The sequence below is a fragment of the Rhodoferax sp. GW821-FHT09E07 genome (assembly GCF_059416145.1).
Genome location: NZ_JBWKOP010000001.1, coordinates 503670 through 561340, shown reverse-complemented (window position 1 = coordinate 561340; position 57671 = coordinate 503670). Strand labels below are relative to the sequence as shown.

The window sequence follows — 57671 nt, the reverse complement described above, 5'->3', positions numbered from 1 at the left end:
CTGGTCGCGGAGGACGAACAGCAAAGCGTGCTGACGGCCACCGAAAATGGCTATGGCAAGCGCACCAGCATCACCGAGTACACGCGCCATGGTCGTGGCACCAAGGGCATGATCGCCATTCAACAGAGCGAGCGCAACGGCAAGGTCGTGGCCGCCACGCTGGTGCATGCGGACGACGAAATCATGCTGATCACCGACAAGGGCGTGCTGGTACGCACCCGTGTTGCCGAAATCCGCGAACTGGGCCGTGCGACACAGGGTGTGACGCTGATTGGGCTGGACGAAGGCTCCAAGCTCAGCGGCCTGCAACGTATTGTGGAAAACGACGCTAATCCGGCCGATGCAGAACCGGGTGAGGATGCGGGCGAAGAGGCCGAGGGCGCATAAGCCCTTTGCATACGCTCCTGAATTGATAGCTGCTGGCGCATATTTAACGGGGGCTAGCGCCCTATTTAACCCATAAACCTGCGAATGCAACGTCCTTACAATTTCTCGGCCGGTCCGGCCGCCATGCCAGAGGAAGTGCTGGCGCAAGCCGCCGACGAGATGCTGAACTGGCCCGATGCCAGCGGACAGCGGTGTGGCATGGGTGTGATGGAGATGAGCCACCGCGGCAAAGAGTTTCAAAGCATTTACGAGACCGCGGAATCCGACCTGCGCGAACTGCTCGCCGTGCCCCCGCAGTTCAAGATCCTGTTCATGCAGGGTGGCGGGCTGGCAGAAAATGCCATCGTGCCGCTGAACCTGAGCGCCCTGCGCGCGCCAGCCGGCGAACCAGGCACGGCGGACTTTGTGGTCACCGGCAGCTGGAGCGACAAATCGCTCAAGGAAGCTGCCAAGTTCTGCCACACCAAGGCTGTGGCCACGGGCAAGCCTGAGGGATTCACCCACATTCCCGACGCCGCCACCTGGCAGCTCAGCCCGAATGCCAGCTACGTGCACCTGTGCACCAATGAGACCATCAACGGCATCGAATTTCACGCCCTGCCCGATCTCAAGGCCCTGGGTTCCGACGCCGAGTTGGTGATTGACTTCTCGTCCCATGTAGCCTCACGCCCGGTGGACTGGAGCAAGGTGGGACTGGCCTTTGGCGGTGCCCAAAAGAACCTGGGCCCCGCGGGTGTCACCGTGGTGGTGGTGCGTGAAGACATGCTGGGCCATGCCCTGCCCGTCTGCCCCAGCGCATTTGACTACAAGACGGTGGCCGACAATGGCTCGATGTACAACACCCCGCCCACCTATTCGATCTACATGGCGGGCTTGGTCTTCCAATGGCTCAAGCGCCAGGGCGGCATTGCAGCCATGGAAGCACGCAACATCGCCAAGGCCGAGTTGCTCTACAAGGCCATTGACGGCAGCAGCCTGTACTTCAACAAGGTAAGCCCCGCATGCCGCTCGCGCATGAACGTCCCGTTCTTCCTGCGCAATGAAGCGCTGAACGACGCCTTTCTGGCCGGTGCCAAGGCCACCGGACTGCTGCAGCTCAAGGGCCACAAGTCGGTGGGCGGCATGCGCGCCAGCATCTACAACGCCATGCCGCTGGAAGGTGTGCAGGCGCTGGTGCAGTACCTGCAAGAGTTCGAACGCACGCACGGCTAAGACACCCACCATGGCACGCACCCTCCCCGAACTCCGAGTCCTGATCGACGCCGTCGACCAGGAGTTGCTGGCCCTGCTCTCCCGCCGCGCCGCACTGGCCAACGAGGTTGGAGAAGTCAAAAAACTCGATGGCTCTGCCATTTTTCGCCCTGACCGCGAAGCCCAGGTCATCGCCAAGCTGCAGCAGGCCAACCAGGGCGCACTGAAGAGTGAAAACGTGGCCGTAATCTGGCGCGAGATCATGTCGGCCTGCCGCGCCCTGGAGGCCCCACAACGCGTGGCTTACCTGGGCCCCAAAGGCACCTTCAGCGAAGAGGCTGCCCTGCGTTTCTTCGGCTCCAGCATCACCCATGTGCCCTGCGCCAACTTTGACGAGGTGTTCCACGCGGCCACCGCGGGTTCGGCCGAATTTGGCGTGATTCCCGTAGAGAACAGCACCGAGGGCGTGGTGACACGCTCGCTGGACCTGCTGCTGAACTCGCCACTGCACATCGTGGGCGAGATCAGCCTGCTGGTGCGCCACCATCTGCTGCGCAGCACCGCGTCGCTGGACGGCATTGAAGTGGTGCTGGCCCACCCCCAGGCGCTGGCGCAGTGCCAGCAGTGGCTGACCACCCACCTGCCCAACGCCGAGCGCCGCGCGGTCTCCAGCAACGCCGAGGGTGCGCGCCTGGCCGCCAGCAACCCGGCCTGGGCCGGCATTGCCAGCGAACGCGCGGGCTCCGAGTTTGGTCTGCACATTGCGTCCCACGCCATCCAGGACGAAGCCTTCAACCGCACCCGCTTTGTCGTGGTCTGCCTGCCCAGCGTGCTGCCCGCGCCCGAGGCTTCCGGCAAGGACTGCACCAGCCTCGTGGTGTCGGTCCCCAACAAACCCGGCGCCGTGCACGACATGCTGGTGCCGCTCAAACGCCACGGCGTGTCCATGACACGCTTTGAATCCCGGCCGGCACGTTCCGGCCAATGGGAATACTATTTCTACATCGACTTGCAAGGCCACCCGTCCCAACCCCATGTGGCGGCGGCCCTGAAAGACTTGTCCAGCCTGTGTGCCTTCTACAAGGTGCTGGGAACCTACCCGCTGGCCGACTGATGGAACCCTGCAGGACACCTTATGTTTGAACAGCTTGGCTTGATTGGATGTGGCTTGATGGGCGGCTCGTTTGCCCTGGCCCTCAAACGGGCCGGCTTGGTCAAACGGGTGGTGGGCTACAGCAAGTCGCCCTCCACCACCGAGCGCGCGCGCCAGATGGGTGTCATCGACATCGAGGCGCCGTCAGCCCTGCTGGCGGTATCGGGCGCCGACATCGTGCTGGTGGCCGTGCCCGTGTCCGCCACCGAGGCCACGTTCAAGGCCATCAAACACCTGGTCACGCCCAATATGTTGATCATGGACGTGGGCTCCACCAAGCGCGACGTGATCGACGCGGGCCGCCGCGGCCTGCGCGAGCACATTGGCTCGTTTGTGCCGGCCCATCCGATTGCCGGCAAGGAGCTGTCGGGCGTGGAGCATGCCGATGCCGACCTGTACGCAGGCAAACAAATCATCCTCACGCCCATTGAGCGCACCTTGACCAGCCAGTTGCAAAAGGCCGTCGACGTATGGACGGCGCTGGGTTGCCGCGTGCTCAAGATGTCGCCCGAGCAGCATGACGCCGCGTTTGCCGCCGTCAGCCACCTGCCGCACCTGATTGCATTCGCCCTCATGAACGCGATCTCGGGCCAGACCCAGGGCAAGGACTACCTCTCGTTGGCCGGTCCCGGCTTCCGCGATTTCACGCGCATTGCCGCAGGTGACCCCAAAATCTGGCGCGACATCATGGTCTCCAACCGCGAAGAGCTGCTGGAACAAAGCAAGATTTTCCAGCGCACCCTGCAGGCCATGGAACTCATGATCTCCAGCGGCAACGGCGACGCGCTGGAAGGCCTCATCGAACAGGCCAGCAACACCCGCGCCAACTGGACCATGGCGTCCAAACACCACAAATAATGTTCTCCACCGCCTTTCTGGATCTTCCCCCCCTCGGCCACGCCGCGGGCGCCGTCACCCTACCCGGCTCCAAAAGCATTTCCAACCGTGTGCTGTTGCTCGCCGCCATGAGCGCGGGCACCACCACCATCCACGATCTGCTGGACTCCGACGACACCCGCGTCATGCTGGTGGCTCTGCGCACGCTGGGCTGCGGGGTGGAAGAATCCGGCGCCACGGTGCGCATCACCGGCCTGGGCGGCCAGTTGCCCAACGCGTCGGCCAAGCTGTTCCTGGGCAACGCCGGCACCGCCATGCGCCCCCTCACCGCTGCGCTGGCCGTGCTGGGGGGGGACTTTGAACTCAGCGGCGTGCCCCGCATGCACGAGCGCCCCATCGGAGATCTGGTAGACGCCCTGCGCCAACTGGGCTGCCAGATTGACTACCTGGGCAACGACGGCTACCCGCCCCTGCGGCTGGGCCGCCCCGCCTTGCAACTGGACGCGCCCATCCAGGTGCGTGGCGACGTGTCCAGCCAGTTCCTCACCGCCCTGCTCATGGCACTGCCCCTGGTCGCAGCCAAGGACATCGTGATCGAGGTGGTGGGCGAACTCATTTCCCGCCCCTACATCGAGATCACGCTCAACCTGTTGGCACGCTTTGGCGTCCAAGTACGGCGTGACGGCTGGCAGCGCTTCACGATTCCTGCGGGCTGTCAGTTGCAGTCGCCTAGTGACATCCATGTCGAGGCAGACGCCTCAAGTGCTAGCTATTTCATAGCGCTTGGCGCAATCACGACGGGGGCTAGCGGCCAGAATGGCATCAAAATTCAGGGTGTAGGCGCCGATTCCATCCAGGGCGATATCCGCTTCATGGAAGCCGCCCAGGCCATGGGCGCCCAGATCGAGAGCGGCCCCAACTGGCTGCACGTGCAACGCGGCGCCTGGCCCCTGAAGGCCATCGACCTGGACTGCAACCACATCCCCGACGCGGCCATGACCCTGGCCGTGATGGCGCTGTACGCCGATGGCACCACCACCCTGCGCAACATCGCCAGCTGGCGTGTGAAGGAAACCGACCGCATCGCCGCCATGGCTACCGAGCTGCGCAAGCTGGGTGCCACCGTGGTGGAGGGACAAGACTTTATCCAGGTAACCCCTCCTTCGTCCCGCGCCGGTTGGAAAGCCGCCAGCATCCACACCTATGACGACCACCGCGTTGCCATGTGTTTCTCGCTGGCCGCCTTCAATCCAGCTGGCTTGCCCGTGCGCATCGAAGACCCCAAGTGCGTGGCAAAAACCTTCCCGGACTACTTTGAGGCGCTGTTCTCTGTCGCCACGGCCGATACCGCCGCCATTCCCGTAGTCTGCGTGGACGGCCCCACGGCCTCGGGGAAAGGCACGCTGGCCGCCGTGTTGGCTGAAAAGCTGGGCTACCACTTTCTGGATTCCGGCTCGCTCTACCGCATCACCGGGCTGGCGGCCACCCGTGCCGGCATAGCGCTGGATGTGGCCAACGAACAGGCCATCGTCAACCTGCTGCGCAGCCTGCCCATCCATTTCGAAGGCAGCCACATCTGGTTGGCCAACGAGGATGTGAGCGACGCCATCCGCACCGAAGAGGCTGGCATGAACGCCTCCAAAGTGTCGGCTTTCCCCGCGGTGCGCGCCGCACTGATCGATTTGCAGCGCGGTTTTCGTAAGCTGCCGGGCCTGGTGGCCGACGGGCGCGACATGGGCACGGTGATCTTTCCAGACGCCCCGCTCAAGGTCTACCTGACCGCCAGCGCCGCCTGCCGCGCAGAGCGGCGCTATAAGCAGTTGATTTCAAAGGGGATTCCCACTACAATCGACAGTCTTCGTGCCGACCTGGAGGCGCGCGACGCCCGGGACTCCTCCCGCACCGTCGCTCCCTTGAAGCCTGCAGAAGATGCCCAGTTGCTGGACAACTCGGATTTGACAGTCGAATCGTCTGTTGAAACGGTGTTGGCCTGGTGGCAAAGCAAACAGCCTTTCTAGCCCCGGCTGGCAGGGCAAACTGGTCCCCATAGCTCTTCTCGCGCGTCTGCGCACCGGCTGTGGGGTTCAATAACTTAACCCCGCGGTACCAACCGCAAACCTCATGTCTGAATCTTTCGCAGCCCTATTTGAAGAATCGCTACAACGCTCGGAAATGCGCACCGGTGAAGTCATCACCGCTGAAGTCGTCCGCATCGAGCACAGCTTCGTCGTTGTCAACGCTGGCCTCAAGTCCGAAGCCTACGTGCCAATCGAAGAATTCAAGAGCGACAAGGGCGAAATCGAAGTCCAAGTGGGCGACTTCGTGTCCGTGGCCATTGACTCCGTGGAAAACGGCTATGGTGACACCATCCTGTCCCGCGACAAGGCCAAGCGTCTGGCTTCCTGGATGAGCCTGGAAAAGGCCCTGGAATCCGGCGAATTTGTGACCGGCACCACCTCCGGCAAGGTCAAGGGCGGCCTGACCGTTCTGGTCAACGGCATCCGCGCATTCCTGCCCGGCTCGCTGGTCGACACACGTCCTACCAAGGACCTGTCTCCCTACGAAAACAAGACCCTGGAATTCAAGGTTATCAAGCTGGACCGCAAGCGCAACAACGTGGTGCTGAGCCGCCGCGCTGTGGTGGAAGCCTCCATGGGCGAAGAACGCGCCAAGCTGATGCACACCCTCAAAGAAGGTTCTGTGGTGCAAGGCGTGGTCAAGAACATCACCGAATACGGTGCGTTCGTGGACCTGGGCGGTATCGACGGTCTGCTGCACATCACCGACATGGCATGGCGCCGTGTCCGTCACCCCTCTGAAGTGGTGACTGCTGGTCAGGAAATCACCGCCAAGATCCTGAAGTTCGACACCGAAAAGAACCGCGTTTCCCTGGGTCTGAAGCAAATGGGCGACGATCCCTGGATGGGCGTGAACCGCCGTTACCCCCAAGGTACCCGCATGTTCGGCAAGATCACCAACATCGCCGACTACGGCGCGTTTGTGGAACTGGAACCCGGAATCGAAGGTCTGGTGCACGTGTCCGAAATGGACTGGACCAACAAGAACGTTGCACCTTCGAAGATCGTTGCCCTGGGTGACGAAGTCGAAGTCATGGTTCTGGAAATCGACGAAGACAAGCGTCGCATCTCCCTGGGCATGAAACAGTGCAAGGCCAACCCATGGCAAGAATTTGCCCAGAACACCAAGCGCGGCGACCGCGTGAAGGGCCCCATCAAGTCCATCACCGACTTCGGCGTGTTTGTGGGTCTGGCTGCCGGTATCGACGGCCTGGTGCACCTGTCCGATCTGTCCTGGAACGAGTCCGGCGAAACCGCTGTGCGCGAATTCAAGAAGGGCCAAGAAGTCGAGGCTTTGGTCCTGGCTGTGGACGTGGACCGCGAACGCATCTCCCTGGGTATCAAGCAACTGGACTCCGATCCTTTCACCACCTTCGTGTCGGTGAACGACAAGGGCCAGATCGTGACCGGCAAGGTCAAGACCGTGGACGCCAAGGGCGCTGAAATCGACCTGGGTGAAGACATCATCGGTTACCTGCGCGCTTCCGAAATCAGCCGCGACCGCGTTGAAGACGCTCGCAACGTGCTGAAAGAAGGCGACGAAGTGACCGCTGTGGTGGTGAACGTGGATCGCAAGACCCGCAACATCCAGTTGTCCATCAAGGCGAAAGACATGGCTGACCAAAACGAAGCCATGCAGAACCTGAGCCAGCAGTCTGCCCGCGAAAACGCCGGTACGACCAGCTTGGGCGCTTTGTTGCGCGCCAAACTCGACAACAACTCTTAATCAGTTGGGGACAGGCTCAAGGCCTGTCCCGCCAAACATCTGATATGTTGTTGACTTGAACGAACGATCGGCCTCCCTTGGGGTGCCGGTCGTTTTTTCTTAGCCTTTTCCCTGGATTGCCATGACCCGCTCCGACCTCGTTGAAGAACTGGCCAACCGTTTCAGCCAGCTGACCCACCGCGACGCCGAGTTCGCCGTGAAGGCCATCTTGGACGCAATGAACGACGCCCTGGTCCGTGGCCACCGCATTGAGATCCGTGGCTTTGGCAGCTTCTCCATCAACCGCCGCCCGCCCCGCATGGGCCGCAATCCGCGTAGCGGTGAGAGCGTGGCCATTCCCGAGAAACGCGTGCCCCACTTCAAGCCCGGCAAAGCCCTGCGTGAGGCTGTAGACCAGCGTACGGCGGAGCTCGAGTCCAAAGCAAATCCGTGAGTAGAATTCCTCGACACCGAGGAGATGAATGAAACAGCTCGTATGGCTCTTTAAGTGGCTACTTAAAGCAGCCATTTTTTTTACCCTGTTCGCCTTTGCCCTGAATAACCAGGGCGATGTGACCGTGCACTTTTTTTTTGGCACGCACTGGACCGCACCGCTGGTGCTGGTCGTGCTGGTGGCCTTTACGGCGGGTCTTCTGATCGGCGTTTTGGGCATGGTGCCGCGTTGGTGGCGCAACCGCCGTGCTGCCAGCCGCGCGCACCAGGCCGCAGCCACCGCGATTGCCAACGCCAACGCAGAATCCAACAAACCTCCGATGGCCCCACCGCATGGACTTTGACATCACCCTGATCCTCATGGGCCTGCCCGTGGCCTTTGTGCTGGGGTGGCTGGCTTCGCGCCTGGACCTGCGCCAGTTGCGCATGGAAAACCGCCAGGCGCCCAAGGCCTACTTCAAGGGCTTGAACTTCCTGCTGAATGAACAACAGGACCAGGCGATTGATGCGTTCATCGAGGCCGTACAAAACGACCCAGACACCTCGGAGCTGCACTTTGCGCTGGGCAATCTGTTTCGCCGCCGCGGCGAATACGAACGCGCCGTGCGCGTGCACGAGCACCTGCTGTCGCGCGGCGACCTGAGCCTGGACGATCGCCACCGCGCACAACACGCCTTGGCACTGGACTACCTCAAGGCCGGCCTCCTGGACCGTGCCGAAGACGCGCTGCTCAAGCTGGAAGGCACGCGCTTTGAAGCCCAGGCCCGCCTGGCCCTGCTGGCCAACTACGAACGCTCGCGTGACTGGGAGCAGGCTGCCTTGGTGGCACAAAAGCTCGAATCGAGCGACCAGGGCAGCTTCAAGGGGCGCCTGGCCCACTACCTGTGCGAACAGGCCGCTACGCTGCGGGCTGCTGGTGACACCGCGCAGGCCCAGTTCTTGTTGCACCAAGCCATTGCCACCGCTCCCGACGTGCCGCGGCCTCGCATGGACCTGGCCGACCTGCAAGCTGGCAACGGGCACGCAGCCCAAGCCTATGCCACGCTGACCGAGGCCATGCAAGCTGCGCCCGGCGCCGTGGCGCTGATCGCTCCGCTGCTGGCCCACCAAGCGGTGGCGGCGGGCCAAGGCGCAGCTGCATTGGCGCTGCTGAAAGACTGCTACAACCAAGTGGCCTCGCTGGACGTTCTGGACGCCATCGTGGTGCTGGAAGCCGCCAGCAGTGAGACCACGCCGACCGCGCGCGACTGGTACGCCCGCCATCTGGAAAAAGAACCCTCGCTGGTGGCTGCCGCCAAATGGATTGCGGGCGAAAAGCTGGAACGCGAAGCCTTTCACCCCCAGGTCCAGCGCGCGCTGGACCATGCGGTCAAACCCCTCACACGCTACCGCTGCGCGGCCTGCGGCTTTGAAGCCAAGGTGCACTTCTGGCAATGCCCGGGTTGCCAGGCCTGGGACAGCTATCCCGCGCGCCGTGTAGAAGAACTCTGAATCGCTATAACAAGACCATGACGATTTCCAAACTGACACTTTCAAAAGCCCGCGTGTTGGTCGTGGGCGATGTGATGCTGGACCGCTACTGGTACGGTGCTGTGGACCGCATCAGCCCCGAAGCCCCGGTGCCCGTGGTACGCGTCACACGCGAAGAAGAGCGCTGCGGGGGGGCTGCCAACGTGGCGTTCAATGCGGCCACGCTGGGTGCCCAAGCCTCCTTGCTGACCGTAGTGGGTGACGATGAAGCCAGCCACAAGCTCGAAGCGCTAGTGGCCACCACCGGCATCCGCACCCACTTTGGCCGCGACAGCGACCTCAAGACCACCGTCAAGCTGCGCGTCATTGGCCGCCAGCAGCAACTGATCCGCCTGGACTTTGAGAACACCCCCAACCATGAGATTCTGGCTGGCCAGACCGCCATCTTTGCCAACCTGCTGCCCGGGCACGACGCCATCCTCTTTTCCGACTACGGCAAGGGTGGCCTGGCCCATGTGAGCGACATGATTGCGCGCGCCCGTGCGGCTGACAAACCCATCCTGATCGATCCCAAGGGTAGCGACTACTCGCGCTACCAGCAGGCCAGCGTGATCACCCCCAACCGCGCGGAGCTGCAGCAGGTAATTGGCGCCTGGGCCAGCGAGGACGAGCTGCGCACCAAAGTACACAACCTGCGCACCCAGCTGCAATTGGACGCCGTACTGCTCACCCGCAGCGAGGAAGGCATGACGCTGTTCGATGCAACGGGCCAACTGCACGTGAGTGCGCAAGCGCGTGAGGTGTTCGATGTGACGGGTGCCGGCGACACGGTAATTGCCACCATGGCCGCGCTGGTAGGTGCAGGCCTGAGCCTGCGCGACGCCGTGCCCCTAGCCAATCGAGCGGGCGGCCTGGTGGTGGGTAAATTCGGCACCGCCACGGTGTCTTACGAGGAGCTATTTGCATGACACGCATCGTGGTCACCGGCGCGGCCGGTTTCATTGGCAGCAACATCGTTGCCGGGCTCAATGCCCGCGGCCTCACCGACATCATTGCGGTGGACGACCTCAAGCAAGGCGACAAATTCCGCAACCTGGCGGACCTGCAGATTGCCGACTATGTGGATGCCGACAGCTTCTACGACGACTTTGCGTCCGGCCACTATGGCCAGGTGGAAGCCGTGTTCCACGAAGGCGCCTGCAGCGACACCATGGAGCAGGACGGCAAGTACATGATGGCCAACAACTACACGCTGTCGTGGCACCTGTTCCAGGCCTGCCAGAAGCGCGGTGCGCGCCTGCTGTACGCCTCCAGCGCGGCCACCTATGGCGGCTCTGACACCTTCCGCGAGGAGCCCGCCTTCGAGGCGCCACTCAACGTTTACGGCTACTCCAAACTGCTGTTTGACCAGCGCATGCGCCGCGAGTGTGGCAACGACTTCCAGCGCACCAAGGCCGGCAAGACGCACCAGGTGGTGGGCTTTCGCTACTTCAACGTCTACGGCCCGCGCGAGCAGCACAAGGGCCGCATGGCCAGTGTGGCCTTTCACCAGTACCACCAGTTCAACGCCGAAGGCAAGGTCAAGCTGTTTGGTGAATACGGCGGCTACTCGCAAGGCGGCCAGATGCGCGACTTCGTGTTCATCGACGACGTGGTGGCCGTGAACCTCTGGTTCTTTGACCATCCCACGCAAAGCGGCATCTTCAACCTCGGCTCGGGCCGCGCCCAGCCCTTCAACGACGTGGCCAGCTCGGTGGTGAACGCCCTGCGCGGCCTGCGTGGCGAAGGTGCCCTGCCACTGGCCGATATCGCCGCCCAAGGCCTGGTGGAGTACATCCCCTTCCCCGATGCACTGCGCGGCAAGTACCAGTGCTACACCCAGGCCGACCTGACCGCCTTACGCGACACCGGCTGCGACCATGCGTTTGTGGACGTGCAAACCGGTGTGGGCAAGTATGTGCAATGGCTGGCCAACCGCAAGGCCTGAGACGCCATGGCCCACGCACGTACCCTGCCCCTGCTGGTTGCCAGCCTGCTGCTGAGTCTCTCCAGCTGGGCGCTGGAGGTAAATGACGCCACCGAGGCGCAGCTCGATGGTCTGCGCGGCCTTGGTCCGACCCAGACCGCACGCATTTTGCAGGCGCGCCAGAACGGCCCTTTTAAAAGCTGGGCGGACTTCATGGCGCGCGTCAAAGGCATCAAAACCTCCAGTGCCACCAAACTGTCGGCCCAGGGCCTGACAGTGGACGGCAGCTCCTTCCCCGCAGTCACCCCTTAAAGCGGCTCACGCATAGTTCATGAGGGCTAGCGGCCTATTGGGCATGGAACTCGGGTTTTCGTCGAGCTGAAACACCTGGACTGCGCTGCGCAAGTGCTGGGTTTCCTGGGCTAGGCTCAGGGCACCCGCGGCGGACTCCTCCACCATGGCTGCGTTCTGCTGGGTTGCCTGGTCAATCTGGTCCAGCGTCATTCGAAGCTGACCAATACCGGTGTGCTGCACCTCAGCGGCACTGCGGATGGTCTCTATGGCCTGCGACACCTGGCCCACGCTGCGCACAATGTCCTGCATGGTGCGCCCTGCGCTGGCCACCAGCACCGTCCCCTGCTCCACCGCCTCCACTGAGCGGCCAATGATGGCCTTGATCTCGCGCGCAGCCTCTGCCGAACGGCCTGCCAGGCCGCGTACCTCACTGGCCACCACCGCAAAACCACGGCCTTGGTCGCCCGCGCGGGCAGCCTCCACCGCGGCGTTCAGGGCCAGAATATTGGTCTGGAATGCAATGCCGTCAATGACCTGGATGATGTCGGCAATCTTGCGCGACGCGCCATTGATGTCCTGCATGGTTTGCACGACCTGGGCCACTACGGCACCGCCGCGCTCTGCCACCTGGTGGGCCGCCACCGCCGAATGCACGGCCTGCTGGGCAGATTCCGCGGTATGGCGCACTGCATCTGACAACTGGCCGACGGCCAGCGTGGTGCGCTGCAACGACACCGCGGCCTTCTCCGTGCGTTCCGACAGGTCGGTATTGGCCATGGCAATTTCATCGGTGTTGTTGCTCACCACCTCCACGCCTGCGCGCACCTGCGTCACCAGGCCAGCCAGTGCGGTGTGCATACGCCCCAGGTCGCGCTGCACCGCAGCCAACTCGTCGCGCCCCTGCACTTGCAGGGGCGCGCGCAAGTCTCCGTTGCCCCAAGCGTCGGCGGTGGTTTGCAACTGGGCGATGGGTCGCAGGATGGAGCGCACGATGGCCAGCACCAGCGCGGTGGCTAATACCGCCACCAACAGCGTGGCCACGCCCACCAGCCAGGGGGCCTGCGCACCGGTGGTCTCCAGCGCTTCGCGCCGCTGGGTAGCCCGGGCCGCAATAGAGGTCGTCAGGGCCAGCAAGGCCGCCTCGGCCTGCTGGATCTGCGCTTTGTGCGGCGCCATGGCCCGGTTGCCGGCCCAAGGATCATTGAGTTCGCCACGGGCCATTTGCCCCAGGATGGACTTGAAGCCCGCGGCATAGCGGTCCAGCGCCTGCAGCATGTCGGCCAACGCGACGGCATCTTCGGGTTGCGCCAGTGCTTGGGTACGGGCAATGGCTTCACGCGTGTGGGCCACCTCGGCGGACCACTGTGTGGTGAATCGCTCGGTTTCCTGCTCATCGCCCATGGTCAGAAAAATATCTTTTTCAACCCGCCGGACGTTGCCCAGCGCGGTGCGCACATCGCCCAGGGTTTGTACGGCTTCAAACTCGGCGTCGATGAAATCGGTCGCGCGCTGCGCCTCACGGGTGATGGTGAACGCCGCAAAGGAACCGACTAGCGCCAGAGCACCCACCGAGAACGCCAACAGCAACAACAACCGCGAACGAATTCGCCAATGCACCAACCACGCCATGGGAACCTCCTTGTGAGGCGCGATGGTCATGCATCGCTGTGACGCGGTTGTGACACGCCCCGCGCCGCCGGCTGCGTCAGGGTTTGTTCAGCCCATCCAGCAGCAGCAGCGATTAGACTGCGCCCCTGACCGATCCAGCACCGTTGCCTTGAAAGCCCCCTATGACCGCTCCCAGCACGATTCAGCTCATTGGCGCAGCCCTTTTTGCACTGGCTGTGTTGCATACGTTTTCGACCAAGTTTTTTGAGCACCTGGCCCACACCCACCCGGCCCATGCTGGGATCTGGCATCTGCTGGGCGAGGTGGAAGTTGTCTTCGGCTTCTGGGCCATGGTGATGATGACCTTCATGCTGGGCCTGGACGGCAAAGAGGCAGCCACCCACTACCTGGACACGCGCAATTTTGGAGAACCCCTGTTCGTGCTGGCCATCATGGTGGTAGCAGGCACACGGCCCATCCTACAGTGTGTGGAAGGCCTGGTGAAGTTGCTGGCCCGCTATCTGCCTCTTCCGCTGGGCATCGCCACTTACTTTGTGACACTAGCGCTGGTACCGCTCGCAGGTTCCCTGATCACCGAGCCGGCAGCCATGACCCTGGCCGCATTGATTTTGCGCGACACCCTGTTCTCCCAACCCATCTCCACCAAACTGAAATACGCGACGATTGGGGTGCTGTTTGTGAACGTCTCCATTGGTGGCACCCTGACCCCTTTTGCCGCCCCTCCCGTGCTCATGGTGGCTGGCAAGTGGAACTGGGACCTCTGGTTCATGCTGAGCCATATTGGCTGGAAAGCTGCAGTGGCGGTATCTGTGAATGCCGCCTGTGCCACTTTCTTTTTTCGCAAGGAGTTTGCCGGACTCCCGCCGGTACAAAGCAGTGCCGTCGCACCAGTACCGGCGTCCATCATCGCCGTCCACCTTGTGTTTCTGGCACTGATCGTGGTGTTCTCCCACCACACGGCTGTGTTTGTGGGTTTGCTGCTCTTTTTCATGGGCTTTGCCACCGCTTACCAGCGGCACCAGAACCCCTTGATCTTGCGTGAGGCGCTGATGGTGGCGTTCTTCCTCGGTGGCTTGGTGGTGCTGGGCGGCATGCAACAGTGGTGGCTGCAGGACGTTTTGATGGGCATGAACAGCGGCACGGTTTACGTGGGCGCGACACTGCTTACGGCCATCACCGACAACGCCGCACTGACCTACTTGGGTTCGCTGGTTGAAGGGCTCAGCGAGGACTTCAAATTGGCACTGGTCATGGGTGCCGTAACCGGCGGCGGACTCACCGTGATTGCCAATGCCCCCAACCCGGCTGGCGCCTCTATCTTGCGTGGCAAATTTGACGAAGCGGCCATCCATCCCTTGGGTTTGTTGTTTGCGGCGATTCCTCCCACGCTGGTTGCGGTAGTGGCATTTCGCCTGTTGTGATGACCTCAACACTAAGGGTAAACACCAAAGGTAAGCGTCAGGCTTATTTCAGCGACAAACGGTTACGCTCAGCGTTCATCGGCGCCGTCTTGCGCGTCTGATTTCGCACACTGCGCGCAGGCGCAGAACCTATAACAACCAGGAGCCATCATGCAGGCACTTCTCAAACTATCCAGAGCCGTCGACTGGCTCAATACCCAGATTGGCAAATACGTCATCTGGCTGATCTTGGCATCCACCGTGGTGAGCGGTGTGAATGCCGCCGTACGCAAAGCCTTCAACATCGGCTCCAACGCATTTCTGGAAATTCAGTGGTACCTCTTTGCGGCATCCTTCCTGATTGCGGCGGGCTACACCTTGCTCAATGGTGAGCACGTCAAGATTGACGTGATCTCCAGCAAGCTGTCCAAGCGCGCGCAAATCTGGGTGGACGTGATTGGTTTCACTTTTTTTCTTACACCCGTATGCATTGCCATCCTGTACTACGGCGTTCCCTTCTTCCTCAAAGGCCTGCAGTCGGGCGAAGTGTCCTCGAACGCAGGTGGCCTGATCCGCTGGCCGGTGTACGCCATGATCCCTTTGGGCTTCAGCTTGCTGCTGCTCCAGGGTTGGTCAGAGCTGATCAAACGTCTGGCTTTCCTGCAGGGTCTGATCGACGACCCTACCGCCAAGAAGATTGAAAAGACTGCAGAAGAAGAGTTGGCAGAGGCCATTCAGAAGCTCGCAGAAACCAAAAACAAAGCCGCCTGAACCGGGAGCCATTCCATGGAATTTTTTGCAACCAATTTGGCCCCGATCATGTTCGCGGGGCTCATTCTCTTTCTGCTCATGGGCTTCCCCGTGGCATTCAGCCTGGGGGCCTGTGGCCTGTTCTTCGGCTTCATCGGTGTAGAGATCGGTGTATTGCCACAGGCTTTGCTGCAAGCGCTTCCCTTGCGCCTGTTCGGCATCATGCAGAACGACACGCTGCTGGCCATCCCGTTCTTTACGCTGATGGGGCTCATACTTGAACGAAGCGGCATGGCCGAAGACTTGCTGGAAACCATCGGTCAGCTGTTTGGCCCCGTACGTGGAGGCTTGGCATTTGCGGTGATTTTTGTAGGTGCCCTGCTGGCAGCCACCACCGGAGTCGTTGCTGCTTCCGTCATCTCCATGGGTCTCATTTCGCTCCCCATCATGATGCGATACGGCTATGACCGGCGCATTGCATCGGGCGTGATTGCAGCGTCGGGAACGTTGGCCCAGATCATCCCCCCGTCGTTGGTGCTGATCATTCTGGCCGACCAACTGGGCCGCAGTGTGGGTGACATGTACAAGGGCGCCTTCATCCCTGGTTTCATGCTGACTGCCATGTACACCGGCTTCGTGATTTTGATCGCCATCTTCCGGCCCACATGGGTTCCTGCACTGCCACTGGAAGCACGCACCATTCGTGAGGACAACGGCAAGAGCGGCCTGTTGTCCCTGTTGATCCTCACCATTGTTTCCACAGCCGTTGCCGTGTACTTCGGCGAACACTACGCCAATGTCTACAGCTGGTTCAAAGGTGAGCTGGTGGAGAAAGTCGCTACTGACGAAACCATTGTGGTTTCGATGTGCTCAGGCGTAATGCTCGCCTTTGTCATCGCATTGATCAACAAAGTAACGGGCATGGGTCTGCTGTCCCGCATGGCAGAGCGCGTGACCTTTGTGCTGATTCCTCCGTTGCTGCTGATCTTCCTCGTGCTGGGCACGATCTTCCTGGGCATTGCGACGCCGACTGAAGGTGGCGCCATGGGTGCCCTGGGCGCCTTCATCATGGCCATTGCGCGCGGCCGCCTGAGCCTGGCGCTGCTGAAGCAAGCCCTGAATACGACCACCAAGCTGTCCTGCTTTGTGGTGTTCATCCTCATCGGTTCCACCATCTTTAGCTTGGTGTTCCAAGGTGTAGATGGACAGAAATGGGTAGAACACCTGCTGACCGGTTTGCCAGGCGGGCAGACCGGCTTCCTGATCGTGGTCAACATCCTGATCTTCTTCCTGGCCTTCTTCTTGGACTTCTTTGAACTGTCCTTCATCGTGGTGCCCTTGCTGGCACCCGTGGCAGAAAAACTGGGCGTTGACCTGATCTGGTTTGGTGTGCTGCTGGGCGTGAACATGCAGACCTCGTTCATGCACCCGCCTTTCGGCTTTGCACTGTTCTACCTGCGCAGCGTGGCACCCAACAAGGAGTACAAAGACCGCATCACCGGCAAGACCATTCAGCCCGTGACCACCATGCAGATCTACTGGGGTGCCGTGCCCTTCGTGCTGATTCAAATCATCATGGTGGCACTGATCATCTTCTTCCCGGGCATCGTTTCCAACGGCCTGGACAAAGCAGAAAAAGTGGATCTGGACCAGGTGCAAATGCAAATGGATGCGGACTCCAAAGCCGCAGAAGCCCCAGAAATGCCAGCAGCCGATGCAACGAAAGATGGTGCAGCAGCAGCCGGCGATGCCAAGCCTGCGGAGGACGATCCTCTCAAGGCCTTGCAGGACTCCCTGGACAAGGACGAGAAAAAGAAATAACCGGACTACGAACCACGCTGCTGCGTGGCGTGATCTCCAAAGCCCCGCTCTGCGGGGCTTTTTCGTTGGGGTCAGGCATCTATGTGCAGCGGATGTCTCTGGCCCAACTTCCTACGAGGCCCCAGGGCAAGGGCACTGACCCAATCGTCAGGAGCCCTGAGAGCAGCCGCGCCTGTGGCCCCTCTCTGTCCTTCCCATTGGGCCATGCTTGCGCGCAAACCAACAGTCGCCAACCGAGGACCAAAAAAAGCCCCGCAAAGCGGGGCTTTTTGTACAGGGCAAAAGCTGAGGATTACAGCTTTTGGCCTTGCATATAGGTGTCGAACTTGGCTTCCGTGAAACGGAACCACAGGTTCTGGTCCTTGCGGAATGCAGCGTAGTCCGCGTACACCTTCTTCCAGTTTTCGTTCTTGGCGCTGATTTCGTCATACAGGGCCATCGACTCTTTGAAGGCCAGGTCCAGGACGTCTTTGGGGAAGGGCAAGACCTTGGTCTTGGCACCCACCAGTTGCTTCAACGCATTGGGGTTCTTGGCATCGTACTTGGCCTGCATTTCTGTATGGGCAAATGCAGCTGCACATTCCACGATGGCCTTGTTTTCTGGCGACAGGCTGTCGAAGGCCTTGTTGTTGATGAAGAAGTCCAACTGGGGACCACCTTCCCACCAGCCTGGGTAGTAGTAGAACGGTGCCACCTTGTTGAAGCCCAGCTTCTGGTCATCGTAAGGTCCCACCCACTCGGCCGCATCGATCGTGCCTTTTTCCAGTGCTTGGTAGATTTCGCCGCCAGGAATGTTCTGGGGCACGCCACCCATGCGTTCGATCACTTTTCCAGCGAAGCCGCCCACACGGAACTTCAAGCCCTTGATGTCCTTGGCGGACTTGATTTCATTGCGGTACCAGCCACCCATCTGGGCGCCCGTGTTGCCGCCGGGGAAGTTCACGATGTTGTACTTGCCGTAGAACTCGCGCATCAGCTTCAGGCCATTGCCTTCGTACATCCAAGCTGTCATCTGGCGGCTGTTCAGGCCAAAGGGAATAGCGCAACCCAGGGCAAAGGTTTCGTCCTTGCCAAAGAAGTAGTAAGGCGCAGTGTGGGCCATTTCCACAGTACCGTTCTGCACTCCGTCCACCACGCCGAACGCGGGCATTAGTTCGCCAGCCGCATGGGTGGAGATTTCAAACTTGCCGCCCGACATTTCCTTCACTTTTTTGGCAAACGACTCGGCCGCGCCAAAGATGGTGTCCAGCGACTTGGGGAAGCTGGAAGCCAGGCGCCAGCGGATTGCGGCTTGCGCATGCACAGCAGGTGCTGCACCTGCGGCCAAGACGCCGGCAATGCCTGCGTTTTTGATGATTGAACGACGATCCATTCGGTGTACTCCGGTAATTGTGTTGTAACCATCTTGCGGCGAAGTGCTCCCTGCCGCAAGGACTGTAGTAGTCAAGCGCGATTGTAGGAACGCGATGCACCCCATTGGTGGGGGTTTTCCCTCGACGCGGGCCCGCTGGCGGACCGCTTTCAGGATTCTGCAAGCCAGCGCATGGCGCGCCGGCTTCTAGCTGACTTGTGGCTTACGCAGCGCGTGCGGCAGGTGCCAGCAATGCACCAAAACGCTGCGCAATCGAGGCCTGTATGCCCTTGGCATCCAAGCCTTGCAATTGCAGCAGATAGGCGGGGTCACCATGCTCAATGAATTCGTCCGCCAGCCCCAGCTGCAGCACCGGCAACTCCAGTCCCGCGGCCTGCAGGGCCTCCAGCACGGCACTGCCCGCACCGCCCATGGTGGCGCCCTCTTCCACGGTCACCAGTGCCTGGTGGCTGTTAGCCACTTGCAGCAGCAGAGCCGTGTCTAGCGGTTTGGCCCAACGCATATTCACCACCGTGGCACCCAGCGCTTCAGCCGCCACCAGCGCAGGCTGCAGCAGCGTGCCAAAGGCGAGGATGGCAATAGCCTTGCCCTGGCGGCGAATCTCTCCCTTGCCAAAGGGCAAGCCTTCCAAGGTGCCTTGCACCGCCACACCGGCACCGCTGCCGCGCGGGTAGCGCACGGCCACCGGGTGGTTCTGTGCAAACGCGGTGCTCAGCAGCTGGCGGCACTCAGCCTCGTCGGCCGGGCAAGCAATGCTCATGTTGGGAATGCAGCGCAGGAACGGGATGTCGTAGGCTCCAGCATGTGTGGCGCCGTCCGCACCCACCAAGCCGGCGCGGTCCAGCGCAAACACCACGGGCAGGTTTTGCAGCGCCACGTCGTGGATCAGCTGGTCATAGGCGCGCTGCAAAAAGGTGGAGTAGATCGCGACCACAGGCTTGAGTCCTTCGCAGGCCAGGCCACCCGCAAAGGTGACCGCATGCTGCTCGGCAATGCCCACATCGAAGTAGCGCGCCGGGAAGCGTTTTTCAAACTCCACCATGCCCGAGCCCTCGCGCATGGCCGGCGTGATGCCGACCAGGCGCCCGTCCGCTGCCGCCATGTCGCAGAGCCATTGGCCGAACACTTGGGTGAAGGTGGGCTTGGCCACCGCGGCGGACTTGACCAAGCCCACGGCCGGGTCGAACTTGCCGGGGCCATGGTAGGCCACGGGGTCGGCCTCGGCCAGCTTATAACCCTGGCCTTTTTTGGTCACCACATGTAAAAACTGCGGGCCCTTGAGCTGCTTGATGTTTTCCAGCGTGGGAATCAGCGAATCCAGGTCGTGGCCATCGATGGGGCCGATGTAGTTGAAGCCGAATTTCTCGAACAGCGTGGCCGGCACCACCATGCCCTTGGCCTGCTCTTCAATGCGCTTGGCCAGCGCAAACAGGGGCGGTGCGCCCTTGAGCACGCTCTTGCCCACGTTCTTGGCCGCGGCGTAAAACTGGCCGCTCATGAGCTGGGCCAGATAGCGGTTCAGCGCACCCACAGGCGGGCTGATGCTCATGTCGTTGTCATTCAGGATGACCAGCAGCTTGCAGTCTTCCACACCGGCATTGTTCAGCGCCTCAAAGGCCATGCCGGCGGTCAGCGCGCCATCACCAATCACGGCCACCGAATAGCGGTCTTCGCCCTTGATGCGGGCGGCCAGCGCCATGCCCAGTGCAGCCGAGATGGAGGTGCTGGAATGCGCGGTGCCGAAGGTGTCGTATTCGCTCTCGTCGCGGCGCGGGAAGCCGGAGAGGCCACCGAACTGGCGCAGGCTGTGCATGCGGTCGCGCCGGCCAGTCAGGATCTTGTGTGGGTAGGTTTGGTGGCCTACGTCCCAGACCACGCGGTCTTCGGGCGTGTTGAACACATAGTGCAACGCCACGGTGAGCTCCACCGTGCCCAGGTTGGAACTCAAGTGCCCGCCGGTCTTGGCCACACTGTTGAGCAGGTAGGTGCGCAACTCGTCCGCCAGGGTGCGCAGCTGCGCCCGCGGCAGCTGACGCAAGGCCGCGGGGTCGTCAATGGCGGAGAGCAAAGACGCGGGAGTCAGATCGGTAGAGGGCATTTGCTATCTTTTTAGAAGCTGCTTGCGCATATTTTTCGGGGGCTAGCGGCCTTTTTTACTCAATGTCTAGCTGGCGCGGTGCACCACCATGCCGGCCAGCGCTTGCAGGGCCCGGGTGTCGGCGAGACCACTGGCCTGCAGCGCATCCAGCGCCTGCTGCAGCAGCTGAGCGGCGTAGGCCCGGCTGGCTTCCAGCCCCATCAGCGAGACATAGGTGGGCTTGTCGTTGTCGGCATCTTTGCCCGCGGTCTTGCCCAGCGTGGCCGAGTCGGCCGTCACATCCAGAATATCGTCCACCACCTGGAAGGCCAGGCCAATGGCGGCACCGTAGGCCTCCAGGCCCTTGAGCGCCTGGGCCGAGGGCGCCGCGCAGTGCGCCCCCATGAGCACGCTGCCCTGCAGCAGTGCACCGGTCTTGAGCTGGTGCATTTCGCGCAGCTGGTTTTCTGTCAGCGGCAGGCCCACGCTGGCCAGATCGATGGCTTGGCCTCCGGCCATGCCCGCGCTCCCTGCGGCACGTGCCAGCAGGCCGCACAGGCGCGCCTGCGTGGTGCAGGGCACCGAGTCATCCTGTGGGGTCAAAAATTCAAACGCCAGGGCCTGCAGCGCGTCACCCGCCAGCAGAGCACTGGCCTCGCCAAACTGCACATGCACCGTGGGCTTGCCCCGGCGCAGCACGTCGTTGTCCATGCAGGGCATGTCGTCATGCACCAGGGAGTACGCATGGATCAGTTCCACCGCACAGGCCGCGCGCAGAGCGGCGGCCGGGCAGCCATGGCCTTCGGCGGCCACGGCTTCGTGGGCGGCCAGCACTAGCAGCGGGCGCAGGCGTTTGCCGCCATCCAGCACGGAATAGCGCATGGCCTCCACCAGCGCAGCCGGCGCGCCATGGTCCACGCCCTGGGGCGCGTCGGCCGTGATCCACGCTTCCAGCGCGCGTTCCACCTGGTTCAGGCGTTCGCGGCTCCAGCCGTCCAGGTCAAAGGCAGCCACGGGGTGGGGGGCAACAGCGGCGTGCATCAGGCTTTCCAGGGTTTCAGGGCGCCGTCGTCCAGCACCTTGATTTGTTCTTCCACGGCCTGCAGCTTGTCGCGGCAGAACTGCAGCAACGCCGCGCCGCGCTGGTAACCACTCAGTAACTGGTCCAACGGCATCTCGCCGGACTCCAAGCGGGCCACCAAGCTTTCGAGTTCCTGCATGGCCGCTTCGTAGCTGGCGGGCATCGCCGCGCTGCTGTCAGCAGCGGCGGTGGCAGAGGGGGGAGAGGAAGCACTGGCCTTGGGCATGGGAGACGTTCAAAAAGCAAACCGCGATTTTAGGCCCAAGCCCCGGTGCTTCGGCCTAGGCAAATGCCCCCAAGCAGGTACAATCGCCCGTCCCGCTTCCGGCATCCCGTTTCTGGGATGGACGGCTCCCATTCACCGCGCACCCTATGGCGCATCCCCCTGTGGGGAGTCTTTAGGTCAGGTCACCCATGTCTGATTTAAGTCTTCAACTGCAGCAGGCGCACAGCCAACTACCAGTTTCGAGCTACTTTGACCCGGCGCTCTACGCGCTTGAAATGCAAAGTATCTTTCAGCAAGGGCCCCGCTATGTGGGGCACTCCCTGAGCGTTCCCAACGTAGGGGACTACTACGCCCTGCCCCAGGAAAAAGAGGGGCGCGCGCTGGTGCGCAACGCAGGTGGCATCGAACTCATCTCCAACGTCTGCCGCCACCGCCAGGCCGTCATGCTCAAGGGCCGTGGCTCGCTGACGCACAACGCCCAGGGCAGCGCCAGCGGCAACATCGTCTGCCCGCTGCACCGCTGGACCTACAGCGGCGCCCACGCAGGCAGCCATGGCACACAAAGCGGCACGCTGATTGGAGCCCCCCACTTCGCGCAAGACCCCTGCCTGAACCTGAACAATTACAAGCTACAGGAATGGAATGGCCTACTGTTCGAGGCGAATGGCGTGGACGTGGCCACCCAACTGGCCAACATGGGCCCGCGGGCAGACCTGAGCTTTGAGGGCTATGTGCTGGACCGCGTGGAGATGCACGAGTGCAACTACAACTGGAAGACCTTCATCGAGGTCTATCTGGAGGACTACCACGTAGGGCCCTTCCATCCTGGATTGGGCCAGTTTGTGACGTGCGACGACCTGCGATGGGAATTCAAGGACAACTACTCGGTGCAAACCGTGGGCGTAGCCAACCGTTTGGGCAAGGCCGACGCGTCCGGGGGCTCCCCCGCCTACGAACGCTGGCAGAACGCCCTGCTGAACTACCGCAACGGCGTGCCACCCAAGTTCGGCGCCATCTGGCTGACCTACTACCCGCACATCATGGTCGAGTGGTACCCCCACGTGCTGACGGTGTCCACGCTGCACCCCATGGGCGTGAACAAGACCATGAACATGGTGGAGTTCTACTACCCAGAAGAAATTGCCGCGTTTGAGCGCGAGTTTGTCGAAGCCCAGCAGGCTGCCTACATGGAAACCTGCGTGGAAGACGACGAAATCGCCGAGCGCATGGACGCCGGCCGTGCGGCCCTGCTGGCACGCGGCGACAACGAAGTCGGCCCATACCAAAGCCCGATGGAAGACGGCATGCAGCACTTCCACGAGTGGTACCGCGGCAAGATGCAGCTTGCTATTGATTAAGTAGCTACCCGCGTATATTCCACGAGGGCTAGCGCCCTATTTGACTGGTAAACACCCATGCAGGCTTTGTGGATGGTTCTGGCTTCGTTCTGGTTCGCCTTGATGGCCGTGGGCATCAAGTTCGCCTCCAGCAGCTTTGGCACCTTTGAGCTGGTGTTTTACCGCGGCATCGTCAGCATCATCTTCATGGGCATCGTGGTGCGCGCCCGCGGCGCCACACTGCGCACCCCGGTACCCATGATGCACTTGTGGCGCAGCTTCATTGGCGTGGCCTCGCTGAGCTCCTGGTTCTACGCCATTGCGCACCTGCCCTTGGCCACGGCCATGACGCTGAACTACATGAGCGGCGTCTGGGTGGCAGCCTTTGTGGTGGGCGGCGCCCTACTCTACGGCAAAAACCAGCCCCAGGGTGCGCTACTGGGCACGGTGTTCATGGGCTTTGCGGGCGTGGTAATGACACTGCGCCCCACCATCGACCAGAACCAGCTGTTTGGTGGCGTCGTCGGTCTGCTCTCTGGCCTGGGTTCTGCGCTGGCCTATATGCAAGTCACCGCGCTGGGCAAGGTGGGCGAGCCTGAAGAGCGCACAGTGTTTTACTTCTCGGTCGGCAGTGCCGTGGTGGGCGCGGGGGGCATGCTATTTACCCACATCACGCCCTGGAGCGAGGTGGCCTGGCAAGACGCAGCCTGGGTCATTCCCATCGGCATCCTGGCCTCGTTGGGCCAATGGTGCATGACGCGCGCCTACCGCAAGGGCGCCACCTTGGTGGTCGCCAGCATGCAGTACTCTGGCATTGTGTTTGCCGTGGTCTTTAGCCTGGTGCTGTTTGGCGACCATATCGCCCCCATGGGCTGGGCTGGCATTGCGGTCATCGTGACCAGTGGCGTGCTGGCGACCATCTTGCGCTCACGGGCACTGCCGGATACGCCAGCAGAGGAGCATTGAGCCCTCCGCGCTGATTCAGCGCGGATCAATAACGTCGAACTCGAACTGCACCGGTGCAGAGTTTCCGACGTACGCACTAATCAGGTAATGGCCGGGAGGATCACCCTTCGCCACGTCCCAAGACTTTGAGATGGTGCCGTTGTATACGGTCAGGGTCACATCAATCGACATCGTCTTGCGATCCGCTGAGGTGCCATAAGGCTGGCCACCCGCGCCCCACGTCTCTGGGGCTTGTGGCAACGTCATGCGCTCAAGAACGCGAACCTTGCCGGTCTTCTGGTTGAGTTTCATGATCCATCCGTAGTTCTGGTCGACCACCAGAGGGACTGTGTTTGAAACCTTGAAGTCCAGCACATCGTTGTTGCGAGCGAGCTTGAAGAGCCCGAACACCGCATCCAGCGGACACGCGACCTTGGCTGACGAAGTGGCTGCACAGGCCTTGAACACCGCCGCGTTGGATTCCGCAAAGGATCCCTGCGACGCGGCTGGGCTCGGGGAGTCATTGAACTTGTGCGGGAAAGCGCCGGTCGTCTGTGCGTCCACGTGAGCGCACGCGACAGCCGCGAAAAGAACAAGGAGTGGGCGAAGATATTTCATGATGGATGCGGCCAGGCAAAAGGCGATCAGCACTGCGCTGAACGGAACAAAGTCTATCCGCAGATCGGCAGTCTGATGGGTACGTTATTTCGGGGGCAATGCGTAGGTTTCTGGCTGCGATGAGAATCAGCTATCGCCGCATAACTGCCATCCACAGCTACGCCTCTGATTGCCCACAAATATAAACCCAGAGCCCCTACCCGGCGGCCGATTTGCTGGCCACGTAGACCCGCGAGCAAACCACCATGGCCGAATGGATAATTAATGTCATGACCTACACCACCCTCATCTCTGTCGAACAACTCAAGGCCCTGCAAGCCAGCGGCGCACCGCTGATGGTCTTTGACTGCAGCTTCGATTTGACCAACCCTGAAGCGGGCAGCGCCATGTATGCGCAGGCCCATATTCCCGGCGCGGTGTACGCGCACTTGGACACGGCACTCAGCGCCAAAGCCGACCCCACCGCCGCCTCGGGCGGGCGGCACCCGCTGCCTGCGCGCGAAACTTTTGCTGCCTGGCTGGGCAGTGTGGGTTTCGCCAATGGCATGCAGGCCGTGGTCTACGACCGCCAAGGTGTGAACTACGCGGGCCGGCTGTGGTGGATGCTCAAGTGGATGGGCCACGATGCGGTGGCCGTGCTGGATGGCGGTCTGCAGGCCTGGCAGGCCTCAGGCAACGCCGTACAAACAGAGACGCCGGCCGCCCACAGCGTCACTACCTTCGCGATGGGTACTCCGTTGGCCACGCTCGTGACGGTGGACACCGTGCTGCAACGCCTGGGCAAGGACCAGCACATTGTGGATGCGCGCGCCCTGCCCCGTTTCAGGGGTGAAGTGGAACCGCTGGATCCCGTCGCCGGCCATATTCCCGGTGCGGTGAATCGCCCCTTTGCCAGCAACATGGGCCCCAACGGTAAGTTCAAACCCGCCGCCCAATTGCGCCAGGAGTTTGAGGTGTTACTGGGCGTACGCAACCCGGCCGACGTAGTGCACCACTGCGGCAGCGGTGTGAGCGCCGTTCCCAATGTGCTGGCGATGGAGATCGCGGGTCTGGGCCGTCCCGGCTTGTTTGCCGGCAGCTGGAGCGAGTGGTGCAGCGATGCCAGCCGCCCTGTAGCCCAAGGCTGAACGCACGGGCCAAAGCCCACTAGCACGGCCGCCCACAGCGGCCTACACTGCACCACCATGGAGCAACATTCGCCCTCCACGCCGCTACCTGCTGTCCGGCGCCTGCCCGATGCAGTGGTACTCGGCGCTGTGGTCGCAGTGGGCTTGCTATGCAGTGCTGCACTGTTTTTCAGTTTGCGCCAAACCGAGACCTTGCGAATCCAGGAGATCCGCAACGCCAGCGCCCAAACCGTGATCGATGCACTGGAGCTGGACATCACCCGCACGGTGGAAGCCACCCACAACGCAGGCCTGATGGTGGAGACCCAGCCCCAACTGCAGCGCCTGCAGTTCAACGCCTATATGCGCCGTGTCATGGGCGATTTGCACACTATCTCAGTATTGCAGTGGCAGCCGCTGGTGGATGGCCGCACGCTGCACGCGTTTGAGACCGCGGCACGGGCCCAAGGGCTTGTGGGTTACCGCGTGCTGGAGCCCGACGTCACCCCGCGCACGCCGGTAGCGCCGCGCAGCGAATACCTGCCTGTGCTGTATGTCTGGCCCGAAGACCATCCGTCGCTGGGCCGGGACCAGACACCCGATGCCCGTGCCATGCAGCCCAAACAACATGCGCGTGTGATTGGCCGACCGGTGGCATCCCTGGCCTTTCCGATTGCCAGTGCGCCGCCAGACTCCGGGTTGGCAGCGGCCATTTCGGTGTCGTCGCCGGTGTACGAGCGCGATCCCGTGAGCGGTGGCATGCAGCGCCACGTAGGCTATGTAGTGGCCGAGGTGCCGCTCAAGGCCTTGCTGCGCGAAGCCAGTTACCGTGCCGATCTGGCCGGATTGGACCTGCTCATCTTTGATCTGGCCGCACCGGACGACCAGGCCAATGAGCCCATCTACACGTGGTATGGCGGCGCGGCCGACAAGCCGATGTACTTCGGTTTTTTGGCCAACAGCAAACCGGCCGACTTTGGCCTGACCGTGGACATGGCCACCCGGCCCTGGGAAGTGGTGCTGCGCCCGCGCGCTGCCTTCCAGCGCAACCTGCCCGCCAGCCAGGCGCTCTACTTGCTGGCGGCTGCGCTGGCAGCCACGGCACTGGTGACCTGGGCCGTGTGGCGCGCCCAACGCTACCGCCGCCACATTGAAGCTGCCAAACAACGTGAGCAGGCAGCCCGCGAGCAACTCGACGCCGAGCAAAAGCGTCTGCAAAACATCATTGATGGCACGGGTGTCGCCACCTGGGAGTTTGACTACAAGACCCGCCAACTGCAGATGAGCGACCGCTGGGCCTCCCTGGCTGGCTATGCCAAGCATGAGCTGGGCGACAACCTGTACGCCCGCTGGCGCGAGCTGGTGCATCCGGACGATCTGGCCGCCTTTTTCGCGGCCCTGGAACAGCACTATGCCGGCAACAGCGAACACCTGAATTTTGAGTACCGGCTGCGCCATCAGCAAGGGCACTGGATCTGGATTGCAGCGCGCGCCCGGCTCATGGAACGCGCAGCGGACGGCACGCCCCTGCTGCTGGCCGGAACCCACCTGGAGATCACCGAGCGCAAGGAGGCGGAAGCCCGCATTCAGGAGCTCAACGCCACGCTGGAGCTGCGCATGCAGGAAGCGTTGGCCCGCAGCGAAGCCCGCGCCACGCTGGGTACCCTGATTGCCAGTGTGTCGCACGAAATGGGCACGCCCATGGGCAACAGCCTGATGACCGCCAGCACGCTGGTCGACCAGGCACGCCAGTTCCAGACGCAGCTGGATGCCGGCACGCTGCGCAAATCGAATCTGCAGCAGTTTGTAGAACAAGTGCGCGAGGGCAACGCCCTGCTGGTACGCAACCTGGAGCGTGCGGTGGCGCTGCTCAAAAGCTTTCGCCAGGTGGCGGCCGACCAGGCCAGTGAACAGCGCCGCAGCTTCGATGTGCGCCAGGTGCTAGACGAGGTAATGTTGACCCTGGCCCCCAGCCTGAAACGCCAGGCCCACACCGTGGAACTGGACGTGCCCGAGGACATCCGCATGGACAGCTACCCCGGCCCCCTGGGACAGGTGGTGATCAACTTGGTCAACAACGCTTACCTGCATGCGTTTGAAGGCATGGAACATGGGGTGGTGCAGCTGCGTGTGCACGCGGATGACAACCACGTCGCGCTCACCTGCAGCGACAACGGCCGCGGCATTGCGCCCGACATCCTGGAAAAGATGTTCCAGCCGTTTTTCAGCACCCGCATTGGCAGCGGGGGCACCGGCCTGGGCATGTCCATTGTGGACAACCTGGTGAAGTCCACACTGGGCGGCACGCTGGAAGTGCACAGCGTACTGGGCCAGGGCACCACCATCACCATCACCCTGCCGCGCGTGGCACCCGAGCCCCCACGCAGCGATGAGGCCTAGGCTGCGTTAGAAGCCCAGACTGGCGCCCGCACCCAGCAAGGTCGCCAGCCCCAGCAGCGCAAAGATGGCAGCGGCAATGCCGTGCACCAGCTTCATGGGAATTCTGGCGGCCAGTCGGTCACCCACAAACACCGCGGGCACATCGGCAATCAGCATTCCCAGCGTGGTGCCTATGACCACCAGCATGGGGTTGGCATAGTGGGCGGCCATGGCGATAGTGGCGATCTGTGTTTTGTCGCCCATCTCGGCCAGAAAGAAGGTGATGAAAGTGGCCCCGAACACGCCCAGTTTGCTGGCTACGCGGGTTTCTTCCTCCTCGATCTTGTCGGGGATCAGTGTCCAGATGGCCATGCCCAGAAAGGATGCGCCCAATACCCAGCGCAGCACGCCCGGGCTCAACACCGAGGTGATCCAGGCGCCCAGCGCACCAGCCAGGCCGTGGTTGAGCACGGTGGCGGCCAGGATGCCAGCAACGATAGGTAGGGGTTTCTTGAAGCGTGCGGCCAGGATAAAGGCCAGCAGCTGGGTTTTGTCGCCGATTTCGGCAAGGGCGACAACACCGGTAGAGACGAGAAGAGCTTCCATGAGAGACAGGGTCCAGGGCCGGTGAAAAGACGAATGACCACCCTGCTTCCCCGGCCCATGCGGAGGCAAAGTGGTCAAAGGTCTTGCCAAGCTATGAACCGCTTGCGCCAGGGTCTGTGGACCCAGTGTGTTGACGCAAGCCTCTTCAGGCTGAAGAGCGGCTACTCCCCAATGACGTCGTAATTTTAACTCACTTGCCCACGGCGGCCACCTCGCCCGTTGGCGCAGCAGGCCGGCGCAGCACCTTGGCCTTGATGCGACCCCAAAAATGCTCGATGTCGTCCACGATGGTGAAGAAGCTGGGCGTGACCAGCAAACTCAGGACGGTGGAGGTGATCAACCCCCCAATCACCGCTGCAGCCATGGGTGCGCGGAAGCTGTTGTCGGCGTGGCCCAGGCCAATCACCAGCGGCAGCATGCCCGCCACCATGGCGATGGTCGTCATGATGATGGGGCGCGCCCGCTTGTGGCAGGCGTCGATCAGCGCATCAAAGCGCGACAGGCCGTGCTCACGCTGCGCCATGATGGCGTACTCCACGAGCAGGATGGAGTTCTTGGTGGACACGCCGATCAGCATCACCAGCCCGATGAAGGACGGCATGGACAGCATCTTGCCGGTCACCAGCAGGCCGATGAAGGCACCACCGAAGGACAGGATCACCGCGGGGATGATGGAGATGGGGTGCAGGAAGTCCTTGAACAGCAGCACCAGCACGATGTAGATGCACAGCACGCCGGTCAGCATGGCCAGGCCAAAGCCCGCCACCATTTCGGCCTGCACTTCGGCATCGCCCACTTCCAGCTGCTGCACACCGGCAGGCATGTTCACAATGCTGGGCAGTTTGGCCACGGCCTCGGTCACTTCGCCCAGCGGCACGCCGGACAGTTCCACCTCGAAGTTCACATTGCGCACGCGGTTCAGGCGGCTGATCACGGCAGGGCCACCCGACATTTCGAGCGCGGCCACCTGGCTCAGCATCACCGGGCCCTTGACGCCGGGCACCATCAGGCGGCCCAGCAGCTCCAGGTCCTGGCGCGCTTCGGTGTCGAGCTTGACGACGATGGGCACCTGGCGCTGGCTCAGGTTGAGCTTGGACAGGGCCGACTCGTAGTCACCCACCGTCGCAATGCGCAGAGTCTCGGCAATCGCGCTGCTGGTCACACCCATGTCGGCGGCCTTGGCAAAGTCAGGGCGGATGGCGATCTCGGCGCGTGTCAGGCTGGCGCTGGACGAAATGTTGCCCAGGCCGGGGATCTTGCGCAGGTCGCGTTCCACCGCAGCCGCGGCTTGCGCCAGTGCCACCGGGTCTTCGCCCTTCAAGGCCAGCTGGTACTTCTCGCCCGAACCACCCAGGCCCACCTTGAAGCGCGCGCCCGGCAACTCGGCCAGCGCGCTGCGCATCTGGCTCTCGATCACTTGCTTGACGGGGCGCGCACCGCGCTCGTCCAGCAACACGGTCAGCGTGGCCTTGCGCACCTCGGCGGTCGCACCGCCCTGGAACGGATCGGAACCCACCGCACCGCCACCGATGGTGGTGTAGACGCTCTTCACATGCTCGACCTTGCCGATCAGGTTGCGCGCCTGTTCGGCCGCCTCATGGGTTTGGCCCAGCGTGCTGCCTGGGGGCAACTCCACATAAACCTGGGTTTGCGAGTTGTCGTCCGGCGGAATGAAGCCGCTGGGGATCAGGGGCACCAGCATCAGCGACCCCACAAAGAAGGCCACGGCGGAGAACATCGTGATCCAGCGGTGGCTCAGCGTCCAGCGCGTGATGCGCAGGTACAGCGGCATCCAGGTGGGCTCTTCGTGCACATGGGTGGATGGCTTCATCACGTAAGCCGCCATCATGGGCGTGAGCACCCGCGCCACCACCAGCGAGGCGAACACGGCAAACACCGCGGTCCAGCCAAACTGCTTGAAGAACTTGCCGACCACGCCACTCATGAAGGCGGTGGGCAGGAACACCGCAATCAGCGCAAACGTGGTGGCGATCACGGCCAGGCCGATTTCGTCGGCGGCTTCCATCGCGGCCTGGTAGGGCGTCTTGCCCATGCGCAGATGGCGTTCGATGTTTTCCACTTCCACAATCGCGTCGTCCACCAGAATCCCGATGACCAGCGACAGCGCCAGCAGCGTCACGATGTTGGTGGTGAAGCCCATGTAGTTCATGCCAATGAAAGCCGGTATGGCCGACAGCGGCAGTGCCACGGCAGACACCAGCGTGGCACGCCAGCTGCGCAGGAAGAACCACACCACGATCACGGCCAACACGGCACCTTCGTACAGCATGGCCATGGAGGCGTCGAACTCCTCCTGCACCGGCGTCACAAAGTCGAAGGCCTGCGTCAGTTCCAGATCCGGGTGCTGCACCTTCAGGTCGGCCAGCGCCTTGTGCACGGCCGCGCCCACTTCCACTTCACTGGCGCCCTTGCTGCGCGTGATCTCAAAGCCCACCACCGGCTTGCCGTTCAGCAGGGCCAGGCTGCGTTGCTCGGCCACGGTGTCTTTCACGGTGGCCACTTCATCCAGGCGCACGCGCTTGCCGCTGGACAGGCTCAGCTCCAGCTTGGACAACTCCTCCACCGTGGCCACAGTCGCCAAGGTGCGCATAGGTTGTTCCGATCCGCCCAGGTCCGCACGGCCGCCTGCGCTCTCGGTCTGCACCTGCTTGAGTTGACGCGAGATGTCGGCTGCCGTGGCGCCCAGTGCCTGCAGCTTCAGCGGGTCCAGTGCCACTTGCACTTCGCGCGTCACACCACCCACGCGGGCCACGGAGCCCACCCCACGCACGCCCAGCAGCGCGCGCGAGATGGTGTTGTCCACAAACCAACTCAACGCCTCGTCGTCCATGTTGCTGGAGCGGATGGTGAACGCCAGAATCGGCGCGCCCGACAAGTTCATCTTGCTAACGATGGGATCGTGCACATCGCTGGGCAGATCGCTGCGCACGCTTTGTACGGCGCTGCGTACATCGTCCACCGCTTCCTGCGTGGGCTTTTCCAGACGGAACTCGGCGGTCACCGCCACGTTGCCGTCGTACACACGGGTGTAGATGTTCTTGATGCCTTGCAGCGGCGCAATGGCGTTTTCCAGCTTGCGCGCCACTTCGGTTTCCAGCTGCGCCGGAGCGGCCCCTGGCAGGCTGGCGGACACGGTGACGGTAGGCAGTTCCAGATCGGGGAACTGCTGCACTTTCATGGCCTTGAAGGACATGAGCCCTGCCAGCGTCAGCAGCACAAACAGCATGACCGCCGGTATCGGGTTCTTGATTGACCAAGCAGAAACATTCATCTGGCTTGCTCCTTATTTGCTAGCTGCTTGCGCAGTCTTTTCGGGGGCTGCAGCGGTTTTTGGCTTGGAAGCGGTCTTGGGGGCGTCCACTACCTTGACCAAATCGCCTTCACTCAGGAAACTGCCACCCACGGCGACCAGCTTGTCTTCGGGCTTCACACCGCTCTGCACTTCGATCTGGTCGCCCACCACGCGGCCGGTCTGCACCTTGAGCTGGGCGATGCGGTTGTCCGCTCCCACGCGGTATACGTAGCTGAAGCCATCGCGCACTACCACCGCGGTTTGCGGCACAGTCAGCGCGCCGGAGCTGCCCAGCTCAAACTCGCCACGCGCATACATGCCGGGCTTGAAGGAGCCTGGCGCAGCCTTGGTACCGGCAACGGCTCCGTTCAGATCCACATAGACCAGGCCGTTTCGCGTCGCCGCATCCACGGTAGGCGCCAGCGTGCGCACGCGGCCCTTGACCTGCGCACCCGTAGGTGAGGTCACCACCACGTTGGTACCGACGGTGATGCGGTCCAGTTCGGCCGAGGTGACCTCACCGCGCCACTCCAGGCGGCTCTGGCGGATCAGCTTGAACATCTCGGTGCCGGCACCGACCACCGAGCCCACGGAGGCACTGCGTGCCGAGATGGTGCCGCTGTCAGGTGCCAGCAGTTGGGTGTGCCGCAGGCGCAGCAGCTGCGAATCGAGCTGGGCCTTGGCCGATTCGACGCGCGCCTTGGCTGTCTGCTCCTGCGTGAGGTACTGGTTGATCTGCTGGGCGCTCAGGGCACCCGTACCCTGCACGGCGCGGGCGCGGTCGGCGTTGGCCAGGGCCTCGGCCGCATTGGCTTGGGCTTCAGAGACAGCAGCGCGGGCCAGGGCCACATCGGCCTGCACGCTCTCGGCGGCAAAGGTGGCCAGCACTTGGCCGCGCTGCACATGGTCACCCACGGCGGCATGCAGTTCCTGCACGCGCAGGCCGCTCACTTCGGTGCCCACGCTGGCCTCTTGCCACGCGGCCACGCTACCGTTGGCCGCCAGCTTGATGGGCAGCATGCCGCTTTGGGCCTGAGTGGTGGTGACAGTGAGCGAAGGCTTGGCCGCGGTGCTGGCGGCGGCCTTGGGCGCATCGGCCGCCTGGCTGCGCGTGGCGAATAGACCCAGGCCGGCCAGGGTGAGCAGACCAGCGGCCATCAGGCCCAGGGTCAGGGGTTGGAACGGGATGCGGTTCAAAAGACGGTTCATGGTGAGAATCTCGCTAAAAATCAATCAGACAAATGGAGTGCGCTTTATTCCTGGCTGGGCTCAAAGCCGCCACCCAGCGCGCGGTACAACGCCACCCAGGCACGGTTGCGCTCCAGGGACAGGGACAGCTGGGCCGACTGCGAGGCCAGCGCCGTGCGGCGGGCGTCTTCCAGCTCCACCAGGTTGGCCAGGCCCTGGCTGTAGCGCGACTGCGTGGCCGCCAGCGATTCGGCATAGCCTTGGGTGGAGACTTCGGCGTCCTGCTTGCGCGCGTCGGTGCTCTGCAGGTTCACCAGGGCTTCTTCCACCTCGCGCACAGCCTGGCGCACCTTGGCGCGGTACACGGCCACGGCCTGGGTGTAGGCCGCCTCGGCCGCCACCACATTGGCCTTACGCTGGCCGCCGTCAAAGATAGGCAGGGTCAACGCCAAAGGACCGAAAGACCAGGTGTCGAGGTTGGTTTCCGTGCCCATGCTGCTGTAGCGCATGGCGCCCACATTACCGCTCAGCGTCAGGCGCGGGTAGCGCTGAGCCTTGGCGCTGCCCACCTGGGCGCTAGCCACCACCACATCGCGCTCGGCGGCGAACACATCGGGGCGCTGGGTCAGCGTCTGGGCCGGCACACTTGCTATGGAAACAGGAGCTGCCTGCGCAGGTTTGGCGAGGGCTACAGCCAGTTTTTGTCGCAGATCAGGCTCTGCAATCCCGGTCAGCGACACCAACGCCTTGGTGTCAATGTCGCAGGCGGCGGACTGCTGGGTCACGCGACTGCTGCCATCGGCTGCGCTGGCACGGGCCAGGGCTGCGACGGACGGCGCAGTAAAACCGGCCTTGGCGCTCACATCGGCCAGGCGTGCGGTCTCCTGGCGCGAAGCCGCGTCTTTGCGTGCCACGTCCAGCAATTGGTAGCAGGTGGAGAGGCTGTAGTAGGTGCTGGCCACCTCGGCCGCCACCGACACGCGGGCATCGTGCCACTGGGCCTGAGTGCCCTGGAACTGGGCGTCGGCCGCGTTGCTCACCGCGCGGTTGGCGCCCACCAAGTCCAGCTCCCAGGTAGCCTGCAGGCCGATGGTCTGGGTGGTGGCAACGGGCACGCCCGGCTGGCTCACGCCGCGACTGGCGGCGATGGAGCCATCCACCTTGGGCAGCAGCGCGGCGTTGGCCGTGGTGCGCTGGGCGCGTGCCGACTCCACCCGGGCCACGGCCTGCGCCACCGAGGGACTGACGGCCTGCGCGGCCTCGATCAGCTCGACCAGCAGCGGATCGCCCTGCTGCTGCCACCACTGGCTCAGGGCGCCCACGGTGCCGTGGTGCGGCAGCGGTGCCTGCCACTGGGGCGCCACCATGGCGTCCACCTTGGTGGCGGGCATGGTGATGGCACAACCGGAGAGCGCCAGAACGCTGGCCGACAGGGCCAGCACGGAAAGGTGGCGCCGTGCGCCGCGGTCAGCAGGTGGGTTCATGGAGGTGCGTGGGTGCAGGGAAAAGGCCATGGGTAAAGGATGAAAAAAGGGTGGGGTCAGGGCTGTGCGGCAGCGCAGGCCAGGGCCCGGCGGCGAAGCACTTCGCCCTCCACCATGGCCAGCGCAGCAAACAGCATGTGCTCGGCGTAGGCATCGATCGCCGCGGGAGAGCCAATCAGCGCGGGGCGGATCGCCTGGATCACGTCCGAGCCCACATGGAGAATCATGCCCAGGCCAACGATGGAAAATGCCAGGCGGTGCACATCGTCGTCAGGCTGTGTGACACCCAGATGGCGGCACAGCGTCTGAACAAGCGCCATGTGGGCAGGTTTGATGTTGTCGTCAATCTCGGCCTGCCACAGGCCGGTGGGCTCCAGCATTTCGCGGATGTGCAGCTTCATGCAGTTCTGCATGGCCACGCCGTTCTTCATGGGCTCGGTAAAGGTGTTGAGCATGGCGCGCAGCGAGTTTTCCAGGCTCTGGTCGGGGTTGTCGATGCTGGAGGGTTCGACACTGGGGTTGCTGCGCGGGTCGGTGAACACGGCGCGGTAGAGGCCGGCCTTGTCGCCAAAGTAGTAGCTGATGGAGGCCACGTTCACATTGGCCGCCAGCGCAATTTCGCGGGTAGAGGTTTTGGCAAAACCCCGATCGGCAAACAGCACCAGAGCGGCGTCCAGCAGACGGGTGCGTGCCTCTTGCCCATCGCTGCGCAAATGCTTGGCAGCTGTGGGAGTGAGAGGCAGGGGTAGCGAATCAGCAGGGGTCGACATAGCGCCCGATTCTAGCGAGTTAAATCAAACGTTTGATTTAACTACATGAAACCTAGGGGCTTTCCCTAAACCTGCAACACTTGCCCTCTAACAAGCCAGTGACTCCTGAAAGTCCCAGTCTTCTTGCAAAGAAAAAACCAGGCTGTTGGCCTGCCAGCGCAGGATTGCGCCCTGGGCAAAGTCCATTTCCAGCGTCAAAGGCCCTTGCCATGTGCCGGGGATGTCCAGCCGGGCCAGCACCGCGCCCGTGGACGCCAGCCGCACACTGCCACCACGCAGACGGCCTACGGCGTCCAACGCCACACCAGGAGCGGCAACGCCATGGGCCTGCATCGCCAGGCCGCGCGCATAACCCGTCAGTGGTCCGACACCTGCCACATGCCGCTCAACCCACGCCGCTGCAAAACCTACAGTGAGCGTGTCGCCGGCAAACGCCAGACGCGACACTTCCGAATCAGAAAAGCTGAAGCGCAGACCGGCAGCTTCAGTGTCCATGGCCCAGGCCGCTGACCAGTGCCACCAAGGCAATGCCTGCCGCCAGCCATGCCACCTGTGCGGCGGTCTGGCGCGCCGTCAGGCGCTTTTGCAGCTGCGGAATCAGGTCGGCCAGCGCCACGTAGATGAAGCTGCTGGAGGCCACCACCAGAAAGTACGGCAGATAGTCCTGCAACTGGTCTACCAGCCAGTAGCCCGCCAGGCCACCCAGGGCAGTCACCGCGCCAGCCAACGTCACCTTGACGAGTGCCACTCGCTTGTTGCTGGCCCCCGCGCGCAGCACCATCAGATCTCCCATGTGGTGAGGAATCTCGTGCGCCAGCACGGCCAGCGAGGCAATGGCGCCCAAGCGCATATCGGCCATGAAGGCGGAAGCGATCAACACGCCATCGCCAAAGCAGTGCACGCTATCGCCGGTCAGCACCGCCCAGGAGCCGGAGCCTGAAGGCTGCGCATGGCTGTGACTGTGGCCATGAGGATGGTCGTGGTGGTGCTCGTGGCCGTGGTGCCAAAGCTCGGCCTTGTCTAGCAGGAAGAAAAACACCACGCCAATGAGCAGCGTGAGGAACAGGTCATGGGCGCCGGCCTGGCTCTCAAACGCCTCGGGCAGCAGGTGCATGAAGGCCGTGGCCATCAATGCACCGGCCGCCAGGCTCAACATGTGCTGGGTGTAACGCCCCAGCGCGCCAAAACTCAGGGCGGCGGCCAGCCAGACACTGCCAATGCCGGCCGCCAGGGTACCTGCCAATATCGCAATCAGCGTCAAGCCACGCCCTTCGCTTTGAACCACGCCAACGCGCGCCGGAAGCCGTCTTCGGCGGCGGCCTTGTTGTAGCTGGAGCGGTAGTCGGCATGGAAGGCATGGCCCACACCGGGGTACACCACAAACTCCGAGGCCTTGGCCGCCGCATTGCCCTTGGCACCCACGGCAGCCAGCGCGTCCTTCATCTCATTCACCGTGGTCAGCGGAATACCGCCGTCCGCGCCACCGTACAGGCCCAGCACCGGAGCCTTGAGCGATGCCACCAGTTCCACCGGCTGCTTGGGGTTCACCGCAGTGGGGGCGCCCACCAAGCGGCCATACCAGGCCACGCCAGCCTTGACCTTCTTGCTGTACTCGGCATACAGCCAGGTGATGCGACCGCCCCAGCAGAAACCGGTAATACCGATCTTGTGCGGGTTGCCACCGTTGTGGATAGCCCAGTCCACCGCGCCATCCAGATCGGCCAAAACTTGCTCATCCGGCACCTTGGCGACCACTTCAGACAGCAGCTTGCCGATGTCGGTGTAGCTGGCGGCGTCACCCTGGCGGGCGTACAGGTCGGGCGCAATGGCCAGGTAGCCGGCCTTGGCGAAGCGGCGGCAGGTGTCGGCAATGTACTCATGCACACCAAAGATTTCCTGCACCACGATGACCACAGGCAGGTTCTTTTTGCCCGCCGGGGCCGCAAAGTAGAACGGCACCGGATAGCTCTCCACCTCGTACACCGGGGTGCCCGTGACCAGGCCTGCATCGGACGTTTTGATGGCGGTTTGCGCCATGATGGGCATGGCGGTGGCCGCATAGCCCACGCCCAATGCAGCTTTCAGCGCGGTTCGGCGGGTGGCGCCCTCCTCGGTCGATGTGCCGGGCAGCAGGGACAGGATTTCGTTCTTCAGATGATCAAGCACTAGTGTCTCCTCGGTTGAAATAGAAACAGCAGGAAGTGTATGCACAACACATTCCTGCTGTGGCTGGCGGGACTTTGGCAGACCCGCGCGGGCTCAGAAAGTTTCCCAGTCGTCGTCACCGCCCGCAGGCGTCACGCGGGTGGAGGTATGAACCACGGGCTTGGGCGCCGCTGCAGGAGCGGGCGCTTTGGGTGCGGGGGCTTTGGGCGCCACCTTGGCTACAGGTTTGGCGGGCGCCGGGCTGGCAGCGGGCTTGGACGCGGTGTCCCCACGGCGCTCCGGCCCCTTGAACGGCTTGGCTGCCGGCAGGCTGGAGCGTACTTTGGCTGCGGGCAGACCGGCCGCATGTTCTTGCGCACCCAGCTTGAACGTGGCCACCACCTGCACCAGGTCCTGCGCTTGCGATTTGAGGCTGCTGGCAGCCGCGGCCATTTCCTCCACGAGCGCAGCGTTTTGTTGGGTGGCTTGGTCCATTTGGGTGACCGCCTCGCCCACCTGCGACACGCCGGAGCTTTGCTCGGCGCTGGCAGCGCTGATTTCGCCCATGATGTCGGTCACTCGGCGAATGCTGGTCACCACTTCGGTCATCGTGGTGCCTGCCTTGTCAACTAGAGCAGAGCCTTGCTCCACCCGCTCCACGCTGGCGCCAATCAGGCTCTTGATTTCTTTGGCAGCCTCCGCACTGCGGCCTGCCAAGCTGCGCACTTCAGACGCCACCACTGCAAAGCCACGGCCTTGTTCACCCGCGCGGGCCGCTTCCACCGCGGCGTTCAGCGCCAGGATGTTGGTCTGGAACGCAATGCCGTCAATCACGCTGATGATGTCGGAAATCTTGCGGCTGGATTCGTTGATGCCCTTCATGGTCTCTACCACTTGGCCCACCACCTCACCGCCCTGGATGGCCACGGTCGATGCGGTCATGGCCAACTGGTTGGCCTGGCGTGCGTTGTCGGCGTTTTGCCGGACGGTGGAGCCCAGCTCTTCCATGGACGCTGCCGTCTCTTCCAGCGCGCTGGCCTGCTGCTCGGTGCGGGCGCTCAGGTCGTGGTTGCCTTGGGCGATTTCGGAGCTGGCGGTGGCCACCGATTCGGAGCCGCGGCGCACATTGCTCACCACATTGACCAAGTTGAGCTGCATGTCGTGCAAAGTGGATAGCAACTGACCGACTTCATCTTGGCGGCCATGGTTGATCTGGCCGGTGAGGTCACCATCGGCCACTTTGCGCGCCACATCAGTGGCCTCAGTCAGGGGGCGGGTGATGGAACCCGACAACAACCAAGCCAGCAGCGCGCTAAGCAGCACACTCACCGTGCCAAGTGCAATGAGCAGGCGTCGGCTACTGGTGTGGTTGTCCTGAATATCCTTGGCCAACTGGTCAATGGCCTCGCGCTGGTTTTGCAGAAGCGCCTCAATCTTGCTCATGTAGACCTTGGCCGCCGGCGTGAACTTCTCATCCAGCAACTTGTTGGCTTCGTCCGCCTTGCCTTCTTTCTTGAGGGCCACGATTTCGTCACGTGCAGCGATGTAGATCTTGCGCTGCTCCCCGATTTCCCTGTACAGCGTCTTCTCTGTGTCCGAGGTCATCAAAGGCTCAATCGCCTTCTGGAACTCACCGGAAGTTTTGGTGGAGGTGGCCTGATCTTCTGCAAAGTATTCGGCCAGCGAAGGGTCGCTGCTGCGCGCGATGGCCGCAGTGCGGCGCACCCCTGTATGGATATTGCGGTACCAGTCGCCGATCAGGCGTTCGGTCTTGATAGGGTCAGCCACCATGAGTTCGGTGGCATCAGCAACAGAGTTCAACCGCGCGACACTGACCAGGATGACTACCAGTAACAAGGCAAGGATAAGCGCGAAGGCCAGACCCAGACGCTTGCGGATGGAAAGGTTGTTGAGGAATGAACCCATGTGGACTCCAGAGAATGAATCGATCGAAAAAAGGCGCGGAGCGAGAGCTTAAAACGTTTCCCAATCTTCGTCACCGCCAGCAGGGGTAACGCGGGTGCTGGTGTGTACCGTGGGCTTGGGCGCTGTGCCCGCTTTGGGCGCAGCAGGTTTGATGGGCGCCGTGGTTGCAGTTGCCGCGGGCTTGCGCGCAGCTGTTGCGGCGGAGGGCGCGCGAGCGGCCGGGCCATTGTCCTGGCCGCTGCGGCGCTCAGGCCCTTTGAAGGGCGTGGAACGGGGTTGGCTGGAGCGCACGGGCGCAACCGCCAAGGCAGTGCCATGGTCAGACATCGCCCCCAGGTTAAACACCGCAACCGCCTGCTTCATGCGTTCGGCCTGGTCACGCAGGCTTTCAGCCGCGGCAGCACTCTCCTCCACCAACGCGGCGTTCTGCTGCGTCATCTGGTCCAGGTTACCAATGGCCTGGTTGACCCCGGCAATGCCTGCGCTTTGCTCCTGCGCGGCGGCCGTGATCTCGCCAATCACATCGGCCACGCGGCGCACGCTTTGCACAATCTCTTGCATGGTGGCACCCGCATCGGTCACCAGCTTGGTACCCGACTCGACCTTCTCCACCGAAGTTCCAATCAAGCCCTTGATCTCCTTGGCAGCCTCGGCACTGCGGCCGGCCAACGAACGCACTTCACTGGCCACCACCGCAAAGCCACGGCCCTGCTCGCCTGCCCGAGCGGCTTCCACGGCTGCGTTCAGCGCCAGGATATTGGTCTGGAAGGCAATGCCGTCAATGACGGAAATGATGTCGGCAATTTTTTTGCTGCTGGCATCGATCTCCTGCATGGTGCTGACCACCTGGGTCACCACTTCGCCGCCACGTTGGGCCACGCTGGATGCACTGGCCGCCAGCGCACTGGCCTGGCGCGCATTGTCCGAGCTGTTCTGCACGGTGGTGGTGAGCCCATCCATGCTGGAAGCCGTGGCCTGCAGGTTGCTGGAGGTCTGCTCGGTGCGCTGTGCCAGGTCACTGTTGCCCGTGGCAATCTCGGCACTGGCAATGGCAATGCTGTCGGTGCTGCTGCGCACCTGCGACACCATGCGCGCCAGCGATTCATTCATGCTGCGCAATGACACCAGCAAAGAGCCAAATTCGTCCTGGCGGTTGGTATGGATGGCCGAACTGAGATCACCTTGCGCGATGCGTGCGGCGAGGTCGTTGGCCTGCACCAGTGGCTCGCGGATGGAGCGCACCAGCCAGGCGGTACCCACAAAAATGCTGCCGACAATGACCGCCAGCCCCACCAGAATTCCCAGACTGTTGGCGGAGCGGCGGCTCTCGGTGTCGGCGACCACTTCGGCCACACGGCGCTTTTGCATCTCCACCATTTCTTTTTGCGCAGCAACGTAGCTGCCCATGGTGGGGAGGTACTGCGACTCCATGATCTGCATGGCTTCGGGCTCGCTGCCCGCGGCCTTGAGCTCGCGCGCCTTGTCGCGCAGCGTGATAACCGACTTGCGCAGATCGCCAATTTTCTTCATCTGCGCCTTGTCCGCATCGCTCAGCGGCATGGCCTCGATCTTCTTCTGCAGCTCACCAATTTGGGCGCTGGTGGCGTTGACTGGGTCCTTGAACGCCTCTGCCACCGCGGGGCCCTGGCTCAGCAAAATGGCCTGGTTGCGCGCCGCATTGGTCATGGTCAGGCCATTCCACTCGGTGGCGATCTGGACCAGCTCCACGGCATTGGCCTGCAACGCTCGCCCCTCCGCCAAAATACTGGCGCTTCGGAACAGCCCCACCAACGCGACAGCACAGATGCCGCCGATGACCAACAAAATGAATGCCCACAGCTTGGTGGCAATCTTCATGCGATGGAGTCCCATAGGTCGTCCTCTTCTTTCTTATGCGTTGCCAGTGTCCAACCCATCGTCTACCTTAATGGGCTTTGTCCCAATTAGGGCCAACCCCAACTTCGGCCAGAAGCGGCACCTTGAGCGACGCCACTTCGGCCATTAGGCGGGGAATTTCGGCTTTGAGCCAGTCCACCTCGGCCTCAGGCACTTCAAATACCAGCTCGTCATGCACTTGCATGATCATTTTGGTCTCTCTGTGCTCAGCGTCAAGCACTTGCTGCACTTTGACCATGCTCATCTTGATCAGATCGGCTGCCGTACCCTGCATGGGGGCGTTGATGGCCGCCCGCTCCAGGCCCGCCAACAGTGCGCCCTTGGCCGATTGGATTCCCGCGAGCTGCAGGCGGCGACCGAAGACAGTTTCCACATAACCCTGCTGCTTGGCCAGCGCGCGGGTGGACTCCATGTAGGCCCTCACGCCGGGGTAGCGCTCAAAGTAGCGCGCGATGTAGTTTTTGGCGGCGGTGTTGTCGATGCCCAGATTACGCGCCAGGCCAAAGGCGCTCATGCCGTAGATCAGTCCGAAGTTGATGACCTTGGCGTAGCGGCGCTGCTCGCTGCTGACCTGGTCCACCGCCACGCCGAACACCTCAGCCGCAGTGGCACGGTGCACATCCAGCCCGTCGGTGAAGGCGCGCAACAGCGCCTCGTCGCCACTGATGTGGGCCATGATGCGCAGCTCGATCTGCGAGTAGTCAGCACTGGCAATCACGCAACCCGGCGCGGCTACAAAGGCCTCGCGCACGCGGCGGCCTTCGGCCGTGCGGATAGGAATGTTTTGCAGGTTGGGGTCGTTGCTACTCAGGCGCCCGGTCACCGCCACGGCCTGTGCATAGTGCGTGTGCACGCGCCCCGTGCGAGGCAGCGCCAGCAAGGCCAGCTTGTCGGTGTAAGTACCCTTGAGTTTGGACAGGCTGCGGTGCTCCAGCAGTTTGGCGGGCAGCGGGTAGTCTTCGGCCAGCTTCTCCAGCACCTCCTCGTCCGTGCTGCGCGCGCCTGTGGCAGTTTTCTTGACCACGGGCATGCCCAGCTTGTCGAAGAAAATTTCGCCCAACTGCTTGGGGCTGCTCAGGTTAAAAGGCTGACCGGCAATCTCGTAGGCCTCGGTTTCCAGCTGCAGGATGCGCTGGCCCAGTTCGTGGCTCTGCGCTGCCAGGGTGGGTGCGTCGATCAGAACGCCGTTGCGCTCGATGCGGTAAAGCGCCTCGCTGCTGGCAATCTCCAGTTCGTAGATGAACTTCAGCTTGGCGTCGGCTTCGAGTTGTGGCCACAGCGCCAGGTGCACGTCCAGCGTCTGGTCCGAGTCCTCACAGGAATATTCAGCCGCCTTGGCAATATCCACTTGGTCAAAGCTGATCTGGTTGGCACCCTTGCCACACAGGTCTTCAAAGCTGATACCGCTACGGCCCAGGTGGCGCTCGGCCAGGCTGCTCAGACCGTGGGGCTTGTGCACTTCCAGCACATAGCTTTGCAGCATGGTGTCGTGGGCATAGCCCTGCACCTCGATGCCATGGTTGGCAAACACATGGCGGTCGTACTTGATGTGCTGGCCCAGCTTCTTGGCCTGCGGGTTTTCCAGCCAGGGTTTGAGTTTGGCCAGCACCGCATCACGGTCCAGCTGATCCGGCGCATCGGGGTAGCGGTGGGCCAGCGGAATGTAGGCCGCAGCCCCGACGGCCACACTGAAGCTGATGCCCACAATCTCGGCGCGCATCTCGTCCAGCGAAGTGGTTTCGGTGTCCAACGCCACCAGTTCGGCGGCCTGCAGCTTGGCCAACCAAGCGTCAAACGCCTCCCAGGTCAGCACCGTGTCGTAGTTCAGGTTGCTGGCACGGGGCGGCGTTGCTTCCACAGGGTCAGCCCCAATCTCTGCGGGCTCATCAAACAGTCCGGGCGCAGCAGCCGCAGCTTTGGTGGCCTTGGGCGCCTTGGCCGCAGGCGCAGGAGCGTCGCCACCACTGGCAGCAGCGGCCGCCTTGGCCAAGCCCTTGAAGCCATATTTTTCATAAAAACCGACCAGAGCCCCCGTATTTTCTGCACCAACAGCTACAGAATCCATAGCAGGCAGACTGGGCAGCCATTCTTTCAGGTCGCAATCGGTCTTGATCGTCAGCAGCGAACGGCCCGTGGGCAGCCAGTCCAGCGTCTTGCGCAGGTTCTCGCCCACCACGCCGCCAATCTTGTCCGCGTTCTCCACCACGGCCTGCAGCGAGCCGTATTCCAGCAGCCACTTCACCGCCGTCTTGGGCCCCACCTTGGGCACGCCGGGCACGTTGTCCACGGTATCACCCACCAGGTTCTGGTAGTCCAGCATCAGACTCGCCGGAATGCCGAACTCGGCCTGCACACCGGCCAGGTCGCGGCGCTTGCCGTTCATGGTGTCGATGATGGTGATGCGCTCGGTCACCAGCTGGGCCAGGTCCTTGTCGCCGCTGCTCACCACCACATCAAAATCCTGCTGCGCGGCCAGCACGGCCAGCGTACCGATCACGTCATCGGCCTCCACGCCGGGCACGTCCAGCACGGTCCAGCCCAGGTGGCGCACCACCTCGTGGATGGGCGCAATCTGGCTGCGCAAATCGTCCGGCATGGGGTCGCGGTGCGCCTTGTACTCGGGGTAGATCGCATCCCGGAACGTGGGGCCCTTGGCATCGAACACGCAGGCTACGTAATCGGCCGGCACTTCCTTGCGCAGGCTGTTCATCATGTTGATCATGATGCGGATGGCGCCGGTCTTTTGCACTGTGCCATCGGGCAGCGTGATGCTCATGGTCTCGCCACCGGCAAAGAAGGCGCGGTACAGGTAGCTGGAACCATCGACCAGCAGCAGGGTTTTACGGGGTTCGCTCATCCTGGCATTGTGCCTGTGGCGGGCGGCGGTTTGGCCGGGCTGGCCCCTACAATTGCCCCCATGGCGGTTTACACAGAGGTCTCGCTCGACGAGGCCAGCACTTTCCTCACATCCCTCAAGCTGGGCAACCTTCAAACCCTGGAAGGCTGCTCCGGAGGCATTGAAAACACCAATTACTTCGTCACCACCGACCAAGCGCCCTACGTGCTGACGCTGTTTGAACGGCTCAGTGCCGAGCAGTTGCCGTTTTACTTGCGACTCATGAAGCACCTGGCCTTTCACGGCATTCCCGTGCCCGACCCGGCCGCCAACCGCGATGGCGATGTGCTGCACACCCTGAACGGCAAGCCCGCCGCCGTGGTGAACCGCCTCAAAGGCAAGAGCGAGCTGGCTCCAGGCGTGGAGCATTGCCGCCAGGTCGGCGCCATGCTGGCACGCATGCACCTCGCCGGGCGTGACTTCAGCATGCAGCAGCCCAACCTGCGCGCCCTGCCTTGGTGGAACGAAACCGTGCCCGTGGTGCTGCCGCACCTGGAGCCCGCCCAGGCCCAGCTGCTGCAGGCAGAGCTGGCCTACCAGAACCACATCGCCAGCCAAAGCGCCTACACCGCCCTGCCGCGCGGCGCCATCCACGCCGACCTGTTCCGCGACAACGTGATGTTTGACACGGTGGACGGTGCGCCCGTGCTTAGCGGTTTCTTCGATTTCTATTTTGCCGGCACCGACGCCTGGTTGTTCGACCTGGCCGTGTGCCTGAACGACTGGTGCATCGACCTGCCCACCGGCGCCGCCGACCTGGAGCGCTCGATAGCCTTTGTTGCGGCCTATGCCAGCGTGCGCCCCCTGACCCCGCAGGAGCGCGAACTGCTGCCCGCCATGCTGCGCGCCGGGGCCCTGCGATTCTGGATTTCCCGACTGTGGGACTGGCATTTGCCGCGCGAGGCCTCCATGCTGAAACCCCACGATCCCGCCCACTTCGAGCGCGTGCTGCGCCAGCGCGTGGCCCACCCACTGACCCTGCAGCAGTTGCAAGCCGCCGACGCCCTTCCCGCATGAAACTCCAACTCGTTCCAGCCGGCCGCGGAGTGCAATGGGTGCGCCAAGGCATTCGCACCTTCTTTCGCCAGCCGCTGGCGCTAACAGGGCTGTTCTTTCTGTTCATGGCCGCCATGTCCGTGCTGAGTTTTGTGCCCGCACTGGGCAACGCGATTGCACTGGCCCTGCTGCCCGCCGCCACGCTGGGGCTGATGGCCGCCACCGAAGAGACCACCAAGGGCAAGTTCCCCATGCCCATGGTGCTGGTCAGTGCGTTTCGCGCGGGGCGCCAGCAGCTGCGTGCCATGCTGGTGCTGGGTGTGCTCTATGCGCTGGGCTTTTTACTGGTGATGGGCCTGTCGGCCCTGGTGGATGGCGGCAAATTTGCCAGCCTCTACCTGCTGGGCGGCGAACTTAGCGCCGAAGTGCTGCAGCAAAGCGATTTTCAGGCCGCAGCCCTCGTGGCCATGGCGCTGTACCTGCCGCTGTCCCTGCTGTTCTGGCATGCGCCGGCGCTGGTGCACTGGCATGGCATTTCGCCCGTGAAAAGCCTGTTTTTCAGCATGGTGGCCTGTTTGCGGAACTTCTGGGCCTTTGCCCTGTTCGGATTGGTGTGGATGGCAGTGTTCCTCTCCATGGGCCTTACCGTGGCCATCGTGGCTGCCATTGTGGGCAGCCCAGAGTTGATCGCGACTATCCTGATCCCTGCAAGCTTGGCCATGGCGGCCATGTTCTTTACCTCGATTTATTTCACCTTCCAAGACTCGTTTGAAGTCACTCCAGGAGCATCCGAATGACGCAGCACTCCCTCCAAGGCCGTAGCGAATCCGAGGTGTTGTGGTTCCAGCGCCGCAGCTTTTTGCAAGCGGCAGCCGGCTGGACTGCCATGGGCGGCTTTGCCGCGGCCCAGGCCCAATCGCGCAGCAATATTGTGGAGCTGGTGGGCGACGCCACCCTCAACGGCAGCCGCTTGCTGGCGCAACAGGCCGTGCAAACGGGGGACGAGATCGTGACCGGCCCGGGTTCCAGCCTCATTTTTGTGGTGGGTAGCTCCTCGTTCCACGTGCGCCAGAACTCACGCATCACGGTCGAGCGTGGCGCCACCCTGAATGCCGTGAGCGTGCTGCGCATGATCACGGGCGCGGTGGTCAGCGTCTGGGGCAAGGGCACCAGCCGCCAGATCATCACCCCCACGCTGACCGCTGGTATCCGCGGCACCGGTGTGTACACCGAGATTTTTGCCAACCAGGACAACCGCAGCTACTTCTGTAACTGCTATGGCACGGTGGAAATGGCCGCAGGCAACGACAAAACCGTGAGCCGCTCCAGCTACCATCAGGCGTTTTGGGGCGAAGTGCAGCCCAAGGAAGGCCGCATGCTGACGCCTGCCAAGGCCATCAACCACACCGACGAGGAGCTTGAGTACCTGGCCAAGCTGGTGGACCAACAGACGGCCTGGCAAATCCTGGGCAAAAAAGGCGTCAAGGACGGCAAAGGCTATATGGAAGAAAAGGAAGGCCAGATGCACCCGGCCGAAATGCTAGGACGCTGAAAGCCTTCTCCAACAAAAAAAGCCGGGCAGTGCCCGGCTTTTTTTGTTGCCGGTTCGGCGCTCAGCCCAGCTTGATCGCGGCAGGCGCACCGGTCAGGTAACCCACGGCCGCACCAAAGCGGTTTTTGTAGTTGGCGCGCACCAGCGGGTCCAGCGTGGCCTGCACCTTGCCGTGCAGCGCGGGCAACCAGTCACCGGGGTGCTGGAAGTTGCTCGTGATGTAGGTCCATCCGTTCAAGTCGTCCACCACACCCAAGCCCGTGGCCTCGGCGCCCGAGGGCATGGACATCAGGCGACTGAGCTGCTTGGTGTCCACGTTGTAAGCCCACAAAAAGTTGTTCACATGGGTGCTGCTGTCCTCGCCGATGAACAGCGTGCGCAGTTTCTCGGAGAACTTCAGGTTGTCGGGATTGGAGACCAGGTCGGGGTTGGCACGGTTGCCCAGTGCATCGGCTGCTGTATCTTCGCCCACCAACAGCATCCGAGTCAGCGAGGGAACCCAATCGCTCTTGATGGCAGCACCGGTCTGGTCATTCTGCCCACCGCCGAGAGTGTGTGCCAGCACGCCACCTGCAATGAGCGGCTTGTCCAGCGCAATGCCGCTGGCGGCATTCCAGCCCTTGCCGGTTTTCACCATGGAATCCTGGATGTTCTGCAGGGCAGAGTAGGCAATTTTGTCCTTGATGTTGACGGTGGTGCCTTCCATTTTGGTGAAGCCCATGCTGCCACCCATCAGGTAGGCGTAGCGCTGGGTTTCCAGGAAGGCGGCCGCCTTTTCCATACCGGGCTTGACCTTGATCCAGTTGACCGCACCGTTGTAAAAAATCTTGGTGAAGCTGGCGTCATTCGGGTCGGTCTTGCGCACGTCCATGATGTCCGTGGGCTTGAGCTTGTTGGCCAGCTTTTCAATCTCGTCGCTGGTGGCATGCCCCAGCTTGATCCAGCTGAGTTTGGCACCGGGCGCGGCGGGGTCGATGGAGAAGCCCTCGCCCAGCTTGGCCACATACAGCGTGCCGGCAGACAGGGTCTTTTCCTTGTCGGCCACGAACATGAAGAGGCCGCTGTTGGTGGCGTCATTGCCCATCAGTGCGGTGCGGTTGTCGGGCATGACCTGAATCAGCTCGTGCGAGAGGCGGCCCATGCAGTAGTGCTTGACCAGCGTTCCTGTGCCGTCCGGGTTCACCGTCACTTCGGGCAGGTGGCCATAGTGGTAAGGGTTGGCGATGCTCTCGTCGCCGAACAGGTTTTTACTGAACGACTTGAACACTTTGTTCTCTGCCACGAAGAAGGCATCCGGTTCGTATTCTTCGCTGGACAAATGCGTGCCCCAGGGCGACAGGCTGGAGCCGCAGGTGATCCACAGGCCTTGCGCCTGCGACGTGTCCACGTTGTGGTATTTCACCAGGGTGAGCTTGCCGCTGGCGGGGTCCTGGTCCAGCGTGAGCACGGCGATGGGCGATGGCAGCGTGCCGTACGCGTCAGCGCCGCTCTGGTCCGCATTGGTGTACTCGAACTGCACCACCGCAAACACCGCCTTGCCCTTGATGCCCTTGACGGTGGTGGTGGGCAGCTGCAGTAGCGAGGTGCCATCGGGACAGTCCGAAAAAAACTGGCGCTCCTTGCCGGGCACCGAGGTATCCATGATGGGCTTGTTCAAAATATCCACGTAGCCACCGGCCAGCATGGTGCCACCATTGCCATCGGGCACGCGGTCACCGGTGATGAAGAAGGGCTCATAGGCCAGTTTGTAGGCGCGCGTGGTGCCATCTTGCAACGTCACCTGGAGGCTGGAAGCCACGGTGGTGGTGGCCATGGCCGCAGGATTGACCAGCGACGGGGCTGCCATGCCGCTGAATGCTGCAGACGCGAACGGTGCATTGGAACTGGCAGCACCCGAGGTGGCGCAGCCACCCAACAGCGTGCTGGAGGCCAAGGCGCCCAAAGGCAACATTGGGGCCGTGGCAAAAATTTTGAGCGCCGAGCGGCGGGTGGTCAAAGGGGTGTGCGACATGCAGGGCTTCCGTTCGAAGGTGGACAAACAGAGCGCATCCTAAAAACGCCGTATGACAGTTTGGTGAATAAACCGTGGCATGCCGCTCCGCCCGCGCTGGATGGCTAGACCGTCGGCTTGATCTTCAGACAACTGCCTTCGCTCACCCGCTTGGCACCGGCTTTTTCACGCGCCTCGCCCGTGGCCTCGCACATGAAGATCAGGCCGTAGTACATGCGGCGCCAGTACACGTCATCACCCGGCGCATCTTTTTGCAGGTTGGCAATGAACAGGGTTTCAATTTGGCGCAGCACGTCTTTGCGCTGGGCCGGGGTCCAGTCCTGCTGCAAGGGCTGCTCCATGAACAGGCGCTCCAGCTCGGGTACGGTATGGCTGTGGCCCCACAAGGCGGGGGTGGAAGCCAGTACCACTTTTTCGTTCAGCACAATGCTGATCAGCATGGAACGGTAGAGACACTCCCGGGAATCGGGGTGGAAGCTCTCTGCGCGGGTCTTGATCACATCCATCTGGTTGGCAATGACGGACGGCGCCATGTATTTCACATTGCGGGCCAATGCCTCCAGCTGCGCGACAGTCATTTTGGTCATCGGAGTGTCGTAAACGCTCAACTGTGCGCACTCGGGCATCTCGCCGCTTGTGGGGACCGCGGCCGTCGCGGTGGCGGTGGGCGCAGGGGCCGAGGCCGCTTTGGCGGGCGTTGCCACTGCAGGCCTGGCGGGCACCACCGTTGCGGCCGGTGCAGTTGCCACCACGGCCGACGCCGACAACGCAGCAGGTGCAGACGCTGGTGCCGAGGCCGGTGTGGCTGCCACCACGACGGCCGATGGCGGCAGCACCGGCGCCGGAGCGCGTGCACTACGCTGGTACAGTGCCACCCACAGCGCCGTACTGGCCAGCCCCACTGCCAACGCACCGACAGCAATGGCCGCCCATGCGCTCGCGCGAATCTGCAAAAAGGTCTTGCGCCCGGGCCGCGGCAGCTGCACGGGCTCACGCCCGGACACGTCCGCACCACTGAACACGGCCCGGGGACGCCGCGGTACGGCCACCGGCACCCCCCACCACTGCGGCGACTGCAAGGACCGCAGCGCCGCGACAAAAGCCTGCATTCCGGCAAACCGTTCTTCCGGAGCCTTGGCACAGGCCTGGGCAATCACGGCGTCCAGCGCCGGATAGTCACGCAAGGGCTGTACCTCGATGAGCGCAGGCACCGGATCGTTGAGCTGGGCCCAGAGCAATTGGGAGGTGGTGTCCCGGGTAAACGCCTCGCGTCCGCTCAGTGCCTCGAACAGCACCAGCCCGAGCGCGTACACATCGGTGCGGGCATCAATGGCCTCAGCAGAAATTTGCTCGGGTGCCATGTAGCGCGGTGTGCCAGCCACGCTGCCATCCACCGTGAGCTGGGTGCCCACCCCGTCCATCAGGCGGGCAATGCCAAAGTCCAGCACTTTCACATGCAACCCCGCCAAGTCGCGCCGCACCCGGATGTTTTCAGGCTTGATATCCCGGTGCACCACGCCCTTGGCGTGGGCAAAGGCCAGCACCTCAGCAACTTTGCAAGTCAGTGTGATGGCATCGTCAAACGAGAGTGCCCCTTCGCGGTCCAACAAGGTGGAAAGGTCATCTCCTTCCACATACTCAAAAGCAAGGTAGAGCTGACCATCCGCATCCGTGCCAGCGTCCAACAATTGGGCCGCACCCGGGTGGTTCACCTCCAGGTTCAGCGCAGCCTCGCGCTCAAAGCGCCTGCGCAGTTGTGGATCGTCTGACAAATGCGCCGGCAAAAACTTCAGCGCTACCTGGTTGCCCACGCCCAGTTGCTTGGCCAGATACACCGCCCCCATGCCACCGTTACCAATCTTGCGCAGCAATTGATAACGACCCGCCACCACTTGCAGGGAGGCGCGAGAGGGGGAACGGGGGGATTTCTGGGCTTCGTTAAGCATGAACAGGCCGCACTATAGAGGAGGGGCGAAAGGACTACGGATCTTGGCCCAGACAGACCTAGTCCGGATGGACTATGGCGAACCGCGGGTAAACCCCTGACAATTGCTTACAACTGTAAGGCGAGTCTCGCCTTGCCATTTCACAACAGGGATCGTCATGAAAATTTCCAAGCAGTGGCTGGCCGGTGTGGCCTTGGTGGCTCTCTCGCCATTTGCCTCCGCCGCCTCCAACCTCATCGTCAACGGCGGTTTCGAGTCCTCCACGTTCAATGGCAGCTTCGCCACTTACGGCGCCGGTACCGGCAGCTTGACCGGCTGGACCATCAACTACGGTAGCGTGGACCTGATTAACCATTACTGGGCCCCTTCCTCCGGAAACTACAGCCTGGACCTGAGCGGCAACGAAGACGGCACGATCTCCCAGACCTTTGCCACCGTGATCGGCCAGAAATACCTGATTTCGTTTGACCTCGCGGGAAATCCGGACGACAGCGGCGACCCAGTCAAATACTTGCAAGTGGGCCTAAGCCAAGAGCCTGTCTATAGCTTCGATACGGCCAATAAAACCCACTCCAATATGGGCTGGATTACCAAAAGCTTCGTCTACCAGGCCGTGAGCACTACCAGCACGCTGCATTTCGCCGGTCTGCAAGAGTCTCCCTACGGTGTCGCGCTGGACAACATTTCCGTGACCGCCGTTCCAGAACCCGAAACCTATGCCATGTTGTTGGCCGGCCTGGGCCTCGTGGGTGCTGCAGTGCGCCGTCGTCGCGCCGCTGCCTCCAAATGAACTGATCCAGGGAAAAACATACTATGAAAAAAATGAACGCAATCGCCCTGGCAGTCGCCCTGCTGGCCGGCGCTACCCAAGCCGGCGCTGCCAACTTGGTGGTGAATGGTGGCTTTGAAGCCCAAACCGTGCAAAGTGCTGGCGGCTTCGACACTTTTAACAGTGTTTCCCAAGGACTGACAGGCTGGACCATTGCTCTGCGCAACGTGGATCTGGTTAGTAGCTCCTTCTGGACGCCTGCGGGCGGCCACAACAGCCTGGACCTGAACGGGACGGGCAAGAGTGCCATTTCCCAAGTGCTCAGCACCGTCGTTGGACAGGTCTACACCTTGTCGTTTGACTTGGCTGGGAACCCTTTTGGCGGCCCCGTAACCAAGAGCCTTTCGGTCAATTTCGGCTCCAATGGCCTGTATGACTTTAATGTCACCGGGCACAATGGCGGCAACATGGGCTGGACCCACTACACCACCCAATTTGCAGCGGTGAGCTCGCACACCACGTTGAGCTTTGCCAGTCTGGTGTCTGGAAATGCCGGCCCCGCACTGGACAATATCTCGGTCACCGCCGTGCCCGAACCTGAAACTTACGCCATGCTGCTCGCGGGCTTGGGCCTCATGGGCACCTTGGCACGCCGCCGCAAGCAAAGCAAGTCGGTTTAAACAGCTTCTTGTACAAAAAAGGCCTGTCTTTGACAGGCCTTTTTTTTATGCCCGTTCACAGGCTGTAGTCGCGCTCCACCCGCGCGATGCGGGTCTTGAATGCGGCGTACCACTTCTGGTGCCCAAGCTGCTGCGCCACCTGGTGCTCGGCGTTGGCCTTCCAGGCCCGGATGGACTCCAGGTCGGTCCAGTACGACACGGTGATGCCTACGCCATCGCGTGCGGACTCCACTCCCAGGAAACCGGGCTGTTGCGCAGCCAGTGCCACCATCTTTTCGGCCATGTCGCCATAGCCCTCGTCCACCGCAGTGCGCAGGCTGGTGAAAATGACCGCGTAATACGGCGCGGGCGGGGTATTGGCAATGTCCAGGCTCATAGAGGTCGTCTCGGTAAGTTAAGTGCTCAAGGAACCGGCGTGAGTTTGGCCACACTCAGCGCCAGCCATTTGGTTCCGTGGCGCGGGAAGTTGATCTGCGCCCGCGCGTCGTCGCCTGCGCCCTCCAGCGTGAGTACCGTGCCTTCGCCAAACTTGGTGTGGAACACCTTCTGGCCCTTGCGCAGGCCGGTGGGTTCTTCCTTGCGGGGAATTTCCTTCGGCGGTGCCGAGTAAGAGCCAAATTGGCCTGTAGCCCCCGTGGAATATGCGCGATTAGCTCCTGAATTCGTAGCATATCCACCACCACCCCAGCTGTTACCAAAGCCCCCCATGCCGCCACCGGCGGGCATAGGCTGCTGCTTGGGCGTCAGGTACTTCAGACATTCCTCGGGCAGCTCGTCAAAGAAGCGACTCTTGAGGTTGTAGCGCGTCTGCCCATGCAGCATGCGGGTTTGCGAATGGCTGAGGTACAGGCGCTTGCGCGCGCGCGTGATGGCCACGTAAGCCAGGCGCCGCTCTTCCTCCAGCCCGTCGTGGTCGCTCATGGAGTTCTCGTGCGGGAACAGGCCCTCCTCCATGCCGGTGATGAACACGCAATCAAACTCCAGGCCTTTGCTGGAGTGCACGGTCATGAGCTGGATGGCGTCCTGCCCGGCGGCGGCCATGTTGTCACCGGCTTCCAGCGCGGCGTGGGTCAAGAAGGCCTGCAGCGGCGACAGGGTTTCGCCAGTGTCGCCAAAGTCTTCGGGCGCCGCATCCAGCGCCTCGCCACTCAGGCCCTGGCTAGCCGGGCTTTGCGTCAGGGCGGCGGGTGCACTCACCAGCTGGGCCATGCCCGGCGCCTCCCGGCCAAAACCTTCTTGCATCACAAAACTTTCGGCGGCGTTGACCAGTTCGTCCAAGTTCTCCACGCGGTCTTCGCCTTCGCGCTCATTGCGGTAGTGCTCCAGAAGACCGCTGTTGTCGAGCATCAGCTTGATGATGTCCTTGAGAGTCTTGTCAGTGGTCTGCTCACGCAGCACGTCCAGCTTGGCAACAAAGCCGCCTATCAATGCGCCAGGGCGGCCCGGCAACAGGCTCACCGCATCGTGCAGCGAACAGCCCGTGGCCTTGGCCTGGTCCTGCAGCTGTTCGATGCTGCGCGCGCCAATGCCACGCACCGGGAAATTCACTACGCGCAAGAAGCTGGTGTCGTCATTGGGGTTCTCCAGCAGACGCAAGTAGGCCAGTGCGTGCTTGATTTCGGCCCGCTCGAAGAAGCGCAGGCCGCCGTACACGCGGTAGGGAATGGCGGCGTTGAACAGGCCGGTTTCAATCACTCGGCTTTGCGCATTGCTGCGGTAGAGCACCGCAATCTCCTTGCGCTCCACATCGTCGCGGATCAACTGCTTGATCTCGTCCACCATCCAGGTGGCCTCGGCAAAGTCGCTGGGCGCCTCGTACACACGCACCGGCTCGCCCGCGCCCTGCTCGGTGCGCAGGTTTTTGCCCAGGCGGCGGCTGTTGTGGCTGATCAGCGCGTTGGCGCTGTCCAGGATGTTGCTGTAGCTGCGGTAGTTCTGTTCCAGCTTGATCTGGCGCTGCACCGCAAACTCGCGCACAAAGTCCGTCATGTTGCCCACACGCGCACCGCGGAAGGCGTAGATGCTCTGGTCGTCATCTCCCACGGCCAGCACGGCGCCACCATCGCCATTCAGCAGCCCGTCGCTGCCCTGCCCCGCAATCATCTTGATCCACGCGTACTGCAGCTTGTTGGTGTCCTGGAACTCGTCGATCAGGATGTGGCGAAAGCGCCGCTGGTAGTGCTCGCGGATGGGCTTGTTGTCACGCAGCAGCTCGTAACTGCGCAGCATCAGCTCGCCAAAGTCCACCACGCCTTCGCGCTGGCACTGGTCCTCATACAGCTGGTAAATCTCGATCTTCTTGCGCGTGTCCGGGTCGCTGGCCACCACGTCCTTGGGGCGCAGGCCTTCTTCCTTGCAGTTGCCAATGAACCAGCCCAGCTGCTTGGGCGGAAAGCGCTCGGTGTCAATGTTGTACTGCTTGCACAGACGCTTGAGGGCGGACAGCTGGTCCTGGGTGTCCAGAATTTGGAAGGCTTGCGGCAAGCCCGCATTCTTGTAGTGCGCGCGCAAAAATCGGTTGCACAAGCCGTGGAAGGTGCCAATCCACATGCCACGCACATTCACCGGCAGCATGGCGGAGAGCCGCGTCATCATTTCCTTGGCCGCCTTGTTGGTAAAGGTGACCGCCAGAATGCCACCGGGCGAAACATAGCCGTTCTGCAGCAGCCAGGCAATGCGCGTGGTCAGCACACGGGTTTTTCCCGAACCCGCCCCCGCAAGGATGAGCGCATGCTCAGCTGGCAGCGTCACAGCGGCCAGTTGCTCGGGGTTGAGGTTGTGTAACAGGGGGGAGGTGTTGCCAGGGTCGGCGAGGGAATGCATGCCCCGATTGTAGAAAGGCGCAAAGACCCGGCTGTTTGGCCCCCATACAAAAATCCATATACCGCCCTGCCCCCAATCCGCCTAAAATCGCGCACCGGGCCCAAGCAATTGGGACCCGGTTTTTTTATGGCCGGGTCCGTTCCAAGCGCCCATTGTTTTGAATTTGAAAACTTTGGATAGGAGCTTGGGCCATGGAAATTTTTGACTACGACAACATCCTCTTGCTGCCCCGCAAATGCCGGGTGGAGAGCCGTTCCGAATGCGATGCCAGCGTCGAGCTGGGCAGCCGCAAATTCCGCATCCCCGCCGTCCCCGCCAACATGAAGACCGTGGTGGACGAGTCCATCTGCGAGTGGCTGGCGCAAAACGGCTACTTCTACGTGATGCACCGCTTTGATCTGGACAACGTGCAGTTCACAAAGGCCATGCACGCCAAGGGCCTGTTTGCGTCCATCTCGCTGGGCGTCAAGAAGCCCGACTACGCCACCGTGGACCAGTTGGTGGCACTGGGCGTGACGCCTGAGTACATCACCATCGACATCGCCCACGGCCATGCCGACAGCGTGCGCGACATGATCATCTACCTGAAGAAGCACTTGCCCGGCAGCTTCGTGATTGCCGGCAATGTGGCCACACCCGAAGCCGTGATCGATTTGGAAAACTGGGGTGCCGATGCGACCAAGGTGGGCGTGGGCCCGGGCAAGGTCTGCATCACCAAGCTGAAGACCGGCTTTGGCACCGGCGGTTGGCAGCTCAGCGCGCTGAAATGGTGTGCCCGGGTGGCGACCAAACCCATCATTGCTGATGGCGGTATTCGCAGCCACGGTGACATTGCCAAGAGCATCCGCTTCGGCGCCAGCATGGTGATGATCGGCTCGCTGTTCGCAGGCCACGAAGAGTCGCCCGGCAAGACCGTGGAAGTGGACGGCGCCCTGTTCAAGGAGTACTACGGCTCAGCCAGTGACTTCAACAAGGGTGAGTACAAGCACGTCGAAGGCAAACGCATCCTCGAACCCATCAAGGGCAAGCTGGCCGAGACGCTGGTAGAGATGGAGCAGGACGTGCAAAGCTCCATCAGCTACGCGGGTGGCAAGAGGCTCATGGACATCCGCAAGGTGAACTACGTGACCCTAGGCGGAGACAATGCGGGCGAACACCTGCTGATGTAAGCCATGGGCCAAGGCTGTCAGGGATTCGACAGCCTTTGAATAGCCCCTGACACCCGCCTTGCAGCGGGTGGCGCTATTCTTGTGCCGAGGAGCACAAGAGTCACCATGAAAATAGCATTACTCGGGATCGGCCTCATGGGCCTCCCCATGGGTTGCCGCCTGTGTGAGGCAGGGCATTCGGTACACGTGTGGAACCGCACCCGGCACAAAGCCGAACCACTCATTCCCCTGGGCGCAACGGTGCACGCCACCCCGGCCCAAGCGGTCAAGGATGCCGAACTGGTGATCCTCATGCTCGACCACGGCGGTGTGGTGGGCCACGTGCTGTTTGAGTTGGGTGCTGCTAGCGCAATCCAACCTGGCACTCTGCTGGTGGACATGTCCTCCATCAAACCCATCGAAGCCAAGGACCATGCGGCGCGCCTGAGCGAGCTGGGCGTGGACTACCTGGATGCGCCGGTATCGGGTGGTACCGTGGGCGCAGAGCAAGGCACGCTGGCCATCATGGTGGGCGGCAAGGCCAGCAACTTTGACCGCGCCGTACCGGTGCTCAAGGTATTTGGCCGGCCCACCCATGTCGGCCCCATCGGCTCTGGCCAGCTGACCAAACTCGCTAACCAAATGATTGTGGGCGCCACCATTGGCGTAGTGGCCGAGGCCTTGCTCCTGTGCGAGCGCGGCGGAGCCGACATGGGCAAGGTCAAGGAAGCCATCACCGGCGGTTTTGCCGACAGCCGCATTCTGCAAGTGCACGGCCAACGCATGGTGGACCGTGACTTTGCGCCGCGTGCGCGCATGACCGTGCAGATCAAGGACCTGCGCAATGCTCTGGCCACCGCCAGCGAAGTCGGCTTTGATGCCCCCATCACCGCACTATTTGAAAAACTCTACGCCGAGGGCATCGACCACGGACTGGCCGACCTAGACCACGCGGGCCTGTTTGTGGAGCTTGCCAGCCGCAACGGCATGGCTTGACCCCCAAAACATTGGGACGAAAAAAAGGCCTCTTGCGAGGCCTTTTTGCTGGGTGATCGAAGGCAGATCAATCCGTATTGCGCGCCGGACGCTTTTTTGCATCACGGGGCACAAACACCTTGCCGCCGTTGCCAGGTTTGGCAAAGCCAGTGGGCTTGCCGAAGGCGGGCTTGCGGGCTGCAAAGTCGCCGCGCGTTGCACCGAAGTCACCACGGGGAGCGCCAAAGTCACCGCGATGGGCACCAAAATCG

The 57671-nt window shown here is 62.4% G+C and carries 48 protein-coding genes and 1 riboswitch (2 of these 49 cut by a window edge); of the genes, 26 read left to right on the top strand and 22 right to left on the bottom strand.

Translation table 11 applies throughout. From position 1 onward, the window contains the following. The 12 genes from gyrA to AC07OE_RS02680 form a co-directional block, all read left to right on the top strand. Window positions 1-387 carry the 3' portion of a DNA gyrase subunit A gene (gyrA, locus tag AC07OE_RS02735; protein WP_495069024.1) on the top strand. Its footprint begins 2253 nt before the window's first position, so the window shows 387 of its 2640 coding nt (coding positions 2254-2640); the start codon falls outside the window, past its left edge; the stop codon is at window positions 385-387. An 84-nt stretch (window positions 388-471) separates the two neighbouring features. Then, the gene (serC, locus tag AC07OE_RS02730) at window positions 472-1599 is read left to right on the top strand and encodes a 3-phosphoserine/phosphohydroxythreonine transaminase (protein WP_495069023.1); all 1128 of its coding nucleotides are present in this window, start codon (window positions 472-474) and stop codon (window positions 1597-1599) included. Window positions 1600-1609: 10 nt separating this feature from the next. Beyond that, complete coding sequence (gene pheA / locus AC07OE_RS02725) at window positions 1610-2692, top strand: prephenate dehydratase (protein WP_495069022.1); 1083 nt, start codon at window positions 1610-1612, stop codon at window positions 2690-2692. A 21-nt stretch (window positions 2693-2713) separates the two neighbouring features. Further along, entirely contained in the window at window positions 2714-3589 is an 876-nt protein-coding gene (locus tag AC07OE_RS02720) for a prephenate dehydrogenase (protein WP_495069021.1), read from the top strand. Next, window positions 3589-5586, top strand: a complete 1998-nt coding sequence (locus AC07OE_RS02715) for a bifunctional 3-phosphoshikimate 1-carboxyvinyltransferase/cytidylate kinase (RefSeq protein WP_495069020.1) — start codon at window positions 3589-3591, stop codon at window positions 5584-5586. Before AC07OE_RS02720 ends, AC07OE_RS02715 begins: the two co-directional genes overlap by 1 nt. 103 nt (window positions 5587-5689) lie before the next feature. After that, on the top strand, window positions 5690-7372 hold the full coding sequence (gene rpsA, locus AC07OE_RS02710; RefSeq protein WP_495069019.1) for a 30S ribosomal protein S1: 1683 nt from the start codon (window positions 5690-5692) through the stop codon (window positions 7370-7372). Between the two features lie 121 nt (window positions 7373-7493). Beyond that, on the top strand, window positions 7494-7805 hold the full coding sequence (locus AC07OE_RS02705; protein ID WP_495069018.1) for an integration host factor subunit beta: 312 nt from the start codon (window positions 7494-7496) through the stop codon (window positions 7803-7805). 28 nt (window positions 7806-7833) lie between these two features. Continuing rightward, window positions 7834-8148, top strand: a complete 315-nt coding sequence (locus AC07OE_RS02700; protein WP_495069017.1) for a LapA family protein — start codon at window positions 7834-7836, stop codon at window positions 8146-8148. Beyond that, window positions 8138-9295 (top strand): lipopolysaccharide assembly protein LapB, encoded by a 1158-nt coding sequence (lapB, locus tag AC07OE_RS02695; RefSeq protein ID WP_495069016.1) that lies wholly within the window; start codon window positions 8138-8140, stop codon window positions 9293-9295. The genes AC07OE_RS02700 and lapB overlap by 11 nt, the downstream gene beginning before the upstream one ends. Window positions 9296-9312: 17 nt before the next feature. Then, window positions 9313-10242: a D-glycero-beta-D-manno-heptose-7-phosphate kinase gene (gene rfaE1, locus AC07OE_RS02690; protein ID WP_495069015.1), complete on the top strand. Its 930-nt coding sequence runs from the start codon at window positions 9313-9315 to the stop codon at window positions 10240-10242. Continuing rightward, window positions 10239-11261 (top strand): ADP-glyceromanno-heptose 6-epimerase, encoded by a 1023-nt coding sequence (gene rfaD / locus AC07OE_RS02685; protein WP_495069014.1) that lies wholly within the window; start codon window positions 10239-10241, stop codon window positions 11259-11261. The genes rfaE1 and rfaD overlap by 4 nt, the downstream gene beginning before the upstream one ends. Window positions 11262-11267: 6 nt before the next feature. Beyond that, window positions 11268-11552: a ComEA family DNA-binding protein gene (locus AC07OE_RS02680; RefSeq protein WP_495069013.1), complete on the top strand. Its 285-nt coding sequence runs from the start codon at window positions 11268-11270 to the stop codon at window positions 11550-11552. Between the two features lie 6 nt (window positions 11553-11558). Here AC07OE_RS02680 and AC07OE_RS02675 read toward each other — a convergent pair whose 3' ends face one another. Continuing rightward, entirely contained in the window at window positions 11559-13163 is a 1605-nt protein-coding gene (locus AC07OE_RS02675) for a methyl-accepting chemotaxis protein (RefSeq protein ID WP_495069012.1), read from the bottom strand. 161 nt (window positions 13164-13324) lie between these two features. Between AC07OE_RS02675 and AC07OE_RS02670 the strand changes: the two genes are divergently transcribed. The 3 genes from AC07OE_RS02670 (at window position 13325) to AC07OE_RS02660 (ending at window position 17134) form a co-directional block, all read left to right on the top strand. After that, window positions 13325-14584, top strand: a complete 1260-nt coding sequence (locus AC07OE_RS02670) for a putative Na+/H+ antiporter (protein ID WP_495069011.1) — start codon at window positions 13325-13327, stop codon at window positions 14582-14584. Between the two features lie 150 nt (window positions 14585-14734). Then, window positions 14735-15334, top strand: a complete 600-nt coding sequence (locus AC07OE_RS02665; protein ID WP_495069010.1) for a TRAP transporter small permease subunit — start codon at window positions 14735-14737, stop codon at window positions 15332-15334. Between the two features lie 15 nt (window positions 15335-15349). Further along, window positions 15350-17134 (top strand): TRAP transporter large permease, encoded by a 1785-nt coding sequence (locus AC07OE_RS02660; RefSeq protein WP_495069009.1) that lies wholly within the window; start codon window positions 15350-15352, stop codon window positions 17132-17134. Between the two features lie 292 nt (window positions 17135-17426). On the opposite strand, the gene AC07OE_RS02655 is transcribed toward AC07OE_RS02660, so the two are convergent. The 4 genes from AC07OE_RS02655 to AC07OE_RS02640 all read right to left on the bottom strand — a co-directional run bounded on the left by AC07OE_RS02655 (window position 17427) and on the right by AC07OE_RS02640 (window position 21890). Further along, window positions 17427-18506, bottom strand: coding sequence for a TRAP transporter substrate-binding protein (locus AC07OE_RS02655; protein WP_495069008.1), 1080 nt, complete (start codon window positions 18504-18506; stop codon window positions 17427-17429). Between the two features lie 202 nt (window positions 18507-18708). Continuing rightward, window positions 18709-20604: a 1-deoxy-D-xylulose-5-phosphate synthase gene (dxs, locus tag AC07OE_RS02650; RefSeq protein ID WP_495069007.1), complete on the bottom strand. Its 1896-nt coding sequence runs from the start codon at window positions 20602-20604 to the stop codon at window positions 18709-18711. Window positions 20605-20670: 66 nt separating this feature from the next. After that, entirely contained in the window at window positions 20671-21624 is a 954-nt protein-coding gene (locus tag AC07OE_RS02645; protein WP_495069006.1) for a polyprenyl synthetase family protein, read from the bottom strand. Beyond that, window positions 21624-21890: an exodeoxyribonuclease VII small subunit gene (locus AC07OE_RS02640; protein ID WP_495069005.1), complete on the bottom strand. Its 267-nt coding sequence runs from the start codon at window positions 21888-21890 to the stop codon at window positions 21624-21626. Before AC07OE_RS02640 ends, AC07OE_RS02645 begins: the two co-directional genes overlap by 1 nt. A gap of 188 nt (window positions 21891-22078) precedes the next feature. Here AC07OE_RS02640 and AC07OE_RS02635 point away from each other — a divergent pair, with 188 nt between their 5' ends. Together AC07OE_RS02635 and AC07OE_RS02630 are read left to right on the top strand one after the other, a co-directional pair. Continuing rightward, the gene (locus tag AC07OE_RS02635; protein WP_495069004.1) at window positions 22079-23248 is read left to right on the top strand and encodes an aromatic ring-hydroxylating oxygenase subunit alpha; all 1170 of its coding nucleotides are present in this window, start codon (window positions 22079-22081) and stop codon (window positions 23246-23248) included. Between the two features lie 57 nt (window positions 23249-23305). Beyond that, entirely contained in the window at window positions 23306-24193 is an 888-nt protein-coding gene (locus tag AC07OE_RS02630; protein WP_495069003.1) for a DMT family transporter, read from the top strand. A gap of 15 nt (window positions 24194-24208) precedes the next feature. Here AC07OE_RS02630 and AC07OE_RS02625 read toward each other — a convergent pair whose 3' ends face one another. Then, entirely contained in the window at window positions 24209-24790 is a 582-nt protein-coding gene (locus tag AC07OE_RS02625) for a PM0630 family protein (protein WP_495069002.1), read from the bottom strand. A 269-nt stretch (window positions 24791-25059) separates the two neighbouring features. Here AC07OE_RS02625 and AC07OE_RS02620 point away from each other — a divergent pair, with 269 nt between their 5' ends. Together AC07OE_RS02620 and AC07OE_RS02615 are read left to right on the top strand one after the other, a co-directional pair. Then, window positions 25060-25917, top strand: a complete 858-nt coding sequence (locus tag AC07OE_RS02620; RefSeq protein WP_495069001.1) for a sulfurtransferase — start codon at window positions 25060-25062, stop codon at window positions 25915-25917. Between the two features lie 57 nt (window positions 25918-25974). Further along, complete coding sequence (locus tag AC07OE_RS02615; RefSeq protein ID WP_495069000.1) at window positions 25975-28296, top strand: ATP-binding protein; 2322 nt, start codon at window positions 25975-25977, stop codon at window positions 28294-28296. Window positions 28297-28302: 6 nt separating this feature from the next. On the opposite strand, the gene AC07OE_RS02610 is transcribed toward AC07OE_RS02615, so the two are convergent. From AC07OE_RS02610 to polA, 11 genes are all read right to left on the bottom strand, one after another. After that, a complete protein-coding gene (locus tag AC07OE_RS02610) occupies window positions 28303-28881 on the bottom strand; it encodes a TMEM165/GDT1 family protein (RefSeq protein WP_495068999.1) in 579 nt (192 codons plus the stop codon). A gap of 8 nt (window positions 28882-28889) precedes the next feature. Further along, window positions 28890-29063, bottom strand: a riboswitch (yybP-ykoY riboswitch). A gap of 8 nt (window positions 29064-29071) precedes the next feature. Next, window positions 29072-32173: an efflux RND transporter permease subunit gene (locus AC07OE_RS02605; protein WP_495068998.1), complete on the bottom strand. Its 3102-nt coding sequence runs from the start codon at window positions 32171-32173 to the stop codon at window positions 29072-29074. Between the two features lie 12 nt (window positions 32174-32185). Next, complete coding sequence (locus AC07OE_RS02600) at window positions 32186-33403, bottom strand: efflux RND transporter periplasmic adaptor subunit (protein WP_495068997.1); 1218 nt, start codon at window positions 33401-33403, stop codon at window positions 32186-32188. 44 nt (window positions 33404-33447) lie between these two features. After that, a complete protein-coding gene (locus AC07OE_RS02595) occupies window positions 33448-34896 on the bottom strand; it encodes an efflux transporter outer membrane subunit (RefSeq protein WP_495068996.1) in 1449 nt (482 codons plus the stop codon). A 26-nt stretch (window positions 34897-34922) separates the two neighbouring features. Continuing rightward, window positions 34923-35636 carry a CerR family C-terminal domain-containing protein gene (locus tag AC07OE_RS02590; protein WP_495068995.1) on the bottom strand — a complete coding sequence of 238 codons (714 nt, stop codon included), beginning with the start codon at window positions 35634-35636 and terminating at the stop codon, window positions 34923-34925. Window positions 35637-35723: 87 nt separating this feature from the next. Beyond that, on the bottom strand, window positions 35724-36131 hold the full coding sequence (locus tag AC07OE_RS02585; protein ID WP_495068994.1) for a hypothetical protein: 408 nt from the start codon (window positions 36129-36131) through the stop codon (window positions 35724-35726). Then, the gene (locus AC07OE_RS02580; protein ID WP_495068993.1) at window positions 36121-36897 is read right to left on the bottom strand and encodes a ZIP family metal transporter; all 777 of its coding nucleotides are present in this window, start codon (window positions 36895-36897) and stop codon (window positions 36121-36123) included. Before AC07OE_RS02580 ends, AC07OE_RS02585 begins: the two co-directional genes overlap by 11 nt. Then, on the bottom strand, window positions 36894-37802 hold the full coding sequence (locus AC07OE_RS02575) for a dienelactone hydrolase family protein (protein ID WP_495068992.1): 909 nt from the start codon (window positions 37800-37802) through the stop codon (window positions 36894-36896). The genes AC07OE_RS02580 and AC07OE_RS02575 overlap by 4 nt, the downstream gene beginning before the upstream one ends. 93 nt (window positions 37803-37895) lie before the next feature. Next, on the bottom strand, window positions 37896-39707 hold the full coding sequence (locus tag AC07OE_RS02570) for a methyl-accepting chemotaxis protein (protein ID WP_495068991.1): 1812 nt from the start codon (window positions 39705-39707) through the stop codon (window positions 37896-37898). Window positions 39708-39755: 48 nt separating this feature from the next. Then, on the bottom strand, window positions 39756-41579 hold the full coding sequence (locus tag AC07OE_RS02565) for a methyl-accepting chemotaxis protein (RefSeq protein WP_495068990.1): 1824 nt from the start codon (window positions 41577-41579) through the stop codon (window positions 39756-39758). Window positions 41580-41631: 52 nt separating this feature from the next. Continuing rightward, window positions 41632-44460 (bottom strand): DNA polymerase I, encoded by a 2829-nt coding sequence (polA, locus tag AC07OE_RS02560; RefSeq protein WP_495068989.1) that lies wholly within the window; start codon window positions 44458-44460, stop codon window positions 41632-41634. A gap of 60 nt (window positions 44461-44520) precedes the next feature. On the opposite strand from polA, the gene AC07OE_RS02555 reads away from it, so the two are divergent. The 3 genes from AC07OE_RS02555 to AC07OE_RS02545 are packed head-to-tail and all read left to right on the top strand — an operon-like array spanning window position 44521 to window position 47047. Continuing rightward, window positions 44521-45516 carry a homoserine kinase gene (locus tag AC07OE_RS02555; RefSeq protein WP_495068988.1) on the top strand — a complete coding sequence of 332 codons (996 nt, stop codon included), beginning with the start codon at window positions 44521-44523 and terminating at the stop codon, window positions 45514-45516. Next, the gene (locus AC07OE_RS02550; RefSeq protein WP_495068987.1) at window positions 45513-46292 is read left to right on the top strand and encodes a BPSS1780 family membrane protein; all 780 of its coding nucleotides are present in this window, start codon (window positions 45513-45515) and stop codon (window positions 46290-46292) included. The genes AC07OE_RS02555 and AC07OE_RS02550 overlap by 4 nt, the downstream gene beginning before the upstream one ends. After that, window positions 46289-47047, top strand: coding sequence for a FecR family protein (locus tag AC07OE_RS02545; protein WP_495068986.1), 759 nt, complete (start codon window positions 46289-46291; stop codon window positions 47045-47047). The genes AC07OE_RS02550 and AC07OE_RS02545 overlap by 4 nt, the downstream gene beginning before the upstream one ends. 61 nt (window positions 47048-47108) lie before the next feature. Here the strand turns inward: AC07OE_RS02545 and AC07OE_RS02540 are convergent, their stop codons facing one another. Together AC07OE_RS02540 and AC07OE_RS02535 are read right to left on the bottom strand one after the other, a co-directional pair. Beyond that, window positions 47109-49058, bottom strand: a complete 1950-nt coding sequence (locus AC07OE_RS02540) for a PhoX family protein (protein WP_495068985.1) — start codon at window positions 49056-49058, stop codon at window positions 47109-47111. Window positions 49059-49162: 104 nt separating this feature from the next. Next, window positions 49163-51004 (bottom strand): serine/threonine protein kinase, encoded by a 1842-nt coding sequence (locus AC07OE_RS02535; protein ID WP_495068984.1) that lies wholly within the window; start codon window positions 51002-51004, stop codon window positions 49163-49165. Between the two features lie 157 nt (window positions 51005-51161). On the opposite strand from AC07OE_RS02535, the gene AC07OE_RS02530 reads away from it, so the two are divergent. Both AC07OE_RS02530 and AC07OE_RS02525 read left to right on the top strand, forming a co-directional pair. Next, on the top strand, window positions 51162-51794 hold the full coding sequence (locus AC07OE_RS02530) for a choice-of-anchor C family protein (protein ID WP_495068983.1): 633 nt from the start codon (window positions 51162-51164) through the stop codon (window positions 51792-51794). Between the two features lie 23 nt (window positions 51795-51817). After that, on the top strand, window positions 51818-52453 hold the full coding sequence (locus AC07OE_RS02525; protein WP_495068982.1) for a choice-of-anchor C family protein: 636 nt from the start codon (window positions 51818-51820) through the stop codon (window positions 52451-52453). Window positions 52454-52508: 55 nt separating this feature from the next. Here the strand turns inward: AC07OE_RS02525 and AC07OE_RS02520 are convergent, their stop codons facing one another. Continuing rightward, window positions 52509-52829 carry an antibiotic biosynthesis monooxygenase family protein gene (locus AC07OE_RS02520; RefSeq protein ID WP_495068981.1) on the bottom strand — a complete coding sequence of 107 codons (321 nt, stop codon included), beginning with the start codon at window positions 52827-52829 and terminating at the stop codon, window positions 52509-52511. Window positions 52830-52855: 26 nt separating this feature from the next. Next, window positions 52856-55276, bottom strand: coding sequence for a UvrD-helicase domain-containing protein (locus AC07OE_RS02515; protein ID WP_495068980.1), 2421 nt, complete (start codon window positions 55274-55276; stop codon window positions 52856-52858). 191 nt (window positions 55277-55467) lie between these two features. Between AC07OE_RS02515 and AC07OE_RS02510 the strand changes: the two genes are divergently transcribed. Both AC07OE_RS02510 and AC07OE_RS02505 read left to right on the top strand, forming a co-directional pair. Continuing rightward, window positions 55468-56445: a GMP reductase gene (locus tag AC07OE_RS02510; protein WP_495068979.1), complete on the top strand. Its 978-nt coding sequence runs from the start codon at window positions 55468-55470 to the stop codon at window positions 56443-56445. Window positions 56446-56550: 105 nt separating this feature from the next. Continuing rightward, the gene (locus AC07OE_RS02505) at window positions 56551-57420 is read left to right on the top strand and encodes an NAD(P)-dependent oxidoreductase (protein WP_495068978.1); all 870 of its coding nucleotides are present in this window, start codon (window positions 56551-56553) and stop codon (window positions 57418-57420) included. Between the two features lie 67 nt (window positions 57421-57487). Here the strand turns inward: AC07OE_RS02505 and AC07OE_RS02500 are convergent, their stop codons facing one another. Beyond that, window positions 57488-57671, bottom strand: the 3' portion of a protein-coding gene (locus AC07OE_RS02500; protein ID WP_495068977.1) for a DEAD/DEAH box helicase. The gene runs 1748 nt beyond the window's last position; 184 of the gene's 1932 nt are visible here — the last part of the coding sequence; the start codon falls outside the window, past its right edge; it ends in the stop codon at window positions 57488-57490.

Excerpts from the sequence above, each read along its gene's own strand:
- serC (WP_495069023.1), top strand. The coding sequence starts at position 472 with ATGCAACGTCCTTACAATTTCTCGGCCGGTCCGGCCGCCATGCCAGAG.
- pheA (WP_495069022.1), top strand. The coding sequence starts at position 1,610 with ATGGCACGCACCCTCCCCGAACTCCGAGTCCTGATCGACGCCGTCGAC.
- AC07OE_RS02720 (WP_495069021.1), top strand. The coding sequence starts at position 2,714 with ATGTTTGAACAGCTTGGCTTGATTGGATGTGGCTTGATGGGCGGCTCG.
- AC07OE_RS02715 (WP_495069020.1), top strand. The coding sequence starts at position 3,589 with ATGTTCTCCACCGCCTTTCTGGATCTTCCCCCCCTCGGCCACGCCGCG.
- rpsA (WP_495069019.1), top strand. The coding sequence starts at position 5,690 with ATGTCTGAATCTTTCGCAGCCCTATTTGAAGAATCGCTACAACGCTCG.
- AC07OE_RS02705 (WP_495069018.1), top strand. The coding sequence starts at position 7,494 with ATGACCCGCTCCGACCTCGTTGAAGAACTGGCCAACCGTTTCAGCCAG.
- AC07OE_RS02700 (WP_495069017.1), top strand. The coding sequence starts at position 7,834 with ATGAAACAGCTCGTATGGCTCTTTAAGTGGCTACTTAAAGCAGCCATT.
- lapB (WP_495069016.1), top strand. The coding sequence starts at position 8,138 with ATGGACTTTGACATCACCCTGATCCTCATGGGCCTGCCCGTGGCCTTT.
- rfaE1 (WP_495069015.1), top strand. The coding sequence starts at position 9,313 with ATGACGATTTCCAAACTGACACTTTCAAAAGCCCGCGTGTTGGTCGTG.
- rfaD (WP_495069014.1), top strand. The coding sequence starts at position 10,239 with ATGACACGCATCGTGGTCACCGGCGCGGCCGGTTTCATTGGCAGCAAC.
- AC07OE_RS02680 (WP_495069013.1), top strand. The coding sequence starts at position 11,268 with ATGGCCCACGCACGTACCCTGCCCCTGCTGGTTGCCAGCCTGCTGCTG.
- AC07OE_RS02675 (WP_495069012.1), bottom strand. The coding sequence starts at position 13,163 with ATGGCGTGGTTGGTGCATTGGCGAATTCGTTCGCGGTTGTTGTTGCTG.
- AC07OE_RS02670 (WP_495069011.1), top strand. The coding sequence starts at position 13,325 with ATGACCGCTCCCAGCACGATTCAGCTCATTGGCGCAGCCCTTTTTGCA.
- AC07OE_RS02665 (WP_495069010.1), top strand. The coding sequence starts at position 14,735 with ATGCAGGCACTTCTCAAACTATCCAGAGCCGTCGACTGGCTCAATACC.
- AC07OE_RS02660 (WP_495069009.1), top strand. The coding sequence starts at position 15,350 with ATGGAATTTTTTGCAACCAATTTGGCCCCGATCATGTTCGCGGGGCTC.
- AC07OE_RS02655 (WP_495069008.1), bottom strand. The coding sequence starts at position 18,506 with ATGGATCGTCGTTCAATCATCAAAAACGCAGGCATTGCCGGCGTCTTG.
- dxs (WP_495069007.1), bottom strand. The coding sequence starts at position 20,604 with ATGCCCTCTACCGATCTGACTCCCGCGTCTTTGCTCTCCGCCATTGAC.
- AC07OE_RS02645 (WP_495069006.1), bottom strand. The coding sequence starts at position 21,624 with ATGCACGCCGCTGTTGCCCCCCACCCCGTGGCTGCCTTTGACCTGGAC.
- AC07OE_RS02640 (WP_495069005.1), bottom strand. The coding sequence starts at position 21,890 with ATGCCCAAGGCCAGTGCTTCCTCTCCCCCCTCTGCCACCGCCGCTGCT.
- AC07OE_RS02635 (WP_495069004.1), top strand. The coding sequence starts at position 22,079 with ATGTCTGATTTAAGTCTTCAACTGCAGCAGGCGCACAGCCAACTACCA.
- AC07OE_RS02630 (WP_495069003.1), top strand. The coding sequence starts at position 23,306 with ATGCAGGCTTTGTGGATGGTTCTGGCTTCGTTCTGGTTCGCCTTGATG.
- AC07OE_RS02625 (WP_495069002.1), bottom strand. The coding sequence starts at position 24,790 with ATGAAATATCTTCGCCCACTCCTTGTTCTTTTCGCGGCTGTCGCGTGC.
- AC07OE_RS02620 (WP_495069001.1), top strand. The coding sequence starts at position 25,060 with ATGACCTACACCACCCTCATCTCTGTCGAACAACTCAAGGCCCTGCAA.
- AC07OE_RS02615 (WP_495069000.1), top strand. The coding sequence starts at position 25,975 with ATGGAGCAACATTCGCCCTCCACGCCGCTACCTGCTGTCCGGCGCCTG.
- AC07OE_RS02610 (WP_495068999.1), bottom strand. The coding sequence starts at position 28,881 with ATGGAAGCTCTTCTCGTCTCTACCGGTGTTGTCGCCCTTGCCGAAATC.
- AC07OE_RS02605 (WP_495068998.1), bottom strand. The coding sequence starts at position 32,173 with ATGAATGTTTCTGCTTGGTCAATCAAGAACCCGATACCGGCGGTCATG.
- AC07OE_RS02600 (WP_495068997.1), bottom strand. The coding sequence starts at position 33,403 with ATGAACCGTCTTTTGAACCGCATCCCGTTCCAACCCCTGACCCTGGGC.
- AC07OE_RS02595 (WP_495068996.1), bottom strand. The coding sequence starts at position 34,896 with ATGGCCTTTTCCCTGCACCCACGCACCTCCATGAACCCACCTGCTGAC.
- AC07OE_RS02590 (WP_495068995.1), bottom strand. The coding sequence starts at position 35,636 with ATGTCGACCCCTGCTGATTCGCTACCCCTGCCTCTCACTCCCACAGCT.
- AC07OE_RS02585 (WP_495068994.1), bottom strand. The coding sequence starts at position 36,131 with ATGGACACTGAAGCTGCCGGTCTGCGCTTCAGCTTTTCTGATTCGGAA.
- AC07OE_RS02570 (WP_495068991.1), bottom strand. The coding sequence starts at position 39,707 with ATGGGTTCATTCCTCAACAACCTTTCCATCCGCAAGCGTCTGGGTCTG.
- AC07OE_RS02565 (WP_495068990.1), bottom strand. The coding sequence starts at position 41,579 with ATGGGACTCCATCGCATGAAGATTGCCACCAAGCTGTGGGCATTCATT.
- polA (WP_495068989.1), bottom strand. The coding sequence starts at position 44,460 with ATGAGCGAACCCCGTAAAACCCTGCTGCTGGTCGATGGTTCCAGCTAC.
- AC07OE_RS02555 (WP_495068988.1), top strand. The coding sequence starts at position 44,521 with ATGGCGGTTTACACAGAGGTCTCGCTCGACGAGGCCAGCACTTTCCTC.
- AC07OE_RS02550 (WP_495068987.1), top strand. The coding sequence starts at position 45,513 with ATGAAACTCCAACTCGTTCCAGCCGGCCGCGGAGTGCAATGGGTGCGC.
- AC07OE_RS02545 (WP_495068986.1), top strand. The coding sequence starts at position 46,289 with ATGACGCAGCACTCCCTCCAAGGCCGTAGCGAATCCGAGGTGTTGTGG.
- AC07OE_RS02540 (WP_495068985.1), bottom strand. The coding sequence starts at position 49,058 with ATGTCGCACACCCCTTTGACCACCCGCCGCTCGGCGCTCAAAATTTTT.
- AC07OE_RS02535 (WP_495068984.1), bottom strand. The coding sequence starts at position 51,004 with ATGCTTAACGAAGCCCAGAAATCCCCCCGTTCCCCCTCTCGCGCCTCC.
- AC07OE_RS02530 (WP_495068983.1), top strand. The coding sequence starts at position 51,162 with ATGAAAATTTCCAAGCAGTGGCTGGCCGGTGTGGCCTTGGTGGCTCTC.
- AC07OE_RS02525 (WP_495068982.1), top strand. The coding sequence starts at position 51,818 with ATGAAAAAAATGAACGCAATCGCCCTGGCAGTCGCCCTGCTGGCCGGC.
- AC07OE_RS02520 (WP_495068981.1), bottom strand. The coding sequence starts at position 52,829 with ATGAGCCTGGACATTGCCAATACCCCGCCCGCGCCGTATTACGCGGTC.
- AC07OE_RS02515 (WP_495068980.1), bottom strand. The coding sequence starts at position 55,276 with ATGCATTCCCTCGCCGACCCTGGCAACACCTCCCCCCTGTTACACAAC.
- AC07OE_RS02510 (WP_495068979.1), top strand. The coding sequence starts at position 55,468 with ATGGAAATTTTTGACTACGACAACATCCTCTTGCTGCCCCGCAAATGC.
- AC07OE_RS02505 (WP_495068978.1), top strand. The coding sequence starts at position 56,551 with ATGAAAATAGCATTACTCGGGATCGGCCTCATGGGCCTCCCCATGGGT.